General features: G+C 52.5%; 48 protein-coding genes and 1 riboswitch (2 of these 49 running past the window's edge). Of the genes, 16 read left to right on the forward strand and 32 right to left on the reverse strand.

Annotated features, from left to right (window positions below):
• Window positions 1-626 carry the 3' portion of a helix-turn-helix transcriptional regulator gene (locus tag RB297_RS07570; RefSeq protein WP_375120166.1) on the forward strand. Its footprint begins 241 nt before the window's first position, so only the last 626 of its 867 coding nucleotides appear in the window; its start codon lies beyond the left edge, outside the window; it ends in the stop codon at window positions 624-626.
• A 33-nt stretch (window positions 627-659) separates the two neighbouring features.
• Here RB297_RS07570 and RB297_RS07575 read toward each other — a convergent pair whose 3' ends face one another.
• The 3 genes from RB297_RS07575 to RB297_RS07585 all read right to left on the reverse strand — a co-directional run bounded on the left by RB297_RS07575 (window position 660) and on the right by RB297_RS07585 (window position 3,754).
• A complete protein-coding gene (locus RB297_RS07575) occupies window positions 660-1,454 on the reverse strand; it encodes an SDR family NAD(P)-dependent oxidoreductase (RefSeq protein WP_192571448.1) in 795 nt (264 codons plus the stop codon).
• A gap of 119 nt (window positions 1,455-1,573) precedes the next feature.
• Window positions 1,574-2,419, reverse strand: a complete 846-nt coding sequence (locus tag RB297_RS07580) for an aldo/keto reductase (RefSeq protein ID WP_096774266.1) — start codon at window positions 2,417-2,419, stop codon at window positions 1,574-1,576.
• A 111-nt stretch (window positions 2,420-2,530) separates the two neighbouring features.
• Entirely contained in the window at window positions 2,531-3,754 is a 1,224-nt protein-coding gene (locus RB297_RS07585; RefSeq protein WP_096774267.1) for an MFS transporter, read from the reverse strand.
• A gap of 192 nt (window positions 3,755-3,946) precedes the next feature.
• On the opposite strand from RB297_RS07585, the gene RB297_RS07590 reads away from it, so the two are divergent.
• Both RB297_RS07590 and RB297_RS07595 read left to right on the forward strand, forming a co-directional pair.
• Entirely contained in the window at window positions 3,947-4,345 is a 399-nt protein-coding gene (locus tag RB297_RS07590; protein ID WP_096774268.1) for a winged helix-turn-helix transcriptional regulator, read from the forward strand.
• A gap of 284 nt (window positions 4,346-4,629) precedes the next feature.
• A complete protein-coding gene (locus RB297_RS07595; RefSeq protein WP_375120167.1) occupies window positions 4,630-5,256 on the forward strand; it encodes a dihydrofolate reductase family protein in 627 nt (208 codons plus the stop codon).
• A 155-nt stretch (window positions 5,257-5,411) separates the two neighbouring features.
• Here RB297_RS07595 and RB297_RS07600 read toward each other — a convergent pair whose 3' ends face one another.
• From RB297_RS07600 to RB297_RS07615, 4 genes are all read right to left on the reverse strand, one after another.
• Window positions 5,412-6,410, reverse strand: a complete 999-nt coding sequence (locus RB297_RS07600; protein WP_375120168.1) for an ABC transporter substrate-binding protein — start codon at window positions 6,408-6,410, stop codon at window positions 5,412-5,414.
• Window positions 6,411-6,444: 34 nt separating this feature from the next.
• Entirely contained in the window at window positions 6,445-8,160 is a 1,716-nt protein-coding gene (locus tag RB297_RS07605) for an ABC transporter ATP-binding protein (RefSeq protein WP_375120169.1), read from the reverse strand.
• Window positions 8,161-8,250: 90 nt separating this feature from the next.
• Window positions 8,251-9,285, reverse strand: coding sequence for a FecCD family ABC transporter permease (locus tag RB297_RS07610; RefSeq protein WP_375120170.1), 1,035 nt, complete (start codon window positions 9,283-9,285; stop codon window positions 8,251-8,253).
• Complete coding sequence (locus RB297_RS07615) at window positions 9,286-10,341, reverse strand: FecCD family ABC transporter permease (RefSeq protein ID WP_049788715.1); 1,056 nt, start codon at window positions 10,339-10,341, stop codon at window positions 9,286-9,288.
• Between the two features lie 228 nt (window positions 10,342-10,569).
• A riboswitch (Fluoride riboswitch) is annotated at window positions 10,570-10,630 on the forward strand.
• 72 nt (window positions 10,631-10,702) lie between these two features.
• Between RB297_RS07615 and RB297_RS07620 the strand changes: the two genes are divergently transcribed.
• Window positions 10,703-12,028: a voltage-gated chloride channel family protein gene (locus RB297_RS07620; RefSeq protein WP_375120171.1), complete on the forward strand. Its 1,326-nt coding sequence runs from the start codon at window positions 10,703-10,705 to the stop codon at window positions 12,026-12,028.
• A 17-nt stretch (window positions 12,029-12,045) separates the two neighbouring features.
• Here RB297_RS07620 and RB297_RS07625 read toward each other — a convergent pair whose 3' ends face one another.
• From RB297_RS07625 to RB297_RS07635, 3 genes are read right to left on the reverse strand one after another with little or no spacing between them, the layout of a single operon-like run.
• Window positions 12,046-12,729 (reverse strand): hypothetical protein, encoded by a 684-nt coding sequence (locus RB297_RS07625; RefSeq protein ID WP_096774275.1) that lies wholly within the window; start codon window positions 12,727-12,729, stop codon window positions 12,046-12,048.
• On the reverse strand, window positions 12,726-13,616 hold the full coding sequence (locus RB297_RS07630; RefSeq protein WP_096774276.1) for an ABC transporter ATP-binding protein: 891 nt from the start codon (window positions 13,614-13,616) through the stop codon (window positions 12,726-12,728). Before RB297_RS07630 ends, RB297_RS07625 begins: the two co-directional genes overlap by 4 nt.
• The gene (locus RB297_RS07635; protein ID WP_009591066.1) at window positions 13,616-13,984 is read right to left on the reverse strand and encodes a GntR family transcriptional regulator; all 369 of its coding nucleotides are present in this window, start codon (window positions 13,982-13,984) and stop codon (window positions 13,616-13,618) included. The genes RB297_RS07630 and RB297_RS07635 overlap by 1 nt, the downstream gene beginning before the upstream one ends.
• Before the next feature lie 232 nt (window positions 13,985-14,216).
• On the opposite strand from RB297_RS07635, the gene RB297_RS07640 reads away from it, so the two are divergent.
• From RB297_RS07640 to RB297_RS07650, 3 genes are all read left to right on the forward strand, one after another.
• The gene (locus RB297_RS07640; RefSeq protein ID WP_375120172.1) at window positions 14,217-15,350 is read left to right on the forward strand and encodes a phosphodiester glycosidase family protein; all 1,134 of its coding nucleotides are present in this window, start codon (window positions 14,217-14,219) and stop codon (window positions 15,348-15,350) included.
• 208 nt (window positions 15,351-15,558) lie between these two features.
• Window positions 15,559-17,679 (forward strand): restriction endonuclease fold toxin, encoded by a 2,121-nt coding sequence (locus tag RB297_RS07645; protein WP_375120173.1) that lies wholly within the window; start codon window positions 15,559-15,561, stop codon window positions 17,677-17,679.
• A gap of 19 nt (window positions 17,680-17,698) precedes the next feature.
• Window positions 17,699-18,100 (forward strand): immunity 7 family protein, encoded by a 402-nt coding sequence (locus RB297_RS07650; RefSeq protein WP_096774279.1) that lies wholly within the window; start codon window positions 17,699-17,701, stop codon window positions 18,098-18,100.
• A gap of 169 nt (window positions 18,101-18,269) precedes the next feature.
• On the opposite strand, the gene RB297_RS07655 is transcribed toward RB297_RS07650, so the two are convergent.
• The 4 genes from RB297_RS07655 to pxpB form a co-directional block, all read right to left on the reverse strand.
• Window positions 18,270-18,908 (reverse strand): pyroglutamyl-peptidase I, encoded by a 639-nt coding sequence (locus tag RB297_RS07655; RefSeq protein WP_213579052.1) that lies wholly within the window; start codon window positions 18,906-18,908, stop codon window positions 18,270-18,272.
• A 64-nt stretch (window positions 18,909-18,972) separates the two neighbouring features.
• A complete protein-coding gene (locus RB297_RS07660) occupies window positions 18,973-19,734 on the reverse strand; it encodes a LamB/YcsF family protein (RefSeq protein ID WP_375120174.1) in 762 nt (253 codons plus the stop codon).
• Between the two features lie 7 nt (window positions 19,735-19,741).
• Window positions 19,742-20,749: a 5-oxoprolinase subunit C family protein gene (locus RB297_RS07665; protein ID WP_375120175.1), complete on the reverse strand. Its 1,008-nt coding sequence runs from the start codon at window positions 20,747-20,749 to the stop codon at window positions 19,742-19,744.
• Window positions 20,746-21,465 (reverse strand): 5-oxoprolinase subunit PxpB, encoded by a 720-nt coding sequence (pxpB, locus tag RB297_RS07670; RefSeq protein ID WP_096774283.1) that lies wholly within the window; start codon window positions 21,463-21,465, stop codon window positions 20,746-20,748. Before pxpB ends, RB297_RS07665 begins: the two co-directional genes overlap by 4 nt.
• Before the next feature lie 239 nt (window positions 21,466-21,704).
• On the opposite strand from pxpB, the gene RB297_RS07675 reads away from it, so the two are divergent.
• Window positions 21,705-21,881, forward strand: a complete 177-nt coding sequence (locus tag RB297_RS07675; protein WP_375120176.1) for a hypothetical protein — start codon at window positions 21,705-21,707, stop codon at window positions 21,879-21,881.
• Window positions 21,882-22,001: 120 nt separating this feature from the next.
• Here RB297_RS07675 and RB297_RS07680 read toward each other — a convergent pair whose 3' ends face one another.
• The 6 genes from RB297_RS07680 to RB297_RS07705 form a co-directional block, all read right to left on the reverse strand.
• On the reverse strand, window positions 22,002-23,213 hold the full coding sequence (locus RB297_RS07680) for a VWA domain-containing protein (RefSeq protein ID WP_375120177.1): 1,212 nt from the start codon (window positions 23,211-23,213) through the stop codon (window positions 22,002-22,004).
• A gap of 3 nt (window positions 23,214-23,216) precedes the next feature.
• Window positions 23,217-25,571 carry a DUF5682 family protein gene (locus tag RB297_RS07685; protein WP_375120178.1) on the reverse strand — a complete coding sequence of 785 codons (2,355 nt, stop codon included), beginning with the start codon at window positions 25,569-25,571 and terminating at the stop codon, window positions 23,217-23,219.
• Complete coding sequence (locus RB297_RS07690; RefSeq protein WP_096774286.1) at window positions 25,568-26,671, reverse strand: ATP-binding protein; 1,104 nt, start codon at window positions 26,669-26,671, stop codon at window positions 25,568-25,570. Before RB297_RS07690 ends, RB297_RS07685 begins: the two co-directional genes overlap by 4 nt.
• A gap of 18 nt (window positions 26,672-26,689) precedes the next feature.
• A complete protein-coding gene (locus tag RB297_RS07695) occupies window positions 26,690-28,546 on the reverse strand; it encodes a HEAT repeat domain-containing protein (protein ID WP_375120179.1) in 1,857 nt (618 codons plus the stop codon).
• A 27-nt stretch (window positions 28,547-28,573) separates the two neighbouring features.
• Window positions 28,574-30,004, reverse strand: coding sequence for an SWIM zinc finger family protein (locus tag RB297_RS07700; protein ID WP_375120180.1), 1,431 nt, complete (start codon window positions 30,002-30,004; stop codon window positions 28,574-28,576).
• A gap of 310 nt (window positions 30,005-30,314) precedes the next feature.
• A complete protein-coding gene (locus RB297_RS07705) occupies window positions 30,315-31,046 on the reverse strand; it encodes a metallophosphoesterase family protein (protein ID WP_375120181.1) in 732 nt (243 codons plus the stop codon).
• 481 nt (window positions 31,047-31,527) lie between these two features.
• On the opposite strand from RB297_RS07705, the gene RB297_RS07710 reads away from it, so the two are divergent.
• From RB297_RS07710 to RB297_RS07720, 3 genes are all read left to right on the forward strand, one after another.
• Window positions 31,528-32,784, forward strand: coding sequence for an extracellular solute-binding protein (locus tag RB297_RS07710; protein ID WP_192571434.1), 1,257 nt, complete (start codon window positions 31,528-31,530; stop codon window positions 32,782-32,784).
• Window positions 32,785-32,865: 81 nt separating this feature from the next.
• Entirely contained in the window at window positions 32,866-33,825 is a 960-nt protein-coding gene (locus RB297_RS07715) for a carbohydrate ABC transporter permease (RefSeq protein ID WP_015736035.1), read from the forward strand.
• A gap of 17 nt (window positions 33,826-33,842) precedes the next feature.
• Window positions 33,843-34,664, forward strand: a complete 822-nt coding sequence (locus RB297_RS07720; protein WP_009591051.1) for a carbohydrate ABC transporter permease — start codon at window positions 33,843-33,845, stop codon at window positions 34,662-34,664.
• 74 nt (window positions 34,665-34,738) lie between these two features.
• Here the strand turns inward: RB297_RS07720 and RB297_RS07725 are convergent, their stop codons facing one another.
• Window positions 34,739-36,331: an MDR family MFS transporter gene (locus tag RB297_RS07725; protein WP_375120182.1), complete on the reverse strand. Its 1,593-nt coding sequence runs from the start codon at window positions 36,329-36,331 to the stop codon at window positions 34,739-34,741.
• A 207-nt stretch (window positions 36,332-36,538) separates the two neighbouring features.
• Here RB297_RS07725 and RB297_RS07730 point away from each other — a divergent pair, with 207 nt between their 5' ends.
• Complete coding sequence (locus tag RB297_RS07730; protein ID WP_009591074.1) at window positions 36,539-36,922, forward strand: MerR family transcriptional regulator; 384 nt, start codon at window positions 36,539-36,541, stop codon at window positions 36,920-36,922.
• Window positions 36,923-36,961: 39 nt separating this feature from the next.
• On the forward strand, window positions 36,962-38,191 hold the full coding sequence (locus RB297_RS07735; RefSeq protein ID WP_375120183.1) for an aminopeptidase: 1,230 nt from the start codon (window positions 36,962-36,964) through the stop codon (window positions 38,189-38,191).
• Window positions 38,192-38,344: 153 nt separating this feature from the next.
• On the opposite strand, the gene RB297_RS31045 is transcribed toward RB297_RS07735, so the two are convergent.
• From RB297_RS31045 to RB297_RS07795, 10 genes are all read right to left on the reverse strand, one after another.
• Window positions 38,345-43,558, reverse strand: coding sequence for an S-layer homology domain-containing protein (locus RB297_RS31045; protein WP_483874348.1), 5,214 nt, complete (start codon window positions 43,556-43,558; stop codon window positions 38,345-38,347).
• Window positions 43,559-44,338: 780 nt separating this feature from the next.
• The gene (locus RB297_RS07755) at window positions 44,339-44,911 is read right to left on the reverse strand and encodes a DUF1697 domain-containing protein (protein ID WP_096774295.1); all 573 of its coding nucleotides are present in this window, start codon (window positions 44,909-44,911) and stop codon (window positions 44,339-44,341) included.
• Complete coding sequence (locus RB297_RS07760) at window positions 44,908-46,305, reverse strand: protoporphyrinogen oxidase (protein WP_375120184.1); 1,398 nt, start codon at window positions 46,303-46,305, stop codon at window positions 44,908-44,910. Before RB297_RS07760 ends, RB297_RS07755 begins: the two co-directional genes overlap by 4 nt.
• A 529-nt stretch (window positions 46,306-46,834) precedes the next feature.
• Window positions 46,835-47,578: a GTP pyrophosphokinase gene (locus RB297_RS07765; RefSeq protein ID WP_015736042.1), complete on the reverse strand. Its 744-nt coding sequence runs from the start codon at window positions 47,576-47,578 to the stop codon at window positions 46,835-46,837.
• A gap of 250 nt (window positions 47,579-47,828) precedes the next feature.
• Window positions 47,829-49,577 carry an RNA polymerase sigma factor gene (locus RB297_RS07770; RefSeq protein ID WP_375120185.1) on the reverse strand — a complete coding sequence of 583 codons (1,749 nt, stop codon included), beginning with the start codon at window positions 49,575-49,577 and terminating at the stop codon, window positions 47,829-47,831.
• A gap of 170 nt (window positions 49,578-49,747) precedes the next feature.
• The gene (locus RB297_RS07775; protein ID WP_375120186.1) at window positions 49,748-51,118 is read right to left on the reverse strand and encodes an LLM class flavin-dependent oxidoreductase; all 1,371 of its coding nucleotides are present in this window, start codon (window positions 51,116-51,118) and stop codon (window positions 49,748-49,750) included.
• A gap of 48 nt (window positions 51,119-51,166) precedes the next feature.
• A complete protein-coding gene (locus tag RB297_RS07780) occupies window positions 51,167-51,976 on the reverse strand; it encodes an ABC transporter permease (RefSeq protein WP_375120187.1) in 810 nt (269 codons plus the stop codon).
• Window positions 51,973-52,842 carry an ABC transporter permease gene (locus RB297_RS07785; protein ID WP_375120188.1) on the reverse strand — a complete coding sequence of 290 codons (870 nt, stop codon included), beginning with the start codon at window positions 52,840-52,842 and terminating at the stop codon, window positions 51,973-51,975. The genes RB297_RS07780 and RB297_RS07785 overlap by 4 nt, the downstream gene beginning before the upstream one ends.
• 37 nt (window positions 52,843-52,879) lie before the next feature.
• Window positions 52,880-53,899 (reverse strand): aliphatic sulfonate ABC transporter substrate-binding protein, encoded by a 1,020-nt coding sequence (locus RB297_RS07790; RefSeq protein ID WP_375120189.1) that lies wholly within the window; start codon window positions 53,897-53,899, stop codon window positions 52,880-52,882.
• Window positions 53,900-53,970: 71 nt separating this feature from the next.
• Window positions 53,971-54,747, reverse strand: a complete 777-nt coding sequence (locus RB297_RS07795) for an ABC transporter ATP-binding protein (protein ID WP_375120190.1) — start codon at window positions 54,745-54,747, stop codon at window positions 53,971-53,973.
• Window positions 54,748-55,127: 380 nt separating this feature from the next.
• Here RB297_RS07795 and RB297_RS07800 point away from each other — a divergent pair, with 380 nt between their 5' ends.
• The gene (locus RB297_RS07800; RefSeq protein WP_036661246.1) at window positions 55,128-55,700 is read left to right on the forward strand and encodes a thymidine kinase; all 573 of its coding nucleotides are present in this window, start codon (window positions 55,128-55,130) and stop codon (window positions 55,698-55,700) included.
• Window positions 55,701-55,748: 48 nt separating this feature from the next.
• Entirely contained in the window at window positions 55,749-55,961 is a 213-nt protein-coding gene (locus tag RB297_RS07805; RefSeq protein WP_009592426.1) for a hypothetical protein, read from the forward strand.
• Window positions 55,962-56,063: 102 nt separating this feature from the next.
• Here the strand turns inward: RB297_RS07805 and RB297_RS07810 are convergent, their stop codons facing one another.
• Window positions 56,064-56,930: a YitT family protein gene (locus RB297_RS07810; RefSeq protein WP_009592439.1), complete on the reverse strand. Its 867-nt coding sequence runs from the start codon at window positions 56,928-56,930 to the stop codon at window positions 56,064-56,066.
• Window positions 56,931-57,266: 336 nt separating this feature from the next.
• Here RB297_RS07810 and RB297_RS07815 point away from each other — a divergent pair, with 336 nt between their 5' ends.
• Window positions 57,267-57,671 carry the 5' portion of a TVP38/TMEM64 family protein gene (locus RB297_RS07815; RefSeq protein ID WP_375120191.1) on the forward strand. It continues 249 nt past the right edge of the window, so the window shows 405 of its 654 coding nt (coding positions 1-405); its start codon is at window positions 57,267-57,269; its stop codon lies off the right edge, out of view.

Genomic DNA, 57,671 nt, shown 5'->3' on the forward strand with positions numbered 1-57,671 from the left:
CCCATTTTTATTGGCTGCATTTTCAGACGGTCGCACCGTGGGTTGAAGCGGAAGAACGGATCCCGTTTGCCTTATCGCAATCGGATCACCCTTATGTGCAGTTCGATAATTTCTCTTTCTATATTCCCAAGTACGGAGAACTGTCTTCGAAAGAGCAGGCCGCACGTCTGATTGAACAGCTGCAGCTGCTTCATCAATCGCCATCTTCCGCGGCACGCTGGAAACAGCAGCAGCTGATGCATGAGCTGCTGCTGCTGTTCCAAGCCGAAGAAGAAGGAATCCAGCAGATGCATCCTCATTATGCCATTGCCGAACGAACGGCCAACTATTTAAGAGCACATTACAAAGAGCCGGTCAGCTACCAGCAATTGTCCGATGCCATGCACTTTCACCAGAATTATATTTCCATTTGCATGAAAAAAACGTTCGGCTGCACGCCCCTGGAGTTTCTGACGCGGCATCGGATCGAGCAAGCAAAACGTTTGCTGATCCACACCAACGAGCCGATCGGACGCATAGCCGAGGAATCCGGGTTCGGCTCGTTTCCGTATTTCATTCGCTGCTTTGTTCGTTATACCGGGTTTAAACCCAACTCTTTCAGGCTAAAGTACCGTTCATCCCGATAGCATGCCATCGAATGCGTTAGGCCATGGGCTTGCTCAGAATACGCTTCGTACCAAGCCCCCGTCAATCCGGAGTGCCGAACCGTTGATCGCGGAGGATTTGGGACTGCTCAGGTAGGCGACGAAATCGGCAATTTCCTCCGGACGAATCAGCCGCTGAATAATGGAAGTCGGCCGATTTTCCTTCATAAACCGCTGTTCGGCTTCTTCGATGGTAAGATTCTCATCGGGATACAGCGTATCCAGCATCGTTTCGACGCCTTCCGTAAGGGTGGAGCCGGGCATAACGGTATTCACCGTGACGCGGGTTCCTGTCGTCAATTCGGCCAAGCTCCGGGAAAGGGACAGCTGCATCGTCTTCGTTGCGCTGTAATGCGCCATCTCCTGGGAAGGCATGACGGCTGCTTCGCTCGCGATAAAAATAATTCGGCCTTCATTGCGGCTGATCATGTTCTGCAAATAGTGTCGGGTTAAACGGACGCCGCTCATAATATTCGTCTCGAAGAACCTGAACCAATCCGCATCCGAAATATCGAAAAATTCGGCAGGCTCGAAGATGCCTAAATTGTTGATCAGAATATCAACGACCGGGGCGGCTTCCCTGACCTGATGGCAGCCCTCCTCGGTTCCGAGATCCGCCACGGCATAACGCAGCTCGGCATCCGGATGGACGGCGCGAATGTCATGGATCGTCTGCTTCACCTTATCCTCGTGTCTTCCATTGATAATGACCGACGCTCCTTCGGCTGCCAGCGACATGGCGATCGCTTTGCCGATGCCCGATGTCGAGCCTGTGACCAATGCGACTTTACCCTGTAAATCCAAGTTCATGATCCTCGCTCCTTTTCGTTATGTAGGAATGGACCCTCCCGATCCCCACCAGGGTGGAGAAGCTCAGGAAAGTCGCACTATTCATTACACTTATATGCTTGCGGTAAACGCCGATTTTTTTAGAAATCAAAATTGTCCGGGTCCGGTCCCACACGGTGATCCTGATTCAAGCTGTCGATGCGCTGCATATCCTCCATGGACAATTCAAAATCAAATAGATCGGAGTTCTCGGTGATCCGATGCTCTTTGGTCGATTTCGGAATCGTCACCACCCCGTTCTGTAGATCCCAACGAAGAATGATCTGCGCGATGGATTTATGATGCTTCTTCGCGATGATCTGAAGGTCCTCCTGATCCAGCAGCTGACCCTGCATTAAGGGAGACCAAGCTTCTAGCTGAATACCGTTCGCCTGGCAGTACGCCTGCAATTCTTTTTGCGTTAATCGGGGATGATATTCCACCTGGTTCACCATCGGTTTGATGTCGGTTTCCTTCATTAACTTCTCCAGATGATGGATTTGGAAATTGCTCACGCCGATGGCTTTTACGCGCCCTTGCTTGTACAACGTTTCGAGCGCCTTCCACGCCTCTATATATTTCCCTTCAACCGGCCAGTGTATAAGGTATAAGTCCAAATACTCCAATCCCAGCTTTCGCAAGCTTTCCTCATAAGCCTTCAAAGTCGATTCGTAACCCAGGTCGGCATTCCACACCTTGGATGTGACGAACAGATCTTCTCTTTTTAATCCGGCAGCTGCCAAGCCTTCGCGAATGCCCTGTCCGACACCTTCTTCATTGCCGTATATGGCGGCGGTGTCCACGCTCCGATAGCCGTGCTGAATGGCCGTACGAACGGCATTCACCAGCTCCGGTCCTTCTTCAACTTTAAATACGCCTAGTCCAAACCAAGGCATGTTAACGCCATTATATAAAGTGGTTGTATCTTGTAAGTGTTTTGCTGTCATGTTGATAAACCTCCGAATTTTTTTGGATTGTGAAAAAAATTGATGTACCTATTGTGCAGTATCTCCCATGATCCGCTCCGCCATCACCTCCCTTCATCCTAAATTGTTGTTTCATGCCGCTGGCATATCCGGCTTATCCGATTTATCCGGATTTTCCGAATCCTTTCGTTCCAGCTTCAAGCTCCATCCGGTGAGCACGACCGCACCGGCCACCATCAGGGATCCGATCCACGCCGTATGAATCAGGCCCATGGAATTCGTGATCAAGCCGCCTAAAAAAGCGCCGATGGCGATACCGGCATTAAATGCGGCAATGTTCAGCGCGGACGCCATATTCACGGCTCCGGGCGCAAAGCGCTCGGCCAGCATCACAACGTAAACCTGCAAACCCGGCACGTTCATGAACGCCAGGAATCCCATAAGAATAATCGTGATGAGTCCCGCCGTTTGAAACGGTGCGGTAAACGTAAGTGTAACCAGCACCAAGGCTTGGGCTATAAACATGTAGAGCAGGGCTTTCAGCGGGTTGCGATTGGCCGCTTTCCCGCCGATCACGTTACCGACTGCAATGGCTATCCCATAGACAAGCAGGATGACGGCCACCGTATTTTCATTGAAGCCTGTTATATCCTGAAGCAATGGGGATAAATAAGTGAAGACAACAAAGGTCCCGCCATAACCGAGAGCCGTAATCAGAAGCATGAGCAGCAGTCTTCCGTTCGTCATCAATTTAGCCTGGTCGCGGAATGAAGTGCGTTCTCCTTTAGGCAGGTCCGAAGGGACCAGGATACTATTCGCAATCAGCGCAACGATGCCGACCGCCACAATCGCGACAAAAGCAAGCCTCCAGCCCAACTGCTGACCGATAAACGTTCCGAGCGGAACGCCGGTGACCGTGGCTACGGTAAGGCCCGTGAACATAATGGAGATCGCCGATGCCCTGCGGTTCTCAGGCACCACGCTTGCGGCGATAATCGAGCCGATCGACATGAATACGCCATGTGAAAAGGCCGACAGGACCCGTGCTGCAAGCAGGACGCCAATGGAAGCTGAGCTCGCTGCCAAGCTGTTACCGATAATAAAAATGATCATAATCCAGAGCAGCAAAGTTTTCCTGGACATTCTGGACGTGAGCGACGTGAGAATCGGCGCACCGAAGGTAACGCCCAGCGCATACATCGACACGGTTAATCCGGCTGTCGTCACGGAGATATTCATATCCTCCGCAATCAACGGCAGCAGCCCTACGCTGATGAATTCCGTTGTTCCGATGGCGAAGGCACTGACGGCAAGCGCTATAAGCGCAAGCAAACTTCTTTTTTTATCTATAATCATGATGTTCCTATTTCCCCCTATCCTATTCTCTTGCTTGTATATTGTAAAAATATGACGTATGGTGTAATCCAGCCGGCAAATGCTATTATGATTCATATCATCACTTGTGTGAAGAACGTACTTTTTTGTAATGTAGGTACCTGACAGTACCCTAGGCACTTTTTGGTGCCTATCAAGAATAGGAGGCTCCATATGCAAACGAAGAAATACAATATAGCCGTCGAAGCAACATTGGAAGTGATCGGGGGCAAGTGGAAATGCGTGATCCTCTGCCATCTGACCCATGGCCGTAAACGGACCAACGAGCTGAAGCGCCTCATGCCGCACATCACCCAAAAAATGCTGACGCAGCAGCTGCGAGAGCTGGAGGAAGATGGCGTAATCAATCGCATCATTCATAATCAAGTGCCGCCTAAAGTGGAATATGAGCTCAGCGAGTACGGCAGAAGTTTGAGCGGAATTCTGGATATGCTCTGTGCATGGGGCGAAAAACATATTACGAAAGTATACGGGGACAAATTCAGCGTGCTTGAGGACAGCATCCTGAACGATAAGCTGAAAGCCGTGGACGAGCCGGCGGATGCACGCTAAATCCGGATCGCATGCCGCGATTTTAACGTGATCTTGTGATTGATTGAGCTAACACCAAGTAAATTTCTTGTCTCCTTAACAGTAATAAACCAACGGCAAGGACCGCCTGCGCGGACCTTGCCCTTGTTACATCCTGCACCCCTGTTTTTTTGCGTCACCTTGAATTTAGCAAATGATAAGAAATTTAATCATAACGCGGGTGCTATACTGATCCTGGAAAACCGTTTTCTGATACAACAGAAAGCTTTCCATAAAGATCATTCAGATGAAAGGTGTACCGATCTATGTCACAAGTTATCGCTGAAATGTCGATGTCATTGGACGGATTTATCACAGGTCCGAACCATAGCGCCCGCTTGCCCCTTGGCAAAGGCGGCGAGCGGCTTCATGAATGGATTTATGAACTCACGAGCTGGCGTGAAATGCATGGCCTGACCGGGGGCCGGTTTAACCAGGACGCGGAGCTGATAGCCGAATCCAATCGCAGAACCGGCGCTGTCGTTCTTGGCCGCACGATGTTTGATCATGGACAACCTTTTTGGGGAGATACGCCCCCTTTTCATATGCCGGTATTTATTCTGACTCATGAAGAACGGCAGGCAGAAACGAAGGATGGCGGTACGACTTATACCTTTGTCACGGATGGGATCGAACGGGCATTGGAACTAGCAAAAGCTGCGGCGGGGAACAAAGACGTCAAAATCGCCGGAGGAGCCAACGTCATACAACAATATATGGGAGCAGGCCTGCTGGATGAGCTCCTGATCACGCTGGTGCCGATCCTTCTAGGCAACGGTCAGAAATTGTTCGAACATCTCCCCTCCGATATCGAATTCGTTCGTACAACCGTCATCGAATCTCCCGGGGTTACGCATCTGAGGTACCGTCTTATTCACCGCGCCAATGCTTGATGGTTTCTGCATGGCTTGCGTTTCGTCATTTCCACGGCCAATGCAAATGGCAGCCCTCTTCCTCAGGGTCTGCCATTTCGCTGCTGCTTGAAGAGAGGATCAACGTCACCTCCATGCCGCCCGCATTTCTATCCGAGGAGCACCGATACCGCGGTTTATTTCGTTTTCTCCTTCTCTTTTTGGCTAACGATCATGTCCGTCACTTCCTCGGCCTGAGCCAGGACCGCAATGGGATCAAACGGCCAGAATCGCTTGGCATCCAGATAAAACACGCGATCCTGCTTCACCGCTTCAATCGAAGTCCACACCTTATCCTTCTTATCCATCTCGGCCCCGTTGGACTCATCAAAGAAAATATAATCGCCTGCATAATCTTTGAGCACTTCCAAGGAAACCTCCTTGTAAGTCACGTTGGCATCAATCAATTCCTTTTGGATCGCTGCCGGAGGCGTTAGTTGGAGTTCCTTATAGATGGCCAAGCCCCCGCGATAAATGCCGTCACCGTAGAGGTAGAAGGTTTTGCCGAATGCGCCGAAGATCGAGAACGTCTCACCTTCTTCCAACACACCGTTCACTTTTGTGCGCAACGCTTCAATTTTTTCATCAAAACCGGCAAGCCATTCTTTTGCTTCTTCTTCCTTGCCAAGGATTGCGCCGAGCCCCTCTACTTCTTCGTGCACGCCTCGATAGGTTTCATAAGGAAGAATGACGGTCGGTGCGATTTTGGACAATTTCTCGTATAGCTCCGGGTCCGAGTTTGCGCTGATAATCAGATCGGGGTTAAGTTCCACTATCTTCTCCGCAGAGCTTTCCCCGGTGTTCTCTATGCCATCGATCTGGTCCTGGATATGGACGTTCTCCAGATCCTTCGCGGTGGCGCCTACCGGCTTTTCTCCGAGCAGCAGCAGTGTTGGCAAGTAGGCATCCACTACAATTCGCTGAGGATCCGTCGGAATTTCGATGTCTCCGTTAATTGTCGGCACCTTTTTGGTTGTTGGGGTTGAGGCTTCGGTCTTCGGAGTATCCTTCCCTGTTGCTGTTTCGCCTGCGGAACCGGCTTGATTCGCCGTATTTCCATTCGCGCCGCATGCCGAGATGAAGATCGAGCATAAGACAAGGATGGTGAGCATGACGCGTAATTTTGACTTGAACATATTTTACAGCCTCCTAATTATGGTGTTGGTTGAATCAAGCCCCGAATTGAGCTCGATGCAAACGGCTGTATATGCCGTGCGCCGCGAGCAGATCCTCATGGGCTCCTTGTTCGGCGATGCCTTTGTCCGCAACGACCACGATGCGATCCGCGTTCTTGATGGTTGCGAGCCGGTGGGCAATCACCAGCGTCGTTCGTCCTTCCGAGAGCTCGGCAAGCGCCTGTTGAATCGCCGCTTCGGTTTCCGCATCAAGCGCGGACGTCGCCTCGTCGAGAATGAGGATCGGCGGGTTCTTGAGGAACATCCGGGCTATCGACAGTCGCTGCTTCTGTCCGCCGGACAGCTTCACGCCCCGCTCGCCAATCAAGGTGTCCAGCCCATCCGGAAGCGAAGCAACCAGCTCTTCAAGCTGGGCACGGCCCACCGCTTTCATGATGTCGCTGTCGTCAGCATCTAACCTGCCATAGGCGATATTTTCGCGGATGCTGCCATCAAACAGGAACACGTCCTGCTGGACGATGCCAATATGGGAACGAAGGGATTGCAGCGTCATGTCGCGAATATCGATCCCGTCTATCGTTATCTTTCCGGCTTCCGTGTCATAGAAACGAGGCAGCAATGAGCACAACGTGGTCTTGCCCGCTCCGGACGGCCCTACAAGCGCGACCGTTTCGCCTGCGCGAATAGACAAATGGACATCCTCCAGGACGTGGTCTTTGTTCTCGTACCCGAAGGTTACGCCATGAAAGGCAATGTCACCACGCACATGGCCGACCGGCTTGGCACCCGGCATATCCGCGACGTCGGGTTCGCTTTCCAGAAGCTCCAAATACCGCTTAAAGCCGGCGATTCCCTTCGGATACATCTCAATGACCGCATTGATTTGTTTAATCGGACCGAGGAACACGTTAGACAGCATGACAAAAGCGATAAATTCCCCGTTGGTCATCCGGCCCTCAATCACGAACCAGGTGCCGCATACCAGCACGAACAGCGAAATGAATTTCATCAGGATAAAGCTGATCGACGAGTTCCAGGCCATGATGCGGTAAGCAATCAGCTTCGTCACGCGAAAGCGGTTGTTGTTCTCGGCGAAACGCGCGATTTCATGCTCCTCATTCGAGAAGGCTTGAACCACGCGGATCCCGCTGACGTTGTTCTCCACGCGTGCATTGTAATCGGCAATATCGGAGAACATGCGCTTGAACGCCGCCGACATTTTCCCGCTGAAATACAGCGATAAATAGATCATCAAAGGAACGATCACAAACGTCATCACGGCAAGCTGCCAGTTGATCCCGAGCATGATGCCCAGCGCTCCGGCAAGCGTCATGACGGCGATGAACAGGTCTTCCGGACCATGGTGGGCAATCTCCCCGATATCCATCAGGTCGTTGGTCATTCTCGAGACAAGATGTCCCGTCTTGTTGTTGTCAAAAAAACGGAAGGATTGCTTCTGAACCCGATCGAACAGCTTTTTGCGCATATCCGTTTCAATGTTGATGCCGAGTTTATGACCCCAATACGTAACTACGTAATGCAGGAAAGAACTGACGACATAAATGCCGAGAAGCCCTAGGCAAGCGTATAAAACCCACTTCCAGTTCCCGCTTGGCAGCAAGTCGTCGATCACGCGGTTGACGGCTACCGGGAATATCAATTCCAGCAAAGCGGCAAAGATAGCGCAGCAAAAATCCAATATGAATAGCCCTTTATAAGGCTTGTAATAGGAAAAAAATCGGCGCAGCATAAGGACCTCCTTAAATCCGTAATGGCGTTAAAAAATATGCAAGCCCTTACCTGTCGCAAGATTGCGCTAGATCCCAGCGATCTTGGGCAGCTAAGCTTTTGTCCTGGAAAGCAGGTACAGGAAGTACGGAGCGCCAATCACGGCAACCACGATCCCGGTCGGAATCTCGGACGGTTGAATGATCCAGCGGCCCAAAGTGTCGGCAGTGATGACCAGCAAGGCTCCGACCAGCGCCGTTACCGGAAGCAGCATTTGATGCTTCGCACCGACCAAGCGCCTGGCCAGATGCGGCGCTATAAGCCCGACGAATCCGATGCCGCCGCTCACCGCGACGCAGGAGGCAGCCAGTCCGACCGCCGCTGCCAGCAGCTTCAATTGCTCCCTTGTAACGGAGGCTCCCAGTCCGGTCGCCGTCGGCTCTCCAAGATTGAGAACGTTCATCACCTGCGCTTTGTACATCACGAAGGGCAGCAGCACAAGCATCCATGGGAGCAATGCCAGGACGAACTTCCAGCTCGAGCCCCAGATGCTGCCTGCTAGCCAGGTGGCAACAAACTGATATTTTTCTGGGCTTAAACGTAGCGTCAGCACGATCATAGCCGCACTGATGCCGGACGCTACGGCGATTCCCGTCAACAGAAGGCCCGTCGGCTTAAAGCCCTGATTCTTCTTGTATGCCAGCACGCATATCAATGCGGCGGTGCCGCCCGCTCCAATCAGGGCAAGTACCGGCAGCAGAAAGACCGGGGCAGCCGCCGTGCTCGGGAAAAATGAAATGAACAGCATAACCATTAATCCGGCTCCCGCATTGATCCCCAAAATGCCGGGGTCCGCCAGCTCATTACGGGAAATGCCCTGCATAACGCAGCCGGATATCGCCAACCCGGCACCAATCAGAAGCGAAATGACGATCCGCGGCAAGCGGAATTCGAACAGCACCAGCTCTTGCTTGTCCGTCCCGCCGCCAAACAAGGTTTTTATGACCTCAAGCGGCGATAAGCGAATGACCCCCGTGTTCATGCTGATCAGAAATACCAGAATGATTAATGCACCCAGGACAGATAGCGTCATAATCTTGCGCTTCCTGCCTTTACGCTCGTGCATGGTATGGGTAACGGCATCCATCTACAGCTCCCTCCTTTCTTTGCGTGCCAAGTAAAGGAAGAAGGGCACACCGATCAGTGCGATGATCGAGCCCACAGGCGTCTCGTATGGGGGATTCACCATTCTTGCCGCCAGGTCGGCTATGACGACCAGCAAGCTTCCCAGTACGGCCGAGCAGGGAATGATGAGCCGGTAGTCGACGCCGACAAGCTTCCGGGTAAGGTGCGGAATCATCAGACCGACGAAGCCTACCGCACCGACAACCGAGACGGCAGCCCCAGCCAGCACCAGCACGATTACCGTACCGCCCAGCTTGACAAGTCCCGTTCGCTGACCGAGTCCCTTGGCGATATCGTCGCCGAGGCTGAGCATGGTAATGGAACGCGACAATGCAATAGCGCCCAATATAGCAGCAGCTATCCAAGGCAGCATAATTTTCAGATGAACCCACTTAATCCCCGCGGTACCGCCGGCATACCAGAACGCCATGTCCTGTCCGACCTGAAAATACAAAGCGATGCCTTCGCTCAGCGCGCTTAGCAGAGCGCTCAGCGCCGCACCCGCCAGTACGAGACGAACCGGTGTGAGACCGCCTTTTGCCATGGAACTGACTCCGTACACGAGCACGGCACCCAGGCCAGCCCCCAGGAACGAGAACAGAATCAGGTACATATACGGCAATCCCGGAAAAAATGCAAAGCAGATCGCAATGACAAATCCGGCTCCCGCATTTAATCCGAGCAGACCCGAATCAGCTAGCGGATTTCGGGTCATGCCCTGCATGATCGCACCCGATACGGCAAAGCAGGCACCCACCATCGCTCCGCCGAGGACCCTCGGCAGCCGAAGCTCCTGAATAATCTGATGCTCCGTCACATCGGGATTAAAGAAGAACACCGCTTCCCATACGTTTCGCAGATCGATGTCGGCCGCGCCGAGCGATATGGATAAAGCTATGCCAAGCACCAATGCTGCCACGCCCCCGGTAAGAATCAGGGTCGCAGCCCATGGGCGCCCTTTGATATTGGCGTGGGTCTTGGCATCCGTAATACTTGGATTGGACGTGTTTGATGACATCATTTTCCCCTCAATTTTATGATATTGATTATCATTATCATTGGTAACTATAAAATAGACACCTTTCTTCGTCCATGGACAATTTGAATTTCTCCTTGGAAAAAAGTCCATGTCCAAGTCAAGCACTTTTTTCCAGGTCTATCGCAGCAATCCGAATTAAGTGTTCGTTTAAACCCTGATTTGTTGTCTGTTGACATATAAGCCGCCGGTCCATTACAATAAATGCTAATTGAATGAGGCGATGGAGTTCGCCATAACCGCTTCCACAGCTAATGACTCCTACCAGAGGTCGCTTTCCTGGTAGGAGTCTGTTTGTGTATAGGGGGGTTAGCGGCGAATCTATAGAAACGGGTGAGCTTGCATGAAAAAAAAATGGATTGAAAGCGCCGGGAAACGGTCATTGGCCTTGTTATCCGGTTACTTCATCAAATGGGTCGTTCTGGGAAGCCTCGTGGGATTGATGACGGGCAGTGCCTCCGCCTTCTTTCTCTACAGTCTGGACTACGTAACCTCCCTTCGCTTGGGAAATCCATGGCTGTTATACCTTCTTCCCTTGGGAGGTGCCGCAGTCAGCTTCCTTTATTACAAGTTCGGCAAGAGCAGTGCCAAGGGAAATAATCTTATTTTGGAACAAATTCATGGCGGAACCGAAAGCATTCCATTGCGAATGGCGCCGTTGGTGCTGATCGGTACTTTAATCACCCATCTATTCGGGGGGTCGGCAGGTCGTGAAGGCACCGCCGTTCAGATGGGGGGCAGCTTGTCGGAGTGGCTCGGCAAACTTATCCGCGTAACGCCTGCGGATCGAAAAATACTGTTGATCTGCGGAATCAGCGGCGGTTTCGGATCGATCTTCGGCACGCCGCTGGCCGGCACGCTGTTCGGGCTTGAAGTCCTTGCCATCGGGCTGGTCTCGCATCAGGCTCTCCTGCCTGCATTCGCGGCCAGTATGGTCGGAAACCTGACCGCTACCTCTTTATGGGGCGTCAGCCATCTGCATTATCCGATCGGAGATATTCCGGCATTGGGTTTTATGGTGATCATGAAGGTCGTCTTCGCCTCATTGCTATTCGGTCTGACAAGCCGGCTGTTCAGTGAGCTAACCCATTCGCTCAAGCGGTGGTACGGTTATGTTTTTCACAATCCGATGGTCAAAAGCGCTGCAGGAGGCGTCATCATCATTGGGCTGGTCTACCTGCTCGGAACCCGCGATTATCTGGGGCTGGGCATCCCGCTGATTGAAGCGGCCTTCGCTGGCGAAGTTTCGCCTTTTGCTTTTCTGGGCAAAATTATCTTTACCTCGCTGACGCTCGGAGCAGGGTTCCAGGGAGGCGAAGTCACCCCGTTATTTGCTATCGGGGCAATGCTGGGCAGCGCATTGTCGGAGTGGATCGGATTGCATGCCCCTTTCTTGGCTGCTTTAGGTTTCATCGCGGTATTTTGCGGAGCGACAAACACCCCGATTGCTTGCTTTATTATGGGAATCGAGCTGTTCGGCGGTGAAGGCGCGGTGTATATGTTTATGGCCTGCGTCATCAGCTACCTCTTTTCCGGTCACTCCGGCATATACACATCGCAACTTATAGGCACTTCCAAACACCCGCAGCTTTCGTACCCGCCGGGCACGACCCTTGCCGGATCGAAGGCGTTTAACCAACGCAAAGACAACAAAAAGACGTCCGAGTAATCGGACGTCTTTTGCCTTTACACCGAGCTTTTACGAATCGAGCGGTAGCTGGAGAGTGCGAGGATAACCGAGATGGGAATGAGCCACAGGGACAATTCAAAGGCGGTGTATCTGACAACCCAGTCAATCACTTGCCCCCACCAGCCGTAGTGGGTGACCAGAACGCTGGCCCCCGACAATAGAATGAAATAGGCCGCGAACATAACAAAGGTCTTGATGCCGCGATGACGAAGATAGAACACGCCGATTCCTATCCCGATAAAGGCAAAGGTAAGCAGCAAAATGAAATAAATGATGAATTGTTCGAATAACGTGCCGTCATTCAAATACGGCAGTTTGAAGAACGATAACCGTTCTCCCCAAGAGCTCGTTAAGCTTTCTATTTCGGCTAATGCCAATAATATAATCGACGTTAAGACGCTGTACGATACCACCATCAGAACAGAGCCCAGATAGAAGTCCGTTCTTCGAATGCTGAATCCGAGGGAGAAGGGAAACAGCTGGAGCACCGATACCAGAGCCGCGATAAACACATAGATAAAGATCGTTGCCAAACCCCCGGCATAGATCGCTTCACCATTAACCATTACGCTAATAATGTAATTGACCAGAAAGCTGAATGCCGTGATGGCCCAGGGCAAGTAAAACCAGGATAGTTTCTGTCTCGAATAAATATGGATTACGCCAGGAATTCCGTTCATGGTTGGACCCCCACCTTTTCGCGCTTAGTTAAATATACGATCAATTGTTGAAGGGAAACGGGGGTTGTTTCCAAGCCCAATTCCTCCGCCTCTTTTTGCAGCCTCGTTGTCGCGCTTCCCATCACCGTGACGGACAACATGGAAGCGAACGATTCCCGATGTATCACTTCGTGCCCTTGAATAAACGATTCAACCGTTCCGGAAGGACCGACGATCTTAAACGCACGCCCCCGCAAGTCATCCGTAGTATCATCAAGTAAGATTCGGCCGGAATCAATGACGATAATATGCTCCAGCAATCTGCTGACCTCATCAATCAAATGCGTGGACAGAATAATCGTGCGCGGATGATTCGTGTAATCCTCGATCAGATGATCATAGAACAGCTCCCTGGCCACGGCGTCCAGTCCAAGATAAGGTTCATCAAAGATCGTTATGGGCGCGCGGCTGGCGAGTCCGACGATGATGCCTACCGATGAGAGCATGCCGCGGGACAATCTCTTTACGAGTCGTTTCATAGGCAGCCGGAAAACCTCGATCAGTTTATTCGCATATGCCGCATCCCAATTCGGATAAACGTTGGCGGCAATTCCCATAACGTCCTTGACCGTAAAGATATCCGGATATTTCTGGCCTTCCTTAATGAAGCATACCTGCCGGATCACCTTATGATTTTCGTATGGATGTTCTCCGAATACGCGAATCTCCCCTTGGCTCGGGAACAGCTGCGCCGTTATCATCTGCATGATGGTCGTTTTGCCCGCGCCGTTCCTGCCCAGCAATCCATAGATCTTATTCGCCTCGATGGTAAAGCTTACATTATCGACAGCCGTCGCATCCTTGTATGCCTTGCTCAAATTCTTAACTTCGATCACGGTTTGGCTCATCAGTCTTGCTCCCCTCTGCGAATCATTTCCGACAATTGATCTTTGGTAATCCCAAGTTTGGCCGCTTCCTTAACCATGGCGACCACATACTGTTCATAAAACTCCGTCTTGCGCTTCTCCATCAGCAGTTCACGAGCTCCAGAAGCTACAAACATGCCAATCCCCCGTTTCTTGTACAAAATTCCTTGATCGACCAGCAGATTAACCCCTTTGGCAGCTGTAGCCGGATTGATCTGGTAAAAGGCTGCAAACTGATTCGTTGATGGAACCTGCGTTTCCTCAGGCAGTCGTGCTTCGATGATGTCGTCTTCAATTTTGTCGGCAATTTGCATGAATATCGGTCTGCTGTCATCAATCTGAAATGCCATTTACCTCACCAACTTTCGTTTATAACCTCGTTACATAATTGGTTAGTTACTCATGTAATTAACCATATAAGAGATGAGCTTCTTTGTCAATGGGTGATCGGAATTTTTTTACAACGCCGTGCCATGAACATGGACTTTTGTCCTAAACAAATAGTCCCTGCAAGCCGATAAAATATAGGCACTAATACTACGCCCAATACAGATATAGAGACAAAGGAGCTTGAGAGGAAACATGAAAAGAATCATTGCAATCATTGTACTGGCCATGCTGACGGTCATCACGCCGCTTTATGCCGCATCCGCCCCCAAAAATTTGGCCTACGTGGACAAGAACAGCCAATCCTTCATCTCGGTCGGGGTACTCAAGACCTATGACGGTGTAAAGGTAGCTTATACAGCTGCAGAGAAGAAACTCAACATCACACGAGACGATACAGCCCTCACGCTGTACCTGGGCAGTCGGAATGCTTATGTAAACGGCAAAAAGGTGCAGGCAAAAGCAGCCCCGTTCTCCGAGAACGGCACCACATATGTACCGCTGCAATTTGTCAGCCAGCATCTTGGCCTTAAGCTGTCCTGGAGCAATAACAGATCCACCCTGAACATTACGGACGGCAGCGTGTCAAACACCCTTCCCGTTCTTTCGGGGAACATGATGACCGGTTCATCCAAGGCCGTGACGTCGGCCAGAAAAACATTTAAAGTAGGAGCGCGTTCCTTCAGCGCCCAGGTCGTCACCGTTTCGCTGCTCCATCCGAAGGTGGAGCTGGACGTTGTTTTGGCAGGCAATAAAGCAGGCAAAGTCGAAGACTTGCGGAGCATAGCGAAGCGCAGCAATGCCGTGGTTGCCATCAACGGGACGTTCTTTGACGCCTATACTTCGGGAGCGTACAAAGCACCGTACGGTTATTTGGTCAGCAAAGGCAATATTTTTCACAAGGCCTCGGGAGATAACCGGACGATCTTCACCTATGACAGCAACAATCTGGCGACGATGATGCCGGGACTCGACTTCAAATCCGTATATGAAACAGGCCGTATGGAAGGAGCACTTCAAGCGGGTCCGCGTCTGTTGACCAATGGCAAGGTGACGCTGGACGTCAAGAAGGAAGGATTCAAGGATCCGAAGATACTGACCGGCGGCGGTGCGCGAAGCGCGCTCGGCATCACGAAGGACCACAAGCTGATTTTGTTGACGACAGGCGGCGCTACCATTCCCCAACTGGCGGAAATCATGAAGCAGGCAGGTGCCTACCAAGCGATGAATCTAGATGGCGGGGCCTCCAGCGGATTGTATTATAACGGCTCTTACTTAACGACGCCAGGCCGTCAGATCAGCAATGCCATCGTCGTAAAATATAAATAATGAACCCTCTCCTCTGGTTAACCGGATCTTCCGCCGGCCGCCAGAGGAGTTTTATTTTATGAGCAGCACTACCTCCGTCTCGAACCGCATATGCTGATCAAAGAAATGTTTCACTATGAGGACCATTTGTGTAAATATATAGCAAACTGTCTATCGGGAGCCATGGGAAAGTTTGTGGTTGATTCAGCGGGGGGTGAATTCCATTACATTGTCAATAGCGGTTATTCGGACTAGAGTCAGGGACACCATGGAGCGGATATACGGGGTCTTAAAGGAATGGATCGGAAAATATCCTATCCTTTCCAAGGTTTATCACTTGTTTTCCTGGATTTCCTTGGCGGTGCTCGTTGTAAGTCTGGTTCTGATCGAAGAATCGCGTACCATGCTTGTTCAATATTTATGGTCCTTCTACGTGCTGTTTCAATTTTGGCTGTTAAGCCGGAGCAAAACGGTCGCCTGGAAGCAGGTCAGCTTATTTGTTCTCTCGGGCGTTCTCTTGGTCATTCCCTTGACCAACGGGACCATGCAGGGTCTGCATATGATATTCGGAGGACGGACGACCGACACATGGTCATTTGCCGTCATGACCCCCATCATCGAGGAAATTTACAAGCTGCTGCCGCTGGCAGTATATTTGTTTTTTTCAAGAAGAGCCACTTCATTGAGCCTCGGCGATTACGTATTATTGGGCGCTGCTCCCGGCATTGGCTTTCAATTTATGGAGGAGCTGTCTAGACGGCTGGTCCAAAGCAATTACGGAGTTTCTTTTCTTGGCGGCAAAACGCTGCATTGGGAGTTCTTCGATTGGTTTCCCGGCTACTTCGAGGAAAGCTTTATTCCTACCATGATGAATGTTACGCATCCTGTACATAGTGCCATGATCGCGCTCGGCATCGGCCTCGCTTTTCGCTTCTCCAAACGCCTCACACGCTGGGCCTATGCTTTTCCGGCGATCCTGCTGCTCTGGGCTATCCTGAATCACGCGGCCTGGAATGGCCAGAATCGGCTGCCGGATTGGATACTTGCCCTTCATGAGTGGACCGGGGAGGGCTACCGAACCGAAGGATTCTTCCTGACCCTGCTTGTTCTCGGCTTGTTCATCGACTACTGGGACCTGCATCGAATACGGGATCGATTGCCTGTGCTTAAGGGGGAAGCCCTCATCAATCCGTTAACGGAGCTTTGGCAGATGACGCGGGCTTTGTTTACGGACCGGAAGCGCCTGGGCTACTTGATCGGTTTCTACCGTGAGCGGCGCGAGCTCGGATACTCGCTGCTGTACGGCAATCTCGAAGCCGCGGGCCAAAGGGATCAGGTTCAGGACAATGTAAGAAAGTATTCTGCCGTTCTGGGAGCCATCGGAATCCTCATGCTAGCTGCCGGGATCCTAGCCAGCGTTGGCGACTTCATGACGGCAGCGGACGCCTCCTGCTTTGCGTGCCTGTTCGACTCCCTCCAGAATTGGTGGGATCGACTTAGCGGCTGGGAACAAGTGGGAATCATATTGGGTGCCTTTGCCCTGTCCCTGCTGTTTGTCAGCTTCTGGCCGGCACTCGGCATTGCCATGACAGGTGCCGGCATTGCCGCAGGGGGACACGAAATCGCTGGATACATCCGCGATCCGAAGAAGCTGCTTTCACCTCAAAATGCGGCCGCTGCCGTGTTAGCCGTGATCCTCAGCCGGATCCCGGTCGGCAAAGGCCTCTCGTGGCTGTCCAATAAACTGGGCCCACGGGCAAGAAGATGGTTGGATTCGCTCACCGATAAATTCGGCTCGAAGACGCGCGAAAAGCCGGATGGGCCCCATGAACAACCGCGAGAGAATCCACGGAAGCATGACGATGACCATGAGCATAATAAGCCGGACGAAGACAAACCGAATCAAGATAAACCGGATAACGAAAAGCCCGATGAAGATAAGCCGAGTGACAAACCCGATAACGAAAAGCCGGACGAATCAAACGACACCCCCCAAGAGGCACCGAGATATTCCGGGGAGCTGCAGAAGGTCAACAAGCCGGACGCAGCCGCCGATGCGCTGGCGGAGCGGCTTGGCGGAGAATCAAGGATGAAGTTTGATTCCGATCCCATCGGCCGGGAATTCGATGCGATTAGCGATGAATACATCGCCCAGACCAAGCCTGCCCTCCAGCAGGTGAACAAAAAGGTGCGCGATCAAATGAAAGCGACCTTCGAAGCTGCCGAGCAAACCGGCAGAAAGGTCTATTATCATTTTGAAGGGGAGCCTGCCCAATCGGTTATTGACAAACTGCATGAATACAGCCAAAGATATGGAATAGAAGTCCACATCGATACCGATCCACTATAACGACGAGGAGTGAGCTTTCATGTACGAATTTCACGGCTGGGCTACCATTCAAGAGAGTCCTGCGGAAGCGGATGCCGGGCAGCTCGATATGATCATTCAGAAAATACAGCTTAAAATTACCGAATTCGCATGGGGCAGCGGCTTGTTATCCTTAAATGCGGCCAACGGCTCATATTATCTTCATGTCGGCGGGTTTACCAACCGCAAGGGAGCCGAAGCTGCCGAGATTGTAGCGTTGTACCAATTGATTGGCGAAATCGCTCCCGGTTCATACGGTTTGCTGTACACCCGGGACGATGAGAACTTGGAAGGCTACGATAACGAGTTCCGGGTTCAAGTGCTGGCACGCGGACAATTACAGGAGCAGCGCGACGCGTTCCTCTCTCCTTGCGTGCCGGTGATCGAAGATCAAGTCGACTAACGACGATATCCGCAGGGTCCTTGCTTCGAATCTATGCGTTTCGTTGTCTTAAAAAATCCCGCATCCCTTCATGCCATGTTTCCATGGAAGACGGGGTGCGGGATTTCTGGTTTATCTGAATATGGCCTGGTTCGATGTAACACTTGTCGAACGAGCTTTTAAAAAGCCCTTAAGCACGTCCATTCAATTCATCGATCGTTGCTTGAACGATGATCCGCAGGCCCTTCAGCATCGTTTCATGCGATAGGGTCGGCAGGGACGGCTTCTCCACGGCCATCTCCGTCGAAGCCGGAAAATGCACGAAGCCGGCAATAGCAGACCGTTGCTCGCGCCGGATTTCATTCAGAATCGCATACATCGTATTGTTGCAAATATACGTTCCGGCTGTATTGGATACCGCTGCCGGTATCCCTGCTTCCTTCAGCCGGTCGACCATCAAACGGATCGGAAGGGTTGAGAACAATCCGTCCGGTCCGTCAACGTCTATAGGCTCGTCTTGCGGCCGTGCACCCCGATTATCCGTCATCGTCGAATCCGGCGGTATGTCCTTGATGTTAATCGCGATCCGTTCCGGCGTAATGGCGGTCCGGCCCCCCGCCACACCGCAAGCGATGACCGCATCGGGTTCGCATGCCTTCATCTCCTGCAGCAGAATGTCCGCGCATTCGTCGTAATGCACGGGAAGAAGCAGCGTCCGGATCTCGGCCCCAGGAAAGACCTCTTGCCGGATCTCCTCAACCAGTCTCTCCGTAGGATTGACGGAACTCCCGCCAAAGGGCTCAAAGCCTGAAATTAATATTTTTAACATATGGCATATCTCCTGTACTCGTTATGTAAGCTGCCCGGGTCATTCGTAAATATTTAACTGATCATTACGATTGGATCGCTTGTACGTTGACGCCCTCGGCTTCAAGCCGGGATCGCAAGGTGGTGGCGAATAGCGATGCGTGCGCACCGTCTCCATGTATGCAAACGGTGTCCGCTGTTATCGGGATCAGCTTGCCGGTCAAGGATACCACCACGTTTTCCTTAACCATCCTCACCACCTGCGCGACGGAAGCTTCGGGATCGGTGATGACGGCATCCGGCCGATTCCTCGGCGTGAGGGAGCCGTCGTCCTGGTACGTGCGGTCCGCAAACACTTCACTGGCTGTTCGAAGCCCTGCTGCTTCCCCTGCCGCGATCAGCTCGCTGCCTGCCAATCCAAACAGAATGAGGGTCGGATCGATTTGTTTGATGGCGGAGGCAATCGCGTCTGCCAGGGGCCTGGAGGCTGCTGCCATATTATAAAGGGCTCCATGCGGCTTTACATGCTGAAGCCCGGCTCCTTCCTGTATCGCAAAAGCCATCAAGGCCCCCACCTGATAGGTGACCATGTCATAAGCCTCAACGGGCGTAATGTCCATCCTTCTTCTTCCGAAACCGGCCAAATCGGGCAAGCCCGGATGCGCGCCGATGGCGGCGCCGCTCTCGACCGCCTGACGCACCGTTGCCCGCATGACGGCCGGATCGCCTGCATGGAACCCGCAAGCGATGTTAGCCGAGGTGATGCTTCGAAGCAGCTTCTTATCGTTGCCCAGCTTGTAAGCTCCGTAGCTCTCTCCCATATCGCAGTTCAGGTCCACTCGAACCATGGCGAAATCACCACTCCTTTAATTTATGCTTGATCATCGCTTCCATCATTCGAAGCTCCCGGGCGCGGGCCGCGTATAACCGTTCCGCTGCCGCCAAGGAAATTTCCGCAAAACGGATGCTGGCGCCTGGCGGCAGCTGGGCGATCAGCGAGATATCGACCGAAGCCACCTGCGCGATTTTGGGATAGCCGCCAAGCGTCTGCCGATCCGCCATCAGAATAATCGGCTGGCCATCGGAGGGAACCTGTACCGTTCCCAAAGCAACCGGCTCGGATACGTATTCCTTTGCTTGCCTTAATGTCAGCGGCGGACCGGACAATCGGTAGCCCATACGATCCGATTGCGGAGTAACGGTGAACCGATCCCGGAACAACGCTCGCTGGCTGTCGTCGTCAAAATCATCGAATTGACGTCCGTTCAGCACGCGCACCACCGCATCTTGCCCGGTGAAGTCATACCCTGAAGCAGAAACGGACCATTTCGCGGTGAGAAAGCCGCCGGAATCGTCAACATGAAGGTTTCGTTCAGACGAATCCACCGGAAGCCGGGAAGGATGGGCATGCAGCGTATCCCCTTGCTTGAGCGCTCTTCCCTCATATCCGCCGATACCTGCCCTTAAATACGTGCTGAGGCTGCCCATGACCGGCGGGACATCAAATCCGCCGGATACGGACATATAAGCGCGGCACCCCGCTGCCGGCTGTTGAAAGCTCAGCACACGCCCCGCTTTGACCAGCACCGGGCGCCACATGGGCACCTTTACGCCATCGATTAGCGGCGATAAATCCCCGCCTGTAAGGGCAATCCAACAATTGTCGTGAAATTCAACGGCCAATCCTGACCATGTGATCTCCAGAACGGCGTGTTCGCCCTCATTGCCGACAAGTCGGTTGGCAAGCCGATAGGCATAGTCGTCCATGGCTCCAGCCGTAATGATACCGTACCTGCCGTAACCCCGTCTCCCTGAATCCTGAAGAGTCGCCAGCAGACCCGGCTTGATGACGGTCATGCTCATAGTCTCACTTCCCTTAACCGCTCGTATTCCTCGGCTTGAATGGGCCGGAACCGAATATACTGCCCGCTTTTCAACAGCGTTGGCGGCTCGGCGCCGGGACGAAACAATGCGAGCGGCGTCCGGCCGATAATCTGCCAGCCGCCCGGCGTTTCAATCGGATAGATGCCGGTTTGCGTCCCGGCGATTCCAACGGAACCAGCCGGTATTCGCAGTCTGGGCGTCTTTCTCCTCTGGGTTGCGATTTGCTCCGGGATTCCTCCTACATACGGAAACCCGGGGGCGAAACCGATGGCATAGATCAAGTAATCCTGCCCGGAATGAATCTTGACGACATCCAAGGGCGACAGATGATTCTTCCGGGCCACCTCGTCCAAATCCGGCCCGAATTCGCCTCCGTAACAAACCGGAATATCGACAACCTCGTAAGGCCTCCGGTTCTCGTCTGCCGTGTTCGCCTCCATCCGCTGTTCCAGCATCGAGCATACATATGCAAATACCGTATCGAATCCGTCAGGCTTTTCGATCTTATGATAATCGTAGTAAACCGCGATGCTCGTAAACGACGGGATGCATTCGATCCAGCCCATAAATGGCTCCCGTTCCAATCGCCTCGTCATGTCTGTGACCTGACGATGCACCTTCTCGCTCACGAAGTCCGCAAATTGAATGAGGACGGCCGAATCCCCAAGGGGGTAGAACGTATAGGACTTGCTCATCGTACATCCTCCGTTCTGTATGTACTAACCTGATCTCCGTCTATCCTGAAAGGATTATCCCTATGATAGCAGAGAAACAGGCATTCGTTGAATACGAAATTCTATTATCATCGATGAACATGAGAAACGGTCAGCTTCGTGCCGAACATGCCGCCGGATGCTGTTGCTGCCCTTTTTGCATAAAATTTAGGCATCCTTGGCAAAATACAGAAGTCGTACTAGCATAAGGAGGTGCCACTATGAGCGAACAAAACCGTAACAGCAACGAACCGACAAAAGCGGAAGTCCAGACTACGAAATTGAACAAAATGCCGGTTCCAGGTGAATTTGACACCGAGTTCTCTGCCGAAGAAGCAGCCGAGGTGTTTGAACAGCAGCAGCCTAACGCGGGTCAAAACACCGATAACCAATCATAATAACATGCAGAAGACCTCACGTATGATCCGTTTTACGGGATCACGGTGAGGTCTTTTTAGTCGGTCATCTAACAAGCGAACCGGATTTGCGACTTAAAGCACCCCGCCCTGGATCAGCGTTTATATCCCTTTGGTGCCAATCCGCTTGGCGAGCTCCGCCAAATCCTGCCCTTTGAGGGCGCCCTCCACCAGCTGCGGAAGAAGCGCAGGAGTGCATGCGAAGCAAGGGGTGCCGTCCCGGGACAGCTGTTTGGCTACCTGCTCGTCATAGAAGGGTTTACCCTCGTCGGATAAAGCGAGAAGACACATCGTCTTGACCCCCGCTTCCCGCAATTCGCGCATGCGCCGGATCAGTCCGGCCTGATTGCCGCCTTCATACAGGTCTGAAATGATGATGAACAGCGTCTTTTTCGGCTCCTCGATAAACTGCTCGCAATAAGCGACCGATTTATGAATATCCGTCCCGCCGCCGAGCTGGATCCCGAACAGCATATCCACCGGGTCATGGGCACACTGCTCGGTCAGATCAACGACTTCCGTATCGAAAACCACCACGCGGGTGTCCAGCGAGGGAATGCTGGCAAATATGGATCCTACAACCGAAGCCCAGATCACGGATTCCGCCATGGAACCGCTTTGGTCGATATCCACGATGACGGTCCATTCCTTGCTCCGTTTGGCTCTGTCAAAATAGTAAAAACGCTCCGGCACGATCTGTTTGCGGTCCGCATCATAGTTTTTCAGATTGCGCTGTATCGTCCGCTTCCAATCGATCCCGCTGAGCCAAGGGAGCGGCGTATGCTGCCTGCGGTTCAAGGCCCCGGTCACCGCCCGGCGGATATCCTCGTGAAGGCGCTGAACCAGCTCATCCACAACCGCCTTCACCAGCTGGCGTGCCGTTTCCTTCGTTTTCTCGGGGATTTTCCCCTTCAGGGACAGCAGCGTGCCGACCAGCTGTATATCCGGCTTGACCGTAGCCAGCACCTCGGGCTCAAAAAGCAGCTGCTTCCAGCCTTTTCGTTCCATGGCATCATTCTGGATAATGGACACCACGTCTTCCGGAAAAAAGGAGCGGACGTCACCCAGCCACTGCGCGAGCCGAGGGGCCGACTTCCCCTGTCCGGCTCCCCGCTGTCCCGAGGGCGCGCTGCCTGCATCCGTCCCGCCGTCCGTATTATCGTATATTGCAGCAAGCGCGCGGTCCATGATGCGTTCTTCCTCCGACAGCTGAATGCTCCCGTCGGGGCTGAAGCCCGCGAGCTGAGACTCTGCCGACTGGCCCAGAATGAGCCGCCATCGCGATACTTGGTTGGATTCTTGCATACTGCTCATAGCCTAAAAATCCTCAAAATCAAAATCATTCAATTCGTCCAGCATTTTTGCTTCTTCCTCCTTCAAGTCACCGGTCAAAATCTCGGCGGCCTGCTCTGCGTTCACGCCCCAAAGTTCGCCAAGCAACTCTGCTATCATCGTCTTTTCCTTGGGCGAGAAGCTGCTGAACGCCCTGCGCAGAAAAACAAGGGCGCGCGCGAACTCCTCATCGTCCAGGGACAGGATGTATTCATTCAGCTGCTCCCACAAGCTTAACCGTGATAGCAGGGCATAACGGTTCCGCATCGATAAGCCCTCGAACCATCCAGCCCCCAAATCGGCCGGAATGCCGGGGGAGAGTCTGCGCGAAACTTCTTCGGCGCACTGCTGCGCGGAAATCGCGTTCCGCTCCATTAAGACCGCGCAGGCATACCCCGACAGACGGGCATTGAGATCATCCCTTTCCGACAAATGCCGAAGCTCTTGCAGCCAAAGTTCCTCGTCTACCTGCTCGGCATGCTCCATCGCAACGCTGTTCAGCTCATTCATAGCGGTGATCATCGAGCCGGACACCTCATCGCTGCACTGGCTGCCATCAAGCAGGAACAAGCAAGCGCGCATAAACAGCTGCTGAAGCAGCGGCACTAACGGCTCCGTATCCATTCGCCGGACCCCGCCATAACGGATCATCACGGATAACGACCGGGAAGCGGCCGCGATCTGTACGACATCACGGCTGTCCACAGCCAGCTTCTGCAGGGTCTGCCTGCCTGCTTCCATCTGGTGAATCATCCCGCACTCATAGGCGATTCGGATAAGCGAAGAGGCTTCGGCAATCGAGCTGCAGTCCGCCAGCTTCTGTTGGAGCATATAAGCGGCGGCTACTTCTACCGTCTCTCCCAGCAGCGTGGACTCCACGACCTGGATTTCAACCTCAGGCGTCCATTTCACAACCCAGTGCTCCGCCCACGCCGCCTGCTCCTGCCCGCTCGGCCTCGCGCTGACGAAGTCAATCCCCAGCAGCTTCAAGCGGTGAAACAAGAAGGAACGGTTCAAATCCAGATAGGCGGATTCTTTCGAAGCAACCCTCCGGTTTTCGCGCAAATCCAGAATTACATCGCTGGCCACAACCGATTTATATTTCTCCAGCTTCAACCTTTTGAGCTGGCGGTTCAGGTCGTCCTGGATCGGCGTCTGGCTGACGCCTTCGGCCAGCTCGCCGATCGCCGTGCCGATATCCGTTCGGGCAAGCTCCTCTGCCACGACGGCAAGCTCACCGCGCCCAAGCAGCGTCTGGGCCGCATCCCGCAAATCCCGCAAGGTGGGGATGCCGCCCCCATGGAGCGCGGCGAGCGACTCCGCCAGCCGGACGGCTTCGATCACTTCTGCCGTTGACCGGTGGGTCCCTTTCTTTCTCATCGAGCCCGCCACCAAGGATAAATACTGATGCGGCAATTCCGTTAGCGCGCCCTTCAGCATCCGTTCCCACATCATTTCAAAATAATGGGGAGCCGCATTTCCTGCGCCATAGCCGGAAATAGACGACAGTTTATAGTAAGAGTATGGCATCAGGGTCAGTTTGGTTGCCCGGGAAGGCAGCTGAGTTAATTCCTCGTCGCTCATCGGGTTAGACAAATCGCTAAGGGCAGGGGCATGGTATGCCCCGCAGACGACTACAATGCGTTCGGGCTCATGCCCCGCCGCAATCGCTTCAACAATCTGACGGCGCATGTAAGACTCCCGAACGGCATTGTAGGCGTACTCCACTGTATCCTCAAGCCGTTCTCTCTCCTCCGAAAGCTCTCGCATATGCCCGGAAAAAGCCGTTATGGATTGCCGGTAAGACCCCGCGTTTAAATTATGTTCATAACTCCGCTCCCAGTACATATCGTAATCGTATTCGCCAGCAAGCTCGGCTATCCGCTCATATACGGATTTTCCGGCCGGCAGGCTATCATCCGACGGCTCTGCTGCACCTGAAACGCTTCCCGGCTTCCCGTCTTCGGACTCTTCCCCGCCAGAACCGCCTACCGGGCTGCGGCGGAGCTCCTGAAGGCATACGGCTGAGGACGACGGCAGATCGATAAATGCGGCGTAGGCTCCATGCTTCTGCGCCCATTTCATCGCCTGATATTCCGGAGAATATACCGCAAAAGGCCAAAGTACGGTTTGTACCGGCACTTCTTCGGTAAATGCCAATATGGCAACCGGCGGCTTTGTCGTGGCATGGACCAGATGCCGGATTTCCCCGCTAGCGTCAGACGGTCCTTCAATGAGGACGGCGGTGGGATCGATCTCATCCAGAAAATCTACTAAATGCTTCGCACCGGCGGGTGACAAATGCCGAACGCCAAAAACATGGATGCCGGCGGCATTCACTTGTTTATCTCCTTACATGCTTGATATAAGCTCCGCCACTCGGCACCGCGCTTTTTCATCACGTTGTCGAGATATTCCTTCCACACGAGCCGGTCCTTATCATCATCCTTCACGATCGCGCCTTGAAGTCCTGCTGCCAAATCCTCGTCGGTGAGCTCCCCGCTGCCAAAGCTGGCTGCCAGCGCCATGCTGTTGGTCAGGAGCGAAATCGCTTCAGCCGTCGAGATTACCCCGGCAGGAGACTTCACTTTTTCCTTTTTATCCAGGGTCATGCCGCTGCGCAGCTCGCGAAAGATGGTAACTACCTTAAGCAGTGCTTCATCTGCAGGAGCAGCAGCCTGAAGATCGTAAGAGGAAGCAATCTCCGACACCCGTTTCTTCACGATTTCGATTTCGGTTTCCAGATCCGCAGGAGCCGGAAGCACGATGATGTTGAAACGGCGCTTCAGCGCGGTCGACATCTCATTGACCCCGCGGTCTCTCGTATTCGCTGTAGCGATAATCGAGAAGCCTTTTCGGGCATTCATTTCTTTTCCGAGTTCAGGCACCGATATCGTCTTTTCGGACAAAATGGAGATGAGGGCATCCTGTACCTCCGAGGCGCAGCGGGAAATCTCTTCGAACCGGGCGATCCCGCCCGCTTCCATCGCCCGCATGATCGGGCTCTGCACCAGCGCTTCGGGGGTTGGGCCTTGGGCAAGCAGCATGGCGTAGTTCCAGGAATACCGCACGTGTTCTTCGCTTGTTCCAGCCGTGCCCTGTACGACCAATCCGGAATTTCCATAGATTGCTGCCGCCAGATTTTCGGACAGCCAGGATTTGGCCGTGCCCGGTTCCCCGATCAATAACAGGGCGCGGTCGGTTACCAGGGTAGCGACCGCCATCTCGATCAGTCGTTGGTTTCCGATATATTTAGGCGTGATTTCCGTCTTGCCGGCCTTGCCGCCAACGATGAATTTGAGTACGGATTGAGGGGACATCTGCCATCCGGCAGGAATTTTCCCGGTATCCTCCTTGCGCAGCGCTTCCAGCTCATGACGAAACAGTATTTCCGCGGGCTGACGCATGATATCTTCCAATTGCTCTTGACCTGCTCCCATGGTTCCACTCCTTAATATTTATTGTTCTTTCATCTTGCGAAGGATATATCGAAGCTGATCCTCGGCGTTGTCCTTGTAGTTGCCCAGGACCGCATGAACGCGGTCATGATAATCTGCAGGCAACCGGCACAGCTGCGAGAATGTAAAAGGCTCGATCATGTAGCAGTCCTGATTGCGCTTATCCTCAAGAGCGGCCACAACAGCTTCAAACAGCTCTTCATCCTTTATGCCAGTACGAACAAGACCCATAATAATCAGATTGGCAAACCGGCTGCGGAATTCCGGCGAATTCTGCAGCTTTGCCAGCAAATACGATTCAGCTTTCCGATGTCCCCGGCGGGCGAACGCGCTGACCAGCGCCAGCTCATCCTGCTCGATCAACAACTCCAGCCATCTGTCATCCCAGCACGCCAGCAGCTGCTCTTGCGGGAGCATCTCCACGTAATACGTGTAGCTCTCCTTGCCCGCAAACGGCATTACTTCCTCATAAGGCTTATACTGCCTGGTGATTACCAGATCAGATAGGGTATCCAAAAGCTTTTTCCGCTCTTTGGCCGCGTTGCTGAGCGGCGACGAGGCGAAGCCTTGCAACAGAACGTCCTTGTATTGTTCATATACGCGTTCAGGCGGCAGCACGCGCGTTGCTTTTTGGAATACCTCGCGGACATAAGAGCCGCTGTGTCTATATTGCTCTATATCATTCTCCGCATTTTGGCGCAGCAGTTCCCTGGCTTCCCCGGAATCCACGCGATTCATGTAGATGACCGCTTCATTCATCAGATAGGTCCATCCTAGAGACTTGATGTATAAGGCATACTGCTGAAGCACGTTCCGGTACAGCTCCTCGAGCTCCGGATTTTGTTTGTCGTGCAGGGCCCACAAACAGCGTTTCACCTTGATCCAGCTTTCCTCCAGCTTTTGCTTGTCGCCCAGGGATTCGGAAACCGATTGAAGCTCCGCCGACAAGTCTCGTACAAGCCAATTCGTCAACAGGTCGGAACGGCATCTGCCTAAGGCAGGATTCACCAGCTCTTTGTCTTTTCCTTGAGCAGCTTCATACAACCGCCCCACGGCTTGATCGGAACCGTTCTCGGCCAGCGCGCCGTAGGCCGCCTCGCGGATGACCTTCTTCTTGCTCCTGCTCCATTCCATCAGATCCGCTTCAAACTCTTCGTACGGCGCAAGCAATTTGATCGCCATGCACCGCACCTCGTCGCTACCGATCTCGGCCGCTTGGCGGATCAGCTCCAGCGCTTCCTTCCCGCCTGCTGCCGCCATCACCTTCAGCTTGCGTGATTCCGGCTTTCCGCCCGCCGGATTAAAGCTTTCCATCAGAAACGGAACGATTTCCGGGCCGTACGCCGGCAGTATCTCATTGGCCGCGAGCTCGCCAATCTCGACGTAGGGGTCATTCAACGCTTCGATTGCAAGGTATACCAGACGGAAATCTTGGAACACCCCTTCCTTCCACGCTTCTTCTATGATCTCGTAACGGCCGCTGCCCGTCGTGGTCAGGGCGGTCTGTACTGCTGAAAGCTTGCGGTAGGATAAATGAGATGACAGCGAAACCGGATGATGGTCTGCCTGAAACAGTTCTCCCTCGGGTGCTGTCGTTCCTTGCGTATGCAGCACGGAGCTCAGCAGCTGGTTTAAATCCTGAAGCAGCTGTGCGGACTGGTTTTCCTTCCCGGAATCCGGCTCGATCAAGGCAAGGATTCCTTCGCCCAATCGTTTGAACACGGGAGCGCGTTCTCCCAGCTGTTGAAACTGCGGCAGCAGCCGCTTCAGGCGGAAATCGCCTGCCGCGAGCTCGCTGCCGGCGATATATAAACGCCTAACCTCTTGGTTAAGCTCCTGCAGTAATGCCGTACTCATGTTCGCTTTCCTCCTTCGTTACCCTGCTTAGTACAATAGCCGGATGATTTCGTTCGTCGTAATGATGCTTAGCGGCTGTGCCCAGAGACGGCCCGTCGCAAGGTTGTGCTCAAACATAACCAGCATGGATACGCCGCTCAGCTTCTCCTCCGGCAAATACCGCAGCATCGGCACGGTTGGTTCCATATACACATCGGCCAGCCCGATTGACTGCCCGGATTCATCCGTAATGGCATATTGCCCTTCAGCGTTCCGGCCGATCCCGGATACATGCAGCAGCATGACGGGGTTGCTGTCGCTAAGCGGATTCTTGAGCTGGTTCTTCACCTTTTTAACGGCTTCAGCATAAGAACCTGCCGCATGGTTGCGAATCCATTCCAGATCCTCTTCCGTTACCGGACTTGAGGTCATTTCTTCAAAGCGAACACGCCGGTTCATATCTCCCGGGTAGCGATACAGTACAGGGACATGGGCTTTATCAAAGAAGCTGTCTTCTTCCCGCATCAGCTTGGCGGCTTTATAAGGACGGTATTGGATCGTTCGGTGGATTTCGCCGCTGTCCTTCTGGATCCAATATCCGGTATCCACATGCTCCAGCCGCGCATCGTCGGCATAACTCAGAAATGAAAGCTGCACCAGCTCTGCTCCTTCGTTCACTAACCCATAGCTCTGCAGCTCGGTCAGCTGCCATGCATGCCCCAGCCATTCCTCTATCGTCGACTCGTGGTCCAGCCTCATATCCGGATCCTCAAGTTTTGTGGTCAGGTACTGTCTGCCCTTCTTGATCATTGCGTTCATGACGGCAAGCTGCCCCACCGCATATGTATAAGCTTTCTCCTGGTCTTCGGATGACAGAACCAGCGCCAGGCGGCGGAGTTCCGTCTGAGCACCCGATAAGTAATAATTGCCCATCTGCTTCACATGCTCCTGGATCCGCTTATGTTCTTTTTTGTCCAATGTCCCGAGTCCGTTCCGGATCAACGAGTGTATAAGCTTTTCCAGAACGTCCAAGCCTTCCAGCTGCGCTTGGAGTTTCTTTTTTAACGCCGATTTGTTAACCTTCTTCGGTTTGGGTGCTGCTCCTTCGGCTGCTTCTTTGAGCTTGCGCTCTTCCCGCTTCTCCGCCTTCTCCCGCTTGGCGGCCAAATCCTCCGGCACCTCGGCGGGGGTGAACGACGCTCCGCCTGCATAAGCATATAGCAGACCAAGCACATGTTTGCACGGAAACTGCCGGCTCGGGCAGGTGCACCGCATGACCGGCTTCTCCGGCACCGCAAAATCGGCGGACGGCAAGTAATCGGAACTTCCGCTGCCGGCACAGGTGCCGAACAACACGGCTTGATCCTCGGAATGATGCAGCTGTAAGAAACGTCCTTTTTTTACTAGACCTTGCCCGTTCTTAATGGCCGCGCTATTCGGTGCCTGCGAATCGATCCATGTCTCTGTAATCTCAACCAAACTTATACCCTCCTAAATCAAATAGCTGCGTTCAAAAACAGCAATAATATCCATTACGTTTAATCATATCGAATCTTCGTCCTGCTCCCTACCCTTCTAAAGACCTATTTAAGAACACCCATTCCTATTTAATCCATCATCCTCCTCCTTAAATGGAACATATTGTTATATTATGCTGCCGTTAAAATAAAAAAGAGCCGGCTTAGCCGGTTCTTCGAAATTTGCTATCACCCAGGAGTAGACGAACGCGCGCAATGCGGACTTAAAGATCGCCTCCGGCGTTCGCTTATCCCTTTTGTCTCCGATGCCGTTAGTCTATTCGCGCTTGATACCGCCCTGTTCGAATCTCGAGAATATACGATTCAGGGTGGGGCATGCCGGACTCCAACGCATCCTGCACGGCTTGTTCGATCGGATACGGCACACGGATGCATTGAATGTTTAACGGCGCGGGATCTTCGCTTCCATAGACTCCCTCCAGAATGACGTAAGACGCCTCGGGCAATTCAAGTGGATTGCCGACGCTGCCGGTATTAAACAGCGTTCTCCCGTCCAGATGCTGGTGATAGGCATTATGGATATCGCCGTAACCGGCGACGTCCGCGATTCTCGGGCTGCCGCACAGCGGGGAGCTGTGAAACAAGGTAGCCCGCTTCTCCTGGTCATCCCAGGGCTGGATCCGTTCGTACACGCTTCGCGGCGAAGCATGAAACAGCCGGACCCATTTCCCGCTCATCATGAATTCTATGACATAAGGGAGGCCGGCAAGATATTGCAGCCTCTCGCTTCCGAGTCTATGCTGATGCCATAGCAGCGACGGATCATCGGTCTCATTGCCAATAAAGTCGTCCCAATTCCCCTTAATGACCTGCTGGCAATGGGTTCGTACCATATCCACCGCCACATCGCCGTGCGGGCCCTTGCCGATCAAGTCGCCCAGGCAATAGATGGTTTCTATTCCGCGGCGTTGGATATCCCTAAGAACCGCCTCCAGTGCAGGGATATTTCCGTGTATGTCGGAGATTAATGCAAATTGCGCCATCAGCCGGCCTCCAAACTTTGTTTATTTCGGTTTGCTATGGTTATGGCGGAGTTGCTTTTCGTATATTCATCCTATGTCTCTTTTTAGCCAGGGATGAACCGGTTCAGCAATTCACGCCGTGCCCCAAAATCAGGTCTTTGGATTTACCAATCCAGCACTTCATTTTCCATACAATATTAACTTATAATGAAAATAGTTTGAAGCTATTCTATAAGAAAGTCAAAGGAAGGAGGTTTTGCCGTTCCATGCATTGCCGTCCGGAAGCGTTCGGGCACGCGATGCTTGTTTCAACTACATCCGCAGTACATAACGTGCATTGGAAGGAGGCAATTATACGCCGGAACGTGCCAAATCCTTATTTTGGATGTTTTAATTTTTAGTCTATTGTATTAAGGTAATCATATATTTTTACTCACGCAAGCTTGGTAACTGAATAAGATTTAAGCATCACCGACTTCACCACGTTAGGAGGCTGACGATAGTGAATACACGCAGGATGGTTAGCTTAGGGTTACTGATTCTTGTCTTGATCATCAGCGGTTGTACGGGAAATGCTTCAACCGAAAAAACGAAAACGCTTACACTTTGGTATTGGAACCGAAGCCTGGACGATGAGCTGATTAAGTCTGTTGAAAAGGAGTTTCCGGGTATCCGCATCGACGCGCAAAAAATCGGAGGCGACTTCAAATCGAAATTAAAAACAACGCTGGCCGCCGGCTCCGGAGGGCCGGACATCGTCGCATTTAACGACTGGGTGGCGGAGCTGTTTACGAGTTCGGATCGCTTCTACGATCTGTATGAGCTTGGCGCCAAAGAAATCGAACCGGATTTCCTGGATTGGAAATGGAAGCTCGGCGTTACGCCGGAAGGCGCCATGATCGCCCTGCCGATCGATACGGGACCAACGGCTTTATACTACAGAGCGGATTTGTTCGAGGAAGCCGGACTTCCGACCGAACCGGAAGATGTCCACGAGCAGCTCGGCTCCTGGGTTCAATATTTCGAGGCGGGACAGAAGCTGCAGGAGCATTTTGATCAAAAAGTGAAAATGCTCGATAACATCACGAACATTTATACCCAAATCAACGCCCAATCCGATCGCATCTATTTTGCCGAGGATGGAACGTTCATCGGCGAGTCTGCGGAATCCTCGATGAAAACGGCCTGGGATACGGCGGTAAAGGCCTCCCAAATGAAGCTGAGCGCCAACGTCAACACTTCTTCCTCAGAGTGGAATGCCGCCATGAACAACGGGCGGGTCGCTTCCTTTGTCGGTGCGGTCTGGATGAAGGAAATACTCATGCAGGCGGCGCCGGACACCACCGGCAAATGGAGGGTAGCCCGTGCACCTGGCGGTGACGGCAACAACGGCGGTTCCTTCCTTGCCATTATGAAGACAAGTAAATATCCGCAGGAAGCATTTGATGTCATGAAATACATTCAGAACCCGGAAAATCAGGTTCAGTCCTTTAAGAAGATCAACCTCTTCCCTTCCGCCAAGGACGCGCTGGATGCACCCGTCATGAAGGAACCCGAAGAATTTTTCGGAAATCAGGCGACCGGCGAGGTTTTCTCGGAATCTGCACGAAACGTTAAGCCGGCTTATTTCGGCGGGAAGTTCGCGAATGTCAACGGCATTGTCAATCGAGAGCTGTCCTCGGTTGCCCTTCAGGGCAAAAATCCCGATAAAGCCTGGGCCGACGCGCTGGCCAGGGTCAAAAAAGAACTGCTGCGCTGACCAAGGTTCTTGTTTTGCGAGGTATGGCTTTCCGATTGTTAGGAGTACTTAAATACCAACCGCTACAGGAGGTACAGTACGATGGATAATCCAATGCTGAATCGCACGCCCGTGGAACAGAAGCCTGTTCCCAAGCATCCGAAATCCCAAGACCGACTGTCTGCACAGATCTGGAAGCACCGCAAAGAATATTTGGCGATATCCCCTTTTTACATTCTATTTGCCATCTTCGGGCTGTTCCCGATCGCCTTTTCCATGTTCCTGTCCTTTCAAAAATGGGACGGCATCGGCGAGATGACCTATAACGGTCTCAATAACTATCAATTCATGCTGACCGATCCGGAATTTTGGAGAGCCGTCGGCAATACACTGCTGATCTGGATTTACTCCACGATACCGATGCTGTTCATCGCGCTGGTCGTGGCTTTCCTGCTAAATGCATCGTTCGTCCGTTTCCGCACCTTCTTTCGCATCGGTTATTTCCTGCCCAACGTCACCTCGCTTGTTGCGGTTGCCATCGTGTTCGGCACGGTCTTCTCGAACAACTACGGTCTCCTCAACTATATGTTGTCCTTGCTCGGCCTCAACTCCGTCGAATGGTTGAATAAGACGTGGGGCATTCAGTTAGCCATTTCGGTCATGGTTATATGGAGATGGGCGGGATATAACGCCATCATCTATCTTGCCGGGCTGCAGAGCATCCCGACGGTTCTGTACGAGGCAGCCAAGATCGACGGAGCCACCGGCATTCAATCCTTTTTCAGAATCACCATTCCCAATCTAAGGCCCATCATTCTCTTTACGGTCATTACGTCAACCATCGGCGGCATGCAGATCTTCACCGAGCCGCAAGTGCTGGTCGGCAATGACGGCGGCGTAAGCGGCGGCGGGATGACCATCGTCCTCTACCTGTACCGCGAAGCCTTCGTGAACAACTATTTCGGATATGGCGCTGCCGTCGGCTGGGGCATGTTCCTGCTCATCGCCCTCTTTTCCATCGTGAACTGGAAAATGGTGCAGGGCAGTCCTTCCAATGACTGAAAATGGGGGTGAATCGTATGTTCAAATGGAAATCCATTCTGCTGCACATCGGGTTGATCGCCGGATTGATCTTATCCATTTTTCCCTTCTACTGGCTGCTTGTGATGGCGACGCGCACCACTTCGGATATCTACAGCTTTCCTCCGAAACTATGGTTCGGTCCGCACTTGCTGGATAACGTGTCGAGGGTGCTGAGCAGCATCGACTTCTTCGGCGCCTTCTGGAATACCCTGTTCGTCGCTTCCGCTTGTACGCTGCTGGTCTTATTCTTCGATTCCCTGGCTGGATTCACGTTCGCCAAATTCCAGTTCCCGGGCAAAAAATGGCTGTTTGTGCTGCTGCTTGCCACCATGATGGCGCCCGCACAATTATCCTTGGTGCCTTCGTTTGTCATTATGGCAGAATTCGGATGGGTGGGCACCTACAAGGCCCTGATCATTCCGGGAATGGTCAACGCCTTCGGAATCTTCTGGATCAGGCAGTATGCACAGGAATCGGTACCTTCGGAGCTTCTCGATGCCGGTAAAATCGACGGCTGCGGTTTCTTCCGCCTCTATTGGAACATATCGCTGCCGATTCTGCGGCCCGCTTTATCGTTCTTGGCAGCCTTCACGTTCATCGGTGTATGGAACGACTATCTGTGGCCGCTCATCATTCTAAATGATGAGAACAAGTTCACCTTGCAGGTTGCGTTATCATCATTAAACGGAATATATACCACCGACTATTCGATGGTCATTGCCGGCACGCTGCTCGCGGTCATCCCGCTGATCGTCATGTTCTTGTTCATCAGCAAGCAATTCATTTCCGATATCGCCGCAGGCGCGATTAAGAGTTAACGGCAAAGGAGCTGCCTCCAGGTGTTATGCCTGACAGGCAGCTCCTTTCTATATTCCGGTCCAAGACGTACGCGCTACGGCACCATGACCAGCTGTTCATTTTCTTTCGTCCCTGCCTCTTCTGCTGAATCGGCTGTCTCCTCCCTTTTCAATTCTGCCGTTTCATCCAGCTTTTTGCGTCCCATTAAAGTTGCTGCCAGAAGCGCTAACGCTGCAGGAACGATAGCCCAGGCAAACGTAGCCGCGATGGAGGAAGCGAGCGTGTCCGAGATCGGCTTGAGCAGGTCGGACGGAATCCATGATCTCGTCTCCGGTGCCAATAAGATGTGAGGATCCTTAAGATCGAATCCTTCAGGAAGCCCACCGGTGTTCATCACGTCCGATCCCGATGTTAAGGAACCGGTGAAGGATCGGCTCTGAATCAACCCGAACACCGTAATGCCAATGGTCATTCCAAGCGACCGCGTGAAGTTGAAGGTCGAGCTCGCCATCCCGCGCTGTTTATAGGATAAGCCATGCATGACCGCCGTTCCCAGCACGGAGAACGATCCGCCGATGCCAAGCCCGATCAGAACCATGTACAGGGTAACGATGAACCTGCTGGATTCCGCGGTTAACGTCGAAGCGAGCACCATCCCTCCCGTAAACAGGATCAGCGTCGGGATCATGATGCTGCGATACGAGATTTTACTCATCAGAAAACCGCTGACCGTCGCCGTGACGACCGAGCCCACCATCATCGGCAGCAGGACCAGCCCCGAGTTCGTGGCGCTTCCGCCGAGCACGCCTTGTATGAAGATCGGAATGTAAACGGAAGCCACGATGAAGGAGCCTCCGCTAAACAAGCCGCACAGCACGCTTGAGGTATAGAGTTTATTCTTGAATAAACGAAACGAGATGATCGGCTCCTCCGCCCTTCTCTCGGCAAGCACGAAGAGCACAAGCATAACGGCGGCAGCGCCAAACAAAGCCAGGATGACCCAGGAATCCCATGCCCATTGCTTCCCTCCAAGCTCAAGCGCGAACATGAAACAGATCACCCCCGCAAGGAGCGTGGTTGCTCCCTTCCAATCGATCGGCTGTTTGGAACGTTCATGCGATTCCTTATAGAATACCGTCACCATCAGGAAGGCCACGATGCCGATCGGCAAATTAATATAGAATATCCATTGCCAGGTAATATGATCCGTAATATAAGCGCCTGCGAGCGGCCCGAAAATGCTGGATAATCCAAAGACGGCTCCGAACAAACCGGTGAGCTTTCCGCGCTTCTCCAGCGGCACGGTGTCGAACATGATCGCGAATGCAATCGGGATGAGCGCACCGCCCCCTACGCCTTGCACTGCCCGATACAGCGCCAGTTCCGTGATGGAGCTTGCCGTACCGCACAGCACGGAGCCCAGCATGAATACAATCATCCCGAACACAAAGAATTTTTTGCGCCCATACATATCGGACAGTTTGCCGAAGATCGGCATCCCCGCAAGCTCGGCAACCATATACGCGGAGGTCACCCATACGAAATGATCAAGTCCTCCGAGCTCCCCGACGATGTTTCCCATGGCGGTCGCTACGATCGTATTGTCCATGGAGGCCATCAAGATGCCGAGCAGCAGGCCGGCAAGCACGATGGGCAGTTTGTTGTTGTTGGCTGTTTGTGTCTTCAAGTTCTCATACACTCCTTCTAAGTAGGTTTCCTTAGTACTGCAGTCATTGTAAATCGAAAAGTATGACAGGTGACTGTCACACTTTTGTCCCCGTTTCCGTTATTTTTTATCAAACGCTCTTATTCAAGCAGCCTAATGGCTTTATGTTCGCATGCGGGGTAGCGTATAATCGGTTTATCTTAGCTCATGCCAAGGAGGTCATGTGATATGAAGATCAGTGAATTATCGCAGCGCAGCCAGGTCAGCGCACGCTCGATCCGGCATTATGAACAAAAAGGCCTGCTGGAAGCCGATAGACTCGATAATGATTACCGCCATTTTAACGCGTCCGCCATCGAACGGGTCAAAATGATCCAATTGTACTTAAAGCTGGGCTTGACCACGGATCAAATTCGCGTATTGTTTCGCGGTGAAGTCGCTTCGCCGGACGATTATGAATATTGCGAAGAAATGCTCTCCTTTTATGAGGACAAATTAAGCAGCGTGGACAGTCAGATTGCAGCGCTCCATGAATTGAAACACCTGCTGGAAAGGCAAATCTCCCGGACCCTTGGCAAAAAGAAGAGTCAGCAGCAGCCCTCCGCAACGTGATAGAATGAAGTGTACATCTGAAATGGAGGATATCTACATATGGACAATTTCGAGAAAAATCTGGAGAAATACGCGGAGCTGGTCGTGAAGGTTGGCGTAAACGTTCAACCGGGCCAAGTGCTGATCGTCAATGCTCCAATCGAGACCGTAGAGTTGACACGCCGCATCGTGGCCAAAGCATATGATGCAGGCGCCAAATATGTGCAAGTCGACTGGGAAGACGAAAAAATCACCCGAATTCGCTACGAGAAGGCACCGGAAGACTCCTTCCATTATTACCCGCGGTGGCAGGCCGACGCCATGCAGCAGCTCGCTGAAGGCGGAGGAGCCATTCTGCGCATTAAGGTCCCGGATCCCGAGCTGTTCCGCGGCATTGATTCGGTAAAAGTATCTACAGCCGTTAAGGCTGCTGCCGTGGCTAACGAAAAATATCAGGTATACGTCCGCAACAATAAGATCAGCTGGTCGCTGATTAAGGCGCCTACCCGAGCCTGGGCCAACAAAGTATTCCCGGACCTCCCCGAAGAAGAGCGCATCCAAGCGATGTGGGATGCCGTATTCCTGATGAATCGGGTAGGCAGCGAAGATCCGGTAGCCGCGTGGCGGGATCATATCGCCGGACTGAAGCTGCGCCAGAACCACATGAATGCCAAACGCTACAAGAGTTTCCACTATCGTGCGCCGGGAACGGATCTGCGCGTCGACATGCCGGAAGGTTACCTCTGGCTCGGCGGCGGTGACGAGAATGAGGCCGGGGTGTATTTCGTAGCGAATATGCCCACCGAAGAAATCTATACGATGCCTCACCGCACGGGCGTGAACGGGACCGTATCCAGTACCCTTCCGCTGAATCTGAACGGCCGCCTGGTGGAAGGCATGAAGCTCACGTTCAAGGACGGCAAGGTTGTTGCATATGAAGCCGAATCCGGACGGGAGCATCTCACGACGCTGCTGGAAACGGACGAGGGCGCCTCGTATCTTGGAGAGATGGCACTCGTGCCGCATGATTCGCCGATCTCGCAGCTAAACCGCGTCTTCTATAACACCGGCATCGATGAGAACGCCTCCTGCCACTTTGCGCTGGGAAGCGCCTATCCCGTGAATATCGAAGGCGGCACCAAGATGAGCAAGGAAGAACTGCTGGCTCGCGGAGCCAATGTAAGTCTGACGCATGTCGATTTCATGATCGGTTCCGCTGAACTGGACATTGACGGCGTGCTGGCGGACGGTACGATTGAACCCGTATTCCGCGGTGGACGGTGGGTCTAAAGTTCGTGTAGGTAAATTGGGGCTCCCAGCGTGCCGTTTGGCGCCATATGACCGGGGGGCAACCCCTTTAAGCCTTCAACTGTAAAAAAGGCGGACACTGGAGCAATTGCTCCATGTCCGCCTTTTTCTATGTTCTACATTCGTATGGTTACTTTACTCTGCATGCTCCAGCATCCGAAGTATCATCATGACCGCTTCCGCACGGGTCGCAGAATCCTGAGGAGCAAACCGGTTACCCGAACGTCCGTTCACGATGCCGGCCTCGGCCGCGGCTGCGATTTCCTTCTCCGCCCAAGCCGGAATATTCTGCTGATCGCGGAAGTCCGTTCCGGCACCTGGCTGGGTAAGGCCTAGGTAGCGTGCGATCATCACCGCCATTTCCGCACGGTTAACGGATTCGTTCGGTTTGAATGTCCCGTCTTGATATCCTTTCACGATGCTTTCGGATACGGCCCATTGAATCGCTTCAAGCGCCCAGGATCCGATGGAGGAGCTGTCTTTGAAGCTCAGTTTCTCAGATTCCGCTTGGCCTTTCAGTGCTTTGGCCATCATCACCATAAATTCTGCACGCGTGACCTGACGGTCCGGTTTGAAGGTTTGATCCGGATAGCCGCCAACGATGCCGAGCGAAACCGCCTGCTCAATCGCGGATGAAGCCCAATGTCCGCCGATGTCGGTTAACAGCACCGGGGGTTCCGGCTTCGGCTCTTCTGTCCCTGCTTTTGCCTTACGGTGAATGGTTAATTGATAGGTTTTGGCCGCACCGTTCTCGGCCCGAACCACCAGCTTCAGGACGTTATCCCCTTCCTTCAGCTTGATGACCTGATCATTCTTCAGAGGCTCTCCTTCCAGAAGGACAGCGGCCTTGCCATGCGCAGCCCCAACGCGGAGCTGCACGGATTCCGCATCCGTTTCAAGCCGGTACTCCGTCGTGCTTTCGTTGAACGCAGGGGTTAATGCAGCCGCTACGCCGCCAATGATGACTTCCAGCGCTTTTAATTGATTGTTTCCGGACAATGGGACTCCACCGCCAGAGGATTCCGATCCCGATCCCGTTGACGGAGGATTCTCGGATGAAGGGATCACCGAAGCGTTATAGGCGCGGATCGCGGCTTGCAGTGCGGTCATTGCGTCCTTGACATCCTTCGCAGTTGCATGATCCTGCTGCGCTATGGCGCTGGCGTTTGCAATCGCGTCACGGAGCGCTGACCTTGCGCCTGCCGGATACTGCCCTGGCGATGAGCCTTCCCGTGTTTCGTCGAGCCTTTGCTGCGCCGAGGCGATTAATCCGATTAACTCGCTCTTGTCCACTCCTGCAGCCGAAGTCGTGACCGAGTTATGGAGTCCCAGGCTCTCGCCGGCAGCGTTATAAGCTTTGACGGTAAAATGATAACTCGTATCCGGCGTAAGCCCGGCTGCGGTATGCGAATACACATCGCTGGTCACGGTCACCACCGGTTCCTCCCGGCCTTTCATATATACGCGATATCCTTCCACGCCATCGCTTGCAGCCGCCTCCGGCCAGCTCATGGTTACACGGTTCGATGTGATCTCCGAAAATTCCAGCTCCCCGGGCGTCCATACCGGCGCACCCGGAACGTCTACAGCACTCGTGATCACCGTTAAGATCTCGCTTGGTGGCGATTCCGCTCCATCCTGATCCGAGGCGGTTACTTTGAATTCGTACGGCGTATCCGGCGTAAGCCCTGTCGCTTCGTATACGCTGTCCGTAACGGTGGCCACTTGCTGTCCGTCCTGATACACATGATAGCTCACGACTTGCTGGTCCGGACGGTTCACAGGATCCCAGCCGATTTGAACCGAGGACGACGTGACCTGAAGTGCTTTCAGATTGGTTGGGGCCGCGAGACCCCCTTCATCCGTTGTGAACGTCCATACGTCCGATACCGTTCTTCCCCCGAATTCATCTTGGGCGACGGCATACCAGGAATAGGTTCCATTGGATAACAGTCCTGCCCACGGCTGAGTAACCTCCGTGCCGCTCGCTGCCTTTTGCGGCGTACCGATGGCCTCTCCTCTCAGATGATTCACCTGGATCGAATCGGTGGCTACCCGCTTCAGTTTCGGCTCAAGATCCAGGTTCATCGTAAATTCATCCACGCCCGGATTCGTATAATAATTGTACTTATCCAAATAAGGAGAGTACGTATTCACGTAAATCTGATTGCTTTCCTTATCAAAATGCAGCAGTCTCAAATATCCGCTGCCGCCGTCCGCATGTCCTTGATAGTCCGCCAGCATCTGATACACGGTTCGGTCCGTATTGCCGTCGCCGTCATCGTCCAATTCGTTCTTAAGCAGGCTCGCTCCCGTGTAATGGCCGCTCAATACGGCAACCACGTTCGGATTAGGGACGACTACTTCCTTGTACAGCTTATTGCCTACGCCGGAACGCGTTCCGTTCGCGAGCATGTAATCATGGAAATTCAGGAATGCGATACGATCCGGATATTCAGCGAGAACCTCGTTCATCCACTTGATATCCTCGTCTTCGACGCCCCATCCCATATACATCATGATGAAGTCGTTGCCTTCGACGGAGACCAGATCGTAATGTCCCCGGTTGTTCTTGTAGGAACCTCCGTAATAGGGCTGATCCTTATAACGGTCTTCCCCGAAATATTGACCGTAGGTCGTGTAATCCCAATCGTAGCTGCCCACGTCATGATTCCCGGCAAGCACGCCGTGCGGCAGCTTGGCATCCTCCAGCATGTTCATGTAAGCATCGGCACGTTTCCATTGGTATTCGGCTGTTGGATCATTCACGATATCACCGGTATGGAACAAATATTTGATGTTCATCTCATCGATGGAATCAACGATCCATTCGAACTGCTTTTGCTGAATATGCGGATAGAGCTCCGTCAAGAACTGCGTATCGGATACCCATACAAAGGTGTAATCATAATCCCCTCGGGAAGGAATTTCATCCTGTACGATCACATCGACTTTGTTGTTCTGTACATAGTCCGCTGCCGTCAGTTCGCCTCGAAGCGTAAAATCATCTTCAGACTGGGCAATATGCTTGGTTATTTCCGTCCATTTGCTCAGCTTGAGGTTCCACGCATACATCGTGACCTTGCGGCCGGACACCGTGTGTCCTTCCCAAGCGACTTCGACGCTGTCGCCGGGCTCGACGGCATGCTCCAGCTCTGCCTCGAACCGGATGTAAGGGAATTGAGACGTTGAATCTACGGTGACATATTCATCGTTGGATTCGGATACCCGCTTCAATTCCTCTTCGGTCAGCACAGTTTCGCCCGCAGGGAATCTATCCTTTGGCGGTTCTTCGTCCGAAGCGTTCTTGGACAATTTCACCCGATCCCCGCTTAAAGCATGATACGAATAAGCCTGATGGAAGGAGACCTCGAGCTCGTCATCCGATGGATCGCTGACTTGAACCTTCAGCTCCGGCGACAGCCCGGTGCCGCTCTCCTTATCTGCCGGCGACACCAACACAGGTTTATTCGGATGCTCCTGAGCCGTGTTAAACGTCACGGTTCGTTCCGAGCGGTTGCCGATCTTGTCCACTGCTCGAATTTCCAGCTTATGATCGCCTGGTTCAAGCTCAGCCGAGGAAGTATTGTACGGCAGCTGGATGGCGCGTCCATCGAGCGTAACCTCGACCCGGTCCACGCCCGATACGCGATCCGTGGCGGTCACATCGATCGGGATGCCGCCCTTGTAACTCTTGCCCTCTTCAACGGTTTCGCTAATTTCCGGTCCGTGGTTATCTACCTGAACATCGGCAGCTGCTTCAGACTGACCATTGACCTTCAATTGAATGGAATGCGTTCCGTCCGAGACGGCCGAGGTATCCCATGCGTAGGACAATGCATTTACTTTTTCGGCAGGAATGTCGAATTGAAAAGTTACGAAAGGCAGGAAACGTCCATCGTCGCCCAGGTCATGGATCCGTGCGGGATCGCTATATTGCGGATCCCGGATTTCCGTTCCGTCGCCCAGGAGCAGCCGCACGTTGCGCGCATTGAAATCATCCATATTGCCCGTCGGCTTGTCGTCATCGAAATAGGTCTTCTCGTTATCGCCGGCCCGAAGGGTAATTTCGTTCGATCCGCTTGTCAGCCACTGCGGTTCGATCGGGACCACGATGGTTTGATAACCGTCAATGTTCGCCTCCGTCTCGAAAAGAACCTCCTTGCCGATGGTTACCGTGTTGATTCCATCGTCAATGCCGTCGCCTTCAAATATAAAATAGGCGGAATGCTCCATGGCGGGAGTGCCTTGAACCGGCGTTCCGTCCACTTGAAGCTCCAAATCGGAAGGCCCAGCCCCATCAGCTGCACCCCGAATATACGTGATGCCCGTAACCGTTTGTTGATCTTTAACGTTCAGGCTCACGCTTGCACCGCTGCCCGTGAGATCAACCTCATATTTAGGGCTCTCCACTTTCTTAAACGTGTTGGACACCGTGAAGAAATACTCCAGCTTGGCATGTCCCAGCAGCTCCAGATAAGGTATCGTATGATGATAGCCTTGCTGTCCTTCCTGAAGCTGTACGACCTTGTAATCGTTCTGTCCGTCGACACGATACGATAACGCGAGCGATGTCACCATGCGGTCATCGTGCGCTTCTGCGGCGATTTCCAGATTGTCTCCCGGCTCCACGTTCGTGGTGGTCGTCCGATTGACAACGGACGGCTCCTTGGTCACGTCGATATGTACCGGCTCCGCGGGCACTTCCGAATGCGCGAGCGAACCCGGCGTAGCCTTATGCTCCAGCTGGGAGATCCGCTGCATTTTTAGACTGCCGTCTTCGGGATATTTATAGAAGATTCCCTGATCGGGACCGTTATGAACTTCACCGTCGTTGTAAAACGCGGACACGACCGGGCGGCCGGTGTTCGTTGCGACCACGAGCTCCCGCATGCGCGAATTGGACATGCCGCCTGAGAATATTTTGACGACATCGGTGTTTTCGTTCAGGTTGGTACCGTAATTATGATTAAAATCAGCAATCGTGGATTTGCTGTTCTGACCGTTTATGATCCAGAAGACCAGCGTGCCTCCGGATGGAATGGTCACCTCGTCGGGTACATGAGCCCACAGGGTGTCGCTCTCCAAGTAACGGTAGCGTATCTTATAATTGCTGAAATCGATGGCTTGATCGGAATTGTTGTAAACCTCGATAAATTCGTAACCGTCGGCGGTTCCTACGTTCGTGGAATCAGGCACAAGCTCGGTGATCAGCAGCTCGGGCACTGGGTTAAGCGCAGTGGGTGTCTGGGCGGAAGCTTGTCCTGCGAGAGCAGTAAACGAGGCAGACATAACGATACAAAGAATCAAGAAACAGGAAATACATCGTTTAAGGACGATCTTAGACATGGAAAACCTCCTAGAAATGATTTTTTGAGCAATCAATTCAGTTTCCCAATTCTCCAGGTCTCCATGGGATCTCCAAATTATAATTAAAGCGTTTTCAACATAAAATCCCTCGCGATTTCAACTTAGGCTTTTCCCCTTGAGGGGTCCTTTTCCTCTTCACCTCCCAAGATCAATAATTGCATATTCCGATCGTTTTTTAAACCACTTTATGTAAAATTTGATAAATGATATAAAGGTCCCGATATTCGCTGAACCTCTAGTACAATAGGACAACTTAACGCCGCGTCTTTCTGTCCATGGCATATGGCTCATCCGTTTCTCAAGGTACATATTTCGGGATCCAACAACCTCTATTGTTCGATACTTCAGCACTATGAACGACTTATTTTCAATTCATCTTTGAGCAACAACTCCCGCTCCGGCGTATCTTACATACTGTAACTATTGCTTAATCCGCACAAAAAAAAGACCCCGCGAATGATATCGCAGGATCCTTATCAGTGGGAAGCGATTTTATTATTCATTATGCAGCAATTTTCCAATTGCTAGGGTGCCTTACCTGAAAAGAATCGAAGAAACTTCGCTCTCCTTCTCCTTTTGCGAGTGTTCATGGCGAATCAACTGCCTTTCGGAATGACATGATGTTCTTCCGTCCGTCGATTGACAATACCACTTCCCACTTGTTCTATATTTACCCGGTCCACGGGAAGTGAAACACGCCGGCCCAAATTTCCTTCGAAATCGGATGCCGCTAATGCCTCCTCCGTAACCTTGAATCGATTATAGCGGCTGTTCATTTTGCATCGTTCGGGACAGCTCTACCAGCTTGTTCATGGTTTTCCAATTCCGCATCGTCATCGGTACGCCGAACTTTGCCATTTGCGCCGCCAGCTTGGAATTCCGAACGCTTTCCTTAAACAGCAAATAGATTTCTTCTCCGATCGCTTCAAAAGTTTCTTTATCGTTCACGTAGAGCCTCAATCTCTCAACGTCATCGGGAGTCGGTGCTTCCGGCAGCATGGCAACATAAAGACTCTCAAACTCCGATGCTGCCTCCGCCGCACGTATCGTTTCTTCCGAAAAAGGACAATGCCGGACGATGCCCTCGATTTCCTGCGAGGTTCTGAGTATCACGGTTATCGGGAAGCCGAACGCTTCTTGTATTCCTTGCTCCATTTGGACCTGCAGCGTTTCCTTGGAATCCGCAGATTCGAAGAGCACGTTTCCGCTCTGAATGTATGTTTGCACGCGGGCTAGGCCCATGCCTTCAAGCATTTTTCTTAAATCGGCCATTTTGATTTTATTGTGTCCGCCGACGTTGATTCCTCGAAGCAAAGCGATATAGATGGTCATTTGAGCATCCTTTCCATGATCATACCTGCCGTCTTCTCGCCGTTCGCGATGCAGTCCGGGATCCCAACGCCATAATATGAGCAGCCGGCAAGCATCACGTTAGGATAAAGGTCTTCCATTGCGAGCTCCAGCGACTCCACGACCTGCCTGTGCTTCAGATGATAGTTCGGCATATTCTCATGCCATTTGGTAACTTCGCAGGACACGGGTTCAGCCTCTAAACCTAAGCTCTGACGGATATCCTCCATCCCGACATGCTTCAATTCTTCGTCCGACAATCGGATTAATTGCTCATAATACGGATTGGAGCTTTTGTAGAACAATCGCATCAATAGCCGATTATTCTCGGAGGTGTGCTCCCATTTCCGGCTCGTCCAGGTGCATGCGTCACACTTCAGCTTCGTCCCCTTGGCCGTAATGAATCCCGTGCCGTCGTAAGGAAGCTCTTCATCTCGAATATCATAGGCCAGATACACGCTAATGAGCGACTTCGTATACAATTGGTCAAAATCCTCGTGAAGCCGCGGATCTTCCAGCAGCTCCTTCGCGCTTGATCCCAGCGTGCTTATTACAACAAAATCCGCTTCCATCTGTTCGCCGTTCGCCAGCATCAATCGATAGCCGTTAGGCGTTCTCTCCAGCTTCTCAGCGGCAACGCCCTTGCAGATCTTCGCGCCTGCTTCTGTCAGGCTCCGTTCCAGTGCGTCAATCAACACCGAGACACCGTCTTTGAAGGAAATAAATTTCTTATTGCCGGTGCCAAGGAACTTCTGTTTATTCTCGGCCAAACCGCCCATGATGCTGCCGTAGGTATTTTTGTACTCCAGCAAATAGGGGAATGTGGACGCAATGGTCAGGTCATGGAGCTCCCCGGAATAGACGCCCGATATGACCGGAGCGATCTGGTTCTGAACGATTTCCTTCCCTAGAAAGGACTCAAGGAATTCTCCCAGGGAATCATGCTTGGTGAACGTCTCATTCGGCGTGTAATAGTCCTTGAGCGCCTCCACCTTCCCCTCCGCGGATACCAGCCCGCTTTCGGCCAAGGATTTCAAGCTAAGCGGTATGCCGAATACGCTCTCCTCGGGAATTTTTTTTAGGCCGTCGGTTGTATATATGAAAGAAGTCCCCGTGGCATTGTACACAACCTGGTCCGTTATCTGAAGCTCCTCCAGAAGCGGCGCCACATTCGTTTTCCGGGATACGATCGAATCCGCTCCGGTTTCCATAATAAATTCACCGTTCTGGACGGTTCGGATTTTGCCTCCCAGCACATCGCTTGCCTCAACCAGCACCAAGTCCATGTCCCGTCGATGATGTTTCAGCTCTTTTTGCAGATAATATAAGGTCGAAAGTCCGGTAATGCCGCCGCCGATGACTACGGTAGTTGTCACTGTACATACACCTCTATTATGTAGGTTTATATCAATAATATATAATGTTACGTTACCATTGTATCCAATTCCTAAGTATATCATAGTGGCCGTTCATTCGTCGGGTGCCATTCCCTCAATATTGTGAACAGAACCGTTCACAGCCACCGGTTTCCCGGACATCGCCCCTGAACAATCTATAATTGTTCGTGCTGAACTCATGATCCAGTGCTGGGATGGTCTTCGACAGCAAAAAACTCCGCGAGATCACTCGCAGAGTTTTTTTCGTGGGAAGCGGTTATATCCTTTTTGACGCTATCATTCCATTGCTTTAATAGCTTAAGGTGTACGCCGGAATAATTCAGGCTGTGTCGTCCTTATTCCTTGTTTCGTTGTACATGGGTATCAAATCCTTTCGGTAATTCCGACTTAACGTCTTGTTATCCGTCTGGTGTTGATGTGTTTCCACTTCCCACTTAGGATATATATACCCGGTGCATGGGCGATGAAACAGGTCAGGCATTCCTTTTTTGCGCCGCCCGGGTACGTCTTAATTATCCTCCGTCAATACTTCGAGCAAGCCCGCCGGGAGCTCATACTTGCGGTTGTTGATCTGGATGCTTTTTAATTCCTCAAGAAGCGAATCGTCGCTTTCCGAATCCTTAATGGCCTGCACTTCGCGATGCAATTGCTCCATCTGACGGTCCAGCGCGTTGGCGGTATCCGCCGCCTTCTTAAGCTCTTCGAGCAGGTGCTGGGGAACCGACTTATTATATTTGTAAAAGATCTTATGCTCCAGACTCGCCCAGAAATCCATGGCAATCGTTCGAATCTGGACTTCAACGCATACCTTCTCCACCCGGTCAGAGAAAAAGACGGGCACTTCCACTAACAGATGCAAGCTTTGGTATCCGTTCGGCTTCGGATTCTTGATGTAGTCCTTGACGTTCAGGACCGTTAAATCGCTTTGATTCTGCAGCATGTCGCTGATTTTGTAAATGTCGGTAATGAATGAACAGGTGATTCGTAAACCCGCAATGTCCTTAATGTTATCTTCTATGGAACGGAGCGATATGTTTCCGCCCTTGCGAAGCAGCTTCTTCATGATGCTCTCCGGCGATTTCAAGCGGGATTTCGTATGCTCGATCGGGCTATAGTCATGAAGAGCCTGAAACTCTTCTTTTAATATCTCCATCTTGGTTTCGATCTCATCTAAGGCGAATTTGTATTTCATCATGAATCGGGTAATTTCGTTCCGAATGATTTTGAGCTGTTCGATTTGCAAAGAATTCATGGGATACTTCCTTTCGATTGTGTGATTCAGAGCCGTGACGACTCGAGTAGTAAATAAAAACAAAACGCGTTGCTAACATTCTAGAAGTTCTGTCCCTCTTTAAATAGTAGTTGATATTGAGGTGCGACTGCAACTTTAGTGCAATAACGTCAAAAAGACGCCGCAACTACAAACGTCGCAGGCGTCTTTATCTTATGCTTATTCATTCCAATCATTGCGGCAAGGATTAAGCCGCTAATCCAACCTGGATTCAGGAGGACAATGTAGAAAACATCTGGCCCAATTTCGCAGCTGCTTCGATCTCCAAGGCCTTGATCTCCTCTACCAGCGATATCGCCGTTGCTGCTTGTTCTGCCGAATTAGGCTCGCCACCCTTCGGAAATGGAAACATCCCATGCAGGACACTGAACTTCTTGCAGATCTCCGTATACAGCGCGGCGGCATCTTCGAACGATGCCGTCAGATCCGGACCGTCCTCCATGGCTTTCGGCCAAGCGCTCACCAGTTCCTTGAAGAACTCGGCGGCATAGTACCGGGCATCCCGCAGCACTTCGATGTTGTAAGCATGACCATTCGGCTCTATTTCACGACCAAGCAGCGATTCAATCCAAGCATCGTAGGCCGCGATTCCCTTCACAGCCGTCGGCACCGCGTTTTCCTTTCCTTCATATAACTCGGTGGCGGTTTCCAGTGCCAGTCGCAGCTGCTGCCGAAGCGTCAAATCCACGGAACCCTCAATCGCCAGGACGAATATTTCTTCCAAGACGCTCTTGCCCAGATTTTCGTAAGGCAGCGTATCGACTCTTCCGCACTCCTCCGCATATAAGGTTCTCGTCTCGTCATCGTACCCGTACAGCGTTCCGAACTCCGGAAAGAAAATATCCCAGGCCAGGACGGGATATCCGCGATCCAATGAGGCATGGATCAAATCAAGGGCTCTTGGCAGCTCTTGATGAATGCTGCGTTTATTCATCGCTCCCTTTTCCATAAGGGCAGGATCCAGCAGATTGGCGTTTGTCCCGATGCCGTCCGACATGCCGTCGACGAATTTGGAATGGAAGCCGATATTATGAAGGCCGCGGGATAAAGATTCGCCGAAAAAATAGGCGGTCGGGCCCGCGATATGGACATCATTCGGTATGATATTGATCCGGAATGCATGCCCCGTCAGCCCCATGACCATCGGAAGCGATAGCTTGCGGTCTGTAAACTGAAGGATTTTGTACGTGGCATCCGCTGCGGATGTCCAGGTTTTGGTTTCTTTCATCGGTCCTTCGTAAGGCAATATGTTCTTCTTCATAATTCCCAGGTCCCTTCTCGTCTTAATATAAGAGTCAACGGTAACGCGGATTTTTTCTTGGATCACTTTTTTCCGTGATCTCGAAATAATCTGGTACACATTGGCCGAAGAGAGCTGAAACAAGTCGGCAATTTCCTGCGGGGACAGCTGATCGAAAAAATGGGATTCGAAAATAAGCCTTTCGCGCGGCTTCAGGCATTGAATGATGCCGGTTAAAGCACGCAGCGTTTCCTGCTGCACGATGCGCTCCTCCGGTACGTTAAAACCCGAGGCCGCTTCGCTTGCGGAATGGTTGAGCCTGCCCAGAATGCTGTCCAGATCGTTCCATTGCTCCAGACTCCCCGAACCGTTAACTCTTCCCATGCCTTCTAGCTCGGTGAAAGTCTGCTCTTTGCACGCGGAGCTCCCTTTAAGGCGGGTATAGGCCTGATTCCGGACGATGCGGTGCATCCATGGAAGGAAGCGCCGGGCATCCACCAATTTGCCAAGATGCATGAATGCTCGGATCAGGGCATCTTGCACCACGTCTTCTGCTAAGTAGGACTCCCGCGTTATCGCTCTGGCATAACCATACACCTTGGAGCGATGGCGCCGAACAAGCTCCCCGAATGCTTCCCGTTCCCCTGCCTGCGAGTATTTCACCAGCTCGTCATCTTCCATCTCATCCCATTGAATCGCACTGTCTGCTGTCGTTTCCAATTGCTCGAACCCTCTTTCGTATCGTTGACTACTTATATGACCTGAAAAGATCGTCATTTCTGACAATATCACTCGAGAAATAGTATAGCTTTTTTTGCATTTGAAGCGACAAAACGTCCCAAGCTGACCTGAACCCTCGGTCGCTTGGAACGTTCCCCGCCTTTTCACGCTTATATGGCATCCGCGGCGGCCTGTTGAACCTCCCGGCGAAAATGTCCCGGTTCAGGACGCGTTAGGCCCAGATGCTCCCTCAGTGTATGGCCGCTGTATTCGGAACGGAACAGGCCCCGTTCTTGCAGCATCGGGATAACCGCATCCACGAACTCGTCCAGATCTCCCGGCAGCACCGGAGGCATGATATTAAATCCGTCGCAGGCATAACCTTCGAACCAATCCTGCATCATGTCGGCCAACTGCTCGGGCGTCCCGACAAATGGCATATGACCTCTCGAGGTCAGTATCTTTCTTCCTAACTCTAAGATCGACAGATTATCCTGATAAGCCATGTCCATATATAACTGGACCCGGCTTTTCATGCCGTTGGATGCGGCCACGGGGTCCGGGATGTTTCTTGGCAGCGGCTGGTCCAGCGGATAACCGCTCAGGTCGTAATTCAGGAACCCGGACAGAACGGCGATCGCCGAAGCTGGCGGAATCAATTCCAGCAGCTCGTGCGCTTTGCGCCGTGCCTCCTCCTCGGTTGAGCCGATGACAGGCGACAGGCCCGGCATGATTTTCAGGCTTCCGCTTGCTCTACCATAATGGGACAGCTTCGAGTGCACGCTGGCGTAAAACGCCTGCGCTGCCTTCTTGGACTGCTGTGCCGTAAAGATGACCTCGCCATATTGGGCGGCAAAGTCCTGTCCCGGACCGGAAGAACCGGCCTGTATCAGGACGGGGTAGCCTTGCGGCGGCCTCGGAACGTTCAGTGGGCCTTTCGTGGAATACCATTGCCCATTAAAGTCCACGGGACGCACCTTCGCTCCATCGGCAAATTTCCCGGACTCCCGATCCAGCACAAGGGCATCGTCTTCCCAGCTGTCCCATAACCGGGTAACCGCTTCAACAAACTCGCGTGCCATTTCGTAACGCAAGCCATGCTCCGGGTGCTCCGGCTTGCCGTAATTGTGGGCTTCGATGTCAAGCTGGGACGTCACGATATTCCAGCCCGCTCTTCCCCCGCTGATCCAATCGAGAGAAGCAAATTTCCGAGCCACGTTATACGGTTCATTGTACGTAGTGGAGACCGTGGCGGTCAGCCCCAGTTTGTCCGTCACGGCGGAGAGTGCGGATAACAGCGTTAACGGGTCCAGCATGCCGGAAGCGGAATTTTCGACCTGGGTCACGTACAGCAAATCGGCAAAAAACATCATGTCGAACCTTCCCCGCTCTGCCGTGGCCGCCAGCTGCTTATACAGCTCAATGCCAAACATGCCCTCCACGTCCGAGGTTGGATGACGCCACCCGGCGTGATGATGTCCTGCGTAATAAATAAACGCTCCCAGGTGCATCTGATGATCTCTGCGGTTGGTTGTCCCCATCTTCGTACCACTCCTATTCATATAAAATTGTCAGCCAACCATCCTTGATCAGCCCTTATATGTCTCTCTCCAGCCCAGCAGCCTGGATTCCAGCCGGCGTACAACGGAATCGGAGAGCTTGCCCACGGCCGCAAAAATAACAATGCCTACAAACACAATGTCCGTTTGGGAATAGGCTCGGGCGTCTTGAATCATGTATCCGATGCCCGCGCTGGTCCCCATCATCTCCGCTACGACCAGCACAAGCCAGGAAACGCCGAGCGACAGGCGGATGCCAAGCAAGATGTTCGGCAGTGCAGCCGGTACGATCAAGCGGATCAGCAGCTGCAGCTTTGAATATTGAAAGATCCTCGATACTTCATATAGCTTTGCATCCACGCTGCGAATGCCAAGGAAGGTATTTACATAGATCGGGAAAAAAGCTCCGAGGGAGATCATGAGAATCTTCGAGAATTCCCCGATGCCGAACCATAGAATAAACAGCGGAATCAGCGATAATAACGGTACGGTACGCAGCATTTGAAATGAAGGGTCCAGCGTACGCTCCGCCATTTTGCCAAGCCCCGTGGACAATCCCAGAGCCAGCCCCGTCAAGCCGCCCAGCAAAAAGCCCGATAGCGCTCGAAGGAGACTGATCCGAAAATGCTCCCACAGCTCGCCGTTGGCCCCCAAACTCGCGAATTGCTTGGCTATCGTAAGCGGAGTAGGCAGCAGGGACGCCGAAATCCAGCCAAATCCGCCGGCTGCCTGCCATAAAGCCAAGATCGCTGCGGGCACAAGCCAGGCATGGAGGGGCTTTGGAATGGCCTTCAGCCAGTCCCGCCCCCCTGTTTCTGAAGTGTCTGCATGACTTCTCATGACGGGTCGCCTCCCTTATAGCTGTCCTGCCAACGCAGAAGTCTGCCTTCGAGCCCTTTGACGAGGGAATCCGACAGCTTCCCGACGAGCGCAAACACCAAAATTCCGACGAAGACCACCGTGGTCCAGGAGAAGGAACGCGCATCATTGATGATATAACCGATGCCGGAACTGGAACCCATCAGCTCCGCCACAACCAGGCCAAGCCATGCCACCCCGATCGAGAGGCGTATGCCGAGGAAAATATGGGGCAGCGAAGCGGGAACGATCAGCCTGCGGATCATATCCCAACGGCTGAATTGCAGGACGCGGGCTACGTCAAACAGCCTGTTGTCCACGGAGCGGATGCCGAGGAATGTGTTCACGTAGAGCGGAAAGAACGAGCCCTTGGCAATAAGCAGGATTTTCGAGGTTTCCCCGAATCCGAACCATAGAATGAACAGCGGCGCAATGGCCAGATGGGGAAGCGTCCGCAGCATTTGCAAGGTAGGATCGACAAGCCGCTCGGCCTTGTACGAGAAACCAACCCATATCCCCGCGGCCAAACCGAGGCTGCCGCCGAGCAGAAACCCGAGCAGCGCTCGCCAGGATGAGATGCCCAAATGCCGAATCAGCTCGCCGGAGCTTGTTAAATGAACGAATTCCTTCCAGATATCGAGCGGAGTCGGAAGCAGGATCGGATTGAGCCAACCCATGGCCCCAGCCGCCTGCCACGCGATGATGATAAAGAGCGGAACAAGCCAGCCGATCCATGCATGGGTAAGTTTAAACAGGAACCTGCGGTCAATCCGCTTAGGACGGAGACGGGTTTCGACGGGGTCGGCGGTCACGACAACCGCCCTTTTGCTGATCCCTTCCGGGAGCATAAGCGCTACCTCCTTTCAATTTCAGATGATGTGCCGCTTATTGGGTTGCAGCCTCAATGTACTGATTATCAAACACCTCTTTGACCTGGATTTTTTTGCGGATCGTTTTTTGCTCGAATTGGAAGTCGGCGGTTTTCTGCTGCTCCGCGATGATGTCATCCGTTACGGGAATGTTGATCGACCTTGAACGGTCAAACGTGCCTTGAATGACTTCCTGCGGGATGCCGCGCTCATCGGCGTAACGTTTAATCGCCTCCGCTTCGTTTTCTTTCTCCCAGGCGAGAGTCTTGTTCAGCACGGTCAGATAGAGCGTGACCAAATCCGGATATTGATCGGCAAAATCCTTCCGCACGATATTGAACGAAGGCGACAGGACGCCAAGCTGCTCGCCGTCCGCCAGCACGTTGCCTTTGCCTGTCAGCGTGTTCAAGGTAATGTACGGGTCCCAGGTTGCCCAAGCATCGACGCCTCCCGATTCGAATGCAGGCTGGGCTTCGTCGGGCTGAAGCTGAATGATTTCGATGTCGGATACCTTGTGTCCTTGATCCGCCAATCCCCGGTACAAAAAGTTAAAGGCATTGCTCCCTTTGGTTACCGCTACCTTCTTTCCCTTCAGATCACTGAGGGTCTGCGCAGTGCTATCCGGCGGCACGATGATGGCCACATTCTTCTGGCCGTGCAAGCTCTGGGAGATGACCTTAAACGGAATATCGGCCGCCTGGGCGGCGATAATCGGCATATTGCCGAGCCCCGCAAAGTCCAGACGATTCGAAGCCATCGCTTCGGTCATGGGAGGGCCGCTCTGAAACTCTGCCCACTCCACCTTGACGCCTAGCTTGCCGAACTCCTCCTCGAACCATCTCTCCTCGCGCGCCTTGCCGAACAAACCGCCGCTTCCCTGGACCCCGAGCCGTACGGTCAAATCTGTGTATTTGCCGTCTGCTCCCTTCTTGACGGCTTCAGCCGCGGGCTGGCTGTTTGCCCCGGCGCAGCCGGATGCGAAGACGGAAAGGATAAGCAATAGCATAATGGCGACGTTCTTTTTCTTTGTATTCATGATCAGATTCTCTCCCCCTGTTCTCGTTCTCTATCGTTCATTTCGTTTGACGCTTGACAACCCTGGACCGATTAAATTCCTGCACCGGTATCGAACTCCGGTTCTTCCACTTTCTCGAACTCTCGCAGCACTTTGGTTCGCAGCTCCTGGAAGGAGGATCCGGTCCGTTTCCGCGGAAACGGCAGATCGATCGGCAGGATGGAACGAATATGGCCCGGTCTCGGGTTCATAATGACGACCCGCTCGCCAAGAAACACAGCCTCATCCAGATCATGGGTAACAAATAGCATGGTCGTGCGGTTATTTTGCCAGATGTCCAGCAGCACCTCCTGCATATGGGAGCGAGTGAACGCATCCAGCGCGCCAAAAGGTTCATCCAGCAGCAGCACGTCCGGATTCCGCAGCAGCGCCCTGGCGATGGCTACCCGCTGGGCCATCCCTCCCGACAGCTCCCTGGGATATGCCTTCTCGAAGCCTTTCAGCCGAACGAGCTCAATGAATTCATCCACCTTTTTCCGGACGTCCTTCTGCTTCAGCGATAAATTGCCTGCGATATTCTTTTCCACCGTCAGCCATGGAAACAAGCGCGGCTCTTGAAAAATAAACCCCTTCTGGATGCTTGGGCCCGATATCGGCTTGTCATTCAGCAGGACGCTTCCCTCGTACGACGTATCCAGGCCCGCAACGATTTTGAGTAAGGTGCTCTTCCCGCAGCCGCTCGGTCCGATCAATGTGATGAATTCCCCTTTACGAACCCGCAAGTCAATGCCTTTCAGCGCCGTAACATTCCCTGTCGGGGCTTGAAAAATTTTGTTTACCTGTTCAATAATCAATGTGTCTGCTGACATTTTCCTCACCATCCCCTATTATAATTATTCACACCTGTTTACTTGGTTAAGAGGTGAAAAAAAAGAGATATCACGCTGCTCAAAGTACGCTCAATCGTCGTACTTGTTCCTTTGCGTGATATCTCCAGTTATCTGGTCGATAATCTTGGTATTCATTTGGTATGCCGTTATATTACAACTGCTGGTAATGGTTGTCAAACCTTTTTTTCGTTCCCTGGTAACAGGTTTGTCAGAATATATTCAACACCAGCAATGGACAAATACCGCCCAATAATGCGACAATATACTCTGCATGTCATATCTTATATAGTAAGAATAACGAAATTTGCACCATTGCGCTTATAAAAGCAACATTGCACCTATAGGAAGGGAACGAAAGCATGGCTCAATTATTTTTCAAGTACGGCTCCATGAACAGTGGTAAATCCATCGAGATTTTGAAAGTCGCCCATAACTACGAAGAACAGAACAAACCGGTGCTTCTCTTTACGTCCGCTCTCGATGACCGGGATGCCGTCGGTTATGTATCGTCGCGAATCGGCCTGCGCCGTGAAGCGATACCTATATCCGATACGACCGATATCTACGGGATCGTGAAGGATCATCAGCCTAAGCCCTACTGCGTTCTTGTTGACGAATGCCAGTTCCTGTCCAAGGACAGCATCCTCCAGCTCGTTCGAATCGTCGATGAGCTTAACGTGCCTGTCATGGGCTTCGGACTAAAGAACGACTTCCGCAACGAGCTGTTTGAAGGCAGCCGCTGGATGCTGATTTACGCCGATAAAATCGAGGAAATGAAGACGATCTGCTGGTTCTGCGAGCGCAAAGCGATCATGAACCTTCGCGTCATCGACGGCAAGCCCGTCTATGCCGGCGAACAGATCCTGATCGGCGGGAATGATACCTACTTCCCTGTCTGCCGCAAATGCCATACCAATCCCCCTTTAGCATAGGACGTTATCGCAATCAAACCACCTTTTTACGTTAGGAGTTGGTCATCCATGCCGATCGTCAGACCGTTATTGACCGACCAGGACTTTCAAGAAGTCATGGAGCAGCAGATCCGTATACGCATCTTCAAGGATAATCATTTGATTGATTCCGGGAGTCTTGTCATCCGTTTCACCGACGATACCGTCATTACGCAATCCAGCGTCAGTTCGCTCGGCTATCACAAGCGGGACGAATGCGAGTTTTTTGAAGTACGGAAGTGATCGGCGGATTGCCGATCACGAAAACAGCGGCCCTCTGCAGAACTTATCTGCAGAGGGCCGCTTCGTTAATCAGCGTATCAAGACGATAGCTCAAACGTATCCCTAATGAATATCGGACTTTGCCATGCTTCCGCCCAGCACGTCCGCGACATTTTGAATCGAAATAAATGCGTTCTTGTCTATCTCCTGCACCACGGTCTTCAGCTTCGCAATCTCCAGCCTGGTGATGACGCAATAAATCATCTGCGTGTCCTCTTTCGAATATCCGCCCTTAGCATAGATCATGGTCGTGCTGCGTCCCAGACGCTGCATGATGGCACTCGAAATTTCCTCATATTCGTTGGATATAATCGTAACGGATTTGGACTCGTCCAAGCCCTCTACCACAATATCCATCACTTTTGCCGCTATGTAGTATGAGAAGATCGAATACATCGCCGAATCTGCACCGAATACAAACCCTGCGGTAATGAATATGAAAACGTTGATGATCATGATGATCTGACCGACCGGCATTCGCAGCTTCTTGGACAGCAGGATGGCTACGATCTCCGTCCCGTCAAGCGCACCGCCGTAACGGATGACAAGACCGACCCCGAGGCCCAGAACCAATCCGCCGAATAATACCGCCAAAATCTTCTCGTTCGTGAACGGATCTACATGATGCAGGAAGGTTGTCGCCACCGACAGCACCACGATCCCGTACAGCGTGGAAAACGCAAACGTTTTGCCAATCTGCTTATAACCGATAAACAGAAACGGTAAGTTGATGATAAACAGGAATACCCCCAATTTGATGGGCGTAATCGATGATAATACGATGGAAATACCGGTAATTCCACCGTCGATGATTTCGTTGGGCACCAGGAAGATCTCAAGCGCCACGGCCATCAGAATTGCACCGACGGTGATAAAGATGAACCGTTTCAGAATTTCGCCGACTGTCAGTTTTTTGTGATTTTTGACCATGCCATTCTCCTTTTGTATCATTTTTCACACGCTAAAGCCTGTCGAAGAACCATTGTATTAAAAAAAGGAATGGCGTGTCAATGTTGACACACCATGTCACATGGATCTTTCAGACCATGACCGGGTCCCCCGGACATAAGGAGTACAGTCCCGCCCCATATACCTTTCGATCTATTCCTGACCCATCGCTGCAGGGCATGACCGAATCGACTGGAACCAGGCAGGGCCAATACTTGCAATTTATAATATTGATTCCGGTTATGCTATAATATATTCCATCCGCGATCGACGAGAAAATACATAATTTACCCCAGGCAGGGAGAGGATTTACTCATCATGTTGGAATGGCTTCAGAACGTGTGGACCCATATGAAAGAAATTGACATGGATCAAGTGCAGGGATGGCTGCAGCAGTACTCGCGGCTGGGTCCCATTCCGGGTATTTTGCTTCCATTTATAGAGGCGTTTCTCCCCTTTCTGCCCCTCATCGTCCTGGTGATGGGAAACTCCGCAGCCTATGGTTTATGGTGGGGATTCCTGCTGTCCTGGATCGGCGTTTGCCTTGGATCCGTCACGGTGTTTTGGATTGTTCGCAAGCTGGGAGGCAAACTGGGATTGCTTATACAAAAAAGAATGCCGGGTTCCCAGCGTTTCTTCCATTGGATTGAAGAAAAGGGCTTTACGCCGATCTTCATCCTGTACTGCTTTCCCTTTACGCCTTCCTCGCTGATCAATATCGCA

It is taken from the genome of Paenibacillus sp. CR_12 (assembly GCF_041953985.1).
Taxonomy (GTDB): Bacteria; Bacillota; Bacilli; order Paenibacillales; family Paenibacillaceae; genus Paenibacillus_AQ; species Paenibacillus_AQ lautus_A.

Excerpts from the sequence above, each read along its gene's own strand:
- RB297_RS07650 (WP_096774279.1), top strand. The coding sequence starts at position 17,699 with ATGTACGAATTTCACGGCTGGGCTACCATTCAAGAGAGTCCTGCGGAA.
- RB297_RS07730 (WP_009591074.1), top strand. The coding sequence starts at position 36,539 with ATGAAGATCAGTGAATTATCGCAGCGCAGCCAGGTCAGCGCACGCTCG.
- RB297_RS07655 (WP_213579052.1), bottom strand. The coding sequence starts at position 18,908 with ATGTTAAAAATATTAATTTCAGGCTTTGAGCCCTTTGGCGGGAGTTCC.
- RB297_RS07695 (WP_375120179.1), bottom strand. The coding sequence starts at position 28,546 with ATGAGTACGGCATTACTGCAGGAGCTTAACCAAGAGGTTAGGCGTTTA.
- RB297_RS07585 (WP_096774267.1), bottom strand. The coding sequence starts at position 3,754 with ATGATTATAGATAAAAAAAGAAGTTTGCTTGCGCTTATAGCGCTTGCC.
- RB297_RS07595 (WP_375120167.1), top strand. The coding sequence starts at position 4,630 with ATGTCACAAGTTATCGCTGAAATGTCGATGTCATTGGACGGATTTATC.
- RB297_RS07705 (WP_375120181.1), bottom strand. The coding sequence starts at position 31,046 with ATGGCGCAATTTGCATTAATCTCCGACATACACGGAAATATCCCTGCA.
- RB297_RS07600 (WP_375120168.1), bottom strand. The coding sequence starts at position 6,410 with ATGTTCAAGTCAAAATTACGCGTCATGCTCACCATCCTTGTCTTATGC.
- RB297_RS07675 (WP_375120176.1), top strand. The coding sequence starts at position 21,705 with ATGAGCGAACAAAACCGTAACAGCAACGAACCGACAAAAGCGGAAGTC.
- RB297_RS07795 (WP_375120190.1), bottom strand. The coding sequence starts at position 54,747 with ATGTCAGCAGACACATTGATTATTGAACAGGTAAACAAAATTTTTCAA.
- RB297_RS07580 (WP_096774266.1), bottom strand. The coding sequence starts at position 2,419 with ATGACAGCAAAACACTTACAAGATACAACCACTTTATATAATGGCGTT.
- RB297_RS07715 (WP_015736035.1), top strand. The coding sequence starts at position 32,866 with ATGGATAATCCAATGCTGAATCGCACGCCCGTGGAACAGAAGCCTGTT.
- RB297_RS07640 (WP_375120172.1), top strand. The coding sequence starts at position 14,217 with ATGAAAAGAATCATTGCAATCATTGTACTGGCCATGCTGACGGTCATC.
- RB297_RS07775 (WP_375120186.1), bottom strand. The coding sequence starts at position 51,118 with ATGGGGACAACCAACCGCAGAGATCATCAGATGCACCTGGGAGCGTTT.
- RB297_RS07635 (WP_009591066.1), bottom strand. The coding sequence starts at position 13,984 with ATGGCATTTCAGATTGATGACAGCAGACCGATATTCATGCAAATTGCC.
- RB297_RS07800 (WP_036661246.1), top strand. The coding sequence starts at position 55,128 with ATGGCTCAATTATTTTTCAAGTACGGCTCCATGAACAGTGGTAAATCC.
- pxpB (WP_096774283.1), bottom strand. The coding sequence starts at position 21,465 with ATGAGCAAGTCCTATACGTTCTACCCCCTTGGGGATTCGGCCGTCCTC.
- RB297_RS07810 (WP_009592439.1), bottom strand. The coding sequence starts at position 56,930 with ATGGTCAAAAATCACAAAAAACTGACAGTCGGCGAAATTCTGAAACGG.
- RB297_RS07785 (WP_375120188.1), bottom strand. The coding sequence starts at position 52,842 with ATGCTCCCGGAAGGGATCAGCAAAAGGGCGGTTGTCGTGACCGCCGAC.
- RB297_RS07625 (WP_096774275.1), bottom strand. The coding sequence starts at position 12,729 with ATGAACGGAATTCCTGGCGTAATCCATATTTATTCGAGACAGAAACTA.
- RB297_RS07780 (WP_375120187.1), bottom strand. The coding sequence starts at position 51,976 with ATGAGAAGTCATGCAGACACTTCAGAAACAGGGGGGCGGGACTGGCTG.
- RB297_RS07735 (WP_375120183.1), top strand. The coding sequence starts at position 36,962 with ATGGACAATTTCGAGAAAAATCTGGAGAAATACGCGGAGCTGGTCGTG.
- RB297_RS07690 (WP_096774286.1), bottom strand. The coding sequence starts at position 26,671 with ATGGGAGCAGGTCAAGAGCAATTGGAAGATATCATGCGTCAGCCCGCG.
- RB297_RS31045 (WP_483874348.1), bottom strand. The coding sequence starts at position 43,558 with ATGTCTAAGATCGTCCTTAAACGATGTATTTCCTGTTTCTTGATTCTT.
- RB297_RS07755 (WP_096774295.1), bottom strand. The coding sequence starts at position 44,911 with ATGACCATCTATATCGCTTTGCTTCGAGGAATCAACGTCGGCGGACAC.
- RB297_RS07660 (WP_375120174.1), bottom strand. The coding sequence starts at position 19,734 with ATGGTTCGAGTGGACCTGAACTGCGATATGGGAGAGAGCTACGGAGCT.
- RB297_RS07630 (WP_096774276.1), bottom strand. The coding sequence starts at position 13,616 with ATGAGCCAAACCGTGATCGAAGTTAAGAATTTGAGCAAGGCATACAAG.
- RB297_RS07790 (WP_375120189.1), bottom strand. The coding sequence starts at position 53,899 with ATGAATACAAAGAAAAAGAACGTCGCCATTATGCTATTGCTTATCCTT.
- RB297_RS07575 (WP_192571448.1), bottom strand. The coding sequence starts at position 1,454 with ATGAACTTGGATTTACAGGGTAAAGTCGCATTGGTCACAGGCTCGACA.
- RB297_RS07620 (WP_375120171.1), top strand. The coding sequence starts at position 10,703 with ATGAAAAAAAAATGGATTGAAAGCGCCGGGAAACGGTCATTGGCCTTG.
- RB297_RS07805 (WP_009592426.1), top strand. The coding sequence starts at position 55,749 with ATGCCGATCGTCAGACCGTTATTGACCGACCAGGACTTTCAAGAAGTC.
- RB297_RS07615 (WP_049788715.1), bottom strand. The coding sequence starts at position 10,341 with ATGTCATCAAACACGTCCAATCCAAGTATTACGGATGCCAAGACCCAC.
- RB297_RS07765 (WP_015736042.1), bottom strand. The coding sequence starts at position 47,578 with ATGAATTCTTTGCAAATCGAACAGCTCAAAATCATTCGGAACGAAATT.
- RB297_RS07720 (WP_009591051.1), top strand. The coding sequence starts at position 33,843 with ATGTTCAAATGGAAATCCATTCTGCTGCACATCGGGTTGATCGCCGGA.
- RB297_RS07610 (WP_375120170.1), bottom strand. The coding sequence starts at position 9,285 with ATGGATGCCGTTACCCATACCATGCACGAGCGTAAAGGCAGGAAGCGC.
- RB297_RS07665 (WP_375120175.1), bottom strand. The coding sequence starts at position 20,749 with ATGAGCATGACCGTCATCAAGCCGGGTCTGCTGGCGACTCTTCAGGAT.
- RB297_RS07605 (WP_375120169.1), bottom strand. The coding sequence starts at position 8,160 with ATGCTGCGCCGATTTTTTTCCTATTACAAGCCTTATAAAGGGCTATTC.
- RB297_RS07590 (WP_096774268.1), top strand. The coding sequence starts at position 3,947 with ATGCAAACGAAGAAATACAATATAGCCGTCGAAGCAACATTGGAAGTG.
- RB297_RS07680 (WP_375120177.1), bottom strand. The coding sequence starts at position 23,213 with ATGAGCAGTATGCAAGAATCCAACCAAGTATCGCGATGGCGGCTCATT.